The organism is Citrobacter sp. NCU1, from assembly GCF_010231475.1.
Classification (GTDB): Bacteria; Pseudomonadota; Gammaproteobacteria; order Enterobacterales; family Enterobacteriaceae; genus Citrobacter_D.
Genome location: NZ_NRDO01000074.1, coordinates 1 through 57,089, shown reverse-complemented (window position 1 = coordinate 57,089; position 57,089 = coordinate 1). Strand labels below are relative to the sequence as shown.

Here is a 57,089-nt window from a genome sequence, read left to right as displayed (position 1 = left end):
AACGCGCCAACCGCATATTTATGTTTAACTGCGTCAGCAAGAACTTCTTGTAGTGTAACTAACATATATTTACCTGTATGGATTATGAGTGTTGCTCAAGGAATTGTTCGAGTTGATTCCGGTTCGGGATGCCTTTGCGACCGCCTTCCTGTGTACATTTCAGCGCTGCAACAGCATTGGCAAATCTGATTGCCTCGTGTGCAGGGCGTCTTTCAGCGATGGCAACGGCTAATGCGCCATGGAATACGTCGCCAGCGCCTGTTGTATCCACGCACTCCACCTTGAAGGAGGGGACATGTCGCACGTCATCACCGTCCAGCCAGTAGCATCCTTCAGCGCCACAGGTTACATAGACGGTGCCAGCCGTTTTTTTCTGCGCCATTTTCAGGGCATCGGCGATCTCATTTTGCCCGGTGAACAAAAAGAGTCCTGGCATAGAGAAGGCCAGATGATCACCGTGTTCGACTAACTCGTCCATACGACTGGCGCCTAAATCCAGGTCAAGAATGGTCGGGATCTGGCGCTTTTTCGCCTCGGCCATCAGCCAAAGCGCACCTTCAGGCCAACTGGTGTCACATAATAAGCAATCGGCTCCATCCAAAATATCAGCGTTTAACCAGTCTGTGTCGGTGGGACATTTACTGTCCCGAAAAACGGTAATCTGCCGTTCACCCGCAGGATCAACGTGAATCACTGCATGCGAAGACTGCATTTCCTGAAAGACATGCATCTTGCTGACATCGACACCCCATTCGGCCAGATCTTTACGGATCAACTCGCCGTTGCTGTCATTGCCGAGTCGACTGATTAGCACGGTTTCCGCCCCTAAACGGGCACTCGCGACTGCCGCGGTGGCTGCAACGCCGCCACCATTTTCGAAGTAGCCTTTAGCAAAATATTTCGTCGGCTGGTCCGGGATCTGGTCTGTTTCAAAAACACGGTCCCATACCGCATTACCCAGACATACAATTTTTTTCATCGTGATGATTCCTTATTTAGAAAAGGTAACGGAATGCTGCTCTGACTATAATTTCGCGACCTGCCAACGGGTCACTATTGTCAGAGGGTTGCCCTTACTAACCAGAGAAGGTGATGTGTTAATTCCGTTCGGTGGCCCTGAAAGTGGTTCTACGCAGGTTGCATCGGGCTGCTTGTCGAATACCACGAGGGTTTTGCTGTCAGATGTCATGATCAACTGTATTTTTCCAGGCCATGTCATCGTTACCGAAAGATTGTCACTGAATCCAAATGTGTCGTCCCATGGGGCCGGTTGTGGTGCAATGCGTTTGCCATCGGGTAGTTCGTCTGCACCGGTCTTTTCCTGCCAGTCAGCGTTAAACGCAAGTTGCAGGCTCTCTTCTGGCGTGCCTTCGCTGGCATTACCACACCATTTTTTAAACCACGGATGCCAGCCTGCAGCGGCAGGAAATTCCTCATCGTCTGTTTCAATAGTCAGACTGAGTACCAGCGCGTCTGACTCAAGGGAAACCTGCTGGATAACCCGACCACGCCACGGCCAGGGTTCCTCGAGGGTGAATTCAAATTCTGCGTAATTTGATGAGTGTTCGAGTATTTTCCATGGCGCGAAGCAGGCCATTCCATGCATGGCAAAGGGCGGTTTGTTCGCTGGCATGGAATAACTGTGGTCGTTGAAATTAAACTGCGCACCACTCATGCGACCGACCCATGGGATCATGGGAAAGCTTCCATACTGGAAGGCTCGCCGTTCCGGGTGCCACTGGCGGAGCAGTTCCTGATTAAAGGCAGTGAATGAAGTAAGGCGGCATCCGTCTTCAGGATGGATAACAACCTTAATATTATCATTTTGTAGCAGTACGCCATCGGCATGGGGTCCCGGCCAGTTTGTGTCAAAGGCCTGACGGAGAGCCATGAAATGAGTATCTTTAGTGAGTTGATTCATAATCATACACCTGGTTTATTTGAGTCAAAATTAATGGTTACGGTACCGTTGTTGGGGATTGCTGCGTGATAGCCTGTCGGATTGCCCGGACGCAGAACAAGGAGAGTAAAGCCGTGGCTATCAGATAAGAGGCCACGTACCATGGCTTACCGTCCCCTAATGACAACAATACGGAGGCGATCAATGGCGTCATACCACCGAGAATGGCGGAAATTTGGTACGCCAGTGACAAACCGGTATAGCGAACGTTGGTATCAAACATGCGGGCGTACATGGTTGACTGAACAGCGAACATCATCGTAGGGCCAAAGTTGTAACCGATAACCATCGCCAAAACGATTAATACAGGATTTTGAGTATTCAACAGCAAGAAAAACGGAATGGCGTAAACGACGCAAAACGCCGATCCCCACATATATATCTTACGCTGGCCAACCCTATCCGATAACCAGCCAACGAATGGGCAAAATAGCAAACCGATGGCTGAAGCAATTAGCATTCCTGTTAGTGGAACTTGCTTATTCATCGCGAGTTCAGTCGCGAGATAAGCAATACCAAATGCGTTGATAATATTGGATGAAACCGCCTCAACTAAACGTGTACCTAGAGCAAGAAATATCTCCTTTGGGTGCTTGCGGAAAATTTGCACCAGAGGGATTGACTCCTTTTTCTTTATTTCGGATTCACTGCGATTTTTCTCAGGAACCTGTAACAAATCCTGTTTTTGACGTATTTTCTGTTTTTTTGCGTCTTTAAAGTCCCCAGTCTCTTCAATATGAAGACGGATATACATCCCAACAATTAGCATCACAGCCGATAACAGAAAAGGGATACGCCAGCCCCAACTCATAAATTGTTCTGGGGTGAGCAGTGTGTTACACAACGCAAATACCCCTGTTGCCAGCATAATGCCTGCACAGGATGACATTTGTATAATGGAGCCAAAAAATCCCCGACGGTTATCCGGCACTGACTCGTAGGTCATCAGTGCCGCGCCGCCATACTCCCCACCAAGTCCAAAACCCTGAATCAAACGCAGCAGTACGAGCATAATCGGTGCCGCAATACCGACTTGATCATACGTTGGCAGCAGGCCTATCAAAAACGTGGAAATACCAACGATCAGCAACGTCCAGATTAGTGTGATTTTTCGACCAACCAGATCGCCGTAATGACCAAATACTATTCCACCAAGTGGTCTGGCGAAAAAACCAATACCAAATGCTGCAAAGGAAGCAATAGTCCCGAGCGTCGGGTTTTCTGACGGAAAAAATAAGGGGCCAAAAACCAGTCCGGCGGCAGTACCGAAGATGAAAAAGTCATACCATTCCAGTAATGCACCGGTAAAACTGGCAATAATAACTTTATTGCGTGCAGCACTTCCGGTCTTGCTGTCGTATCGGGTATCCATGATTGATATCCTTTTGCTCTTACTGATGTTGTCTGAGTTGCTTCAGTACTTCTTCATCTTCAGCATCAACGTTGCAACCGACGGGTTCCCATTTGATCAGCTTACAAACTACACTGCCGATAAACGGAATAATCGCCAGCAGGAAGAAAGCATCGGTATTGAATTTTCCCCACAGCATTGGCCAGAAAATTAAGCCTGCGATCCCACCCAGACGCATGACACCACGAACGAATCCAATACCGGCTAAGCGGATGGAAGGCGGGTAAGAGAGCGTGGCAATCGTCATCCCCAGACCACCAGGACCGGCAGAATGGAAGAAGATGATGGCGCCAAGCAGAGACAGCGACAACCAGGGGCTTACCTGTGGCCAGAAGGCCAGAGCGATTAATGCTACGGTGACGACAGAGAAACCGATCATTGAGAGTCTGCGGGCGCCAAAGCGGGTAATAATGAGCGAACCAATAGCGCCCCCACTGATGCCGCACAAAGCGTTGACGACGGCGGAGCCTGCCAACGCATTAGACAGTCCTCCCTGCAAAATGGTGGCAAGGGTCAACGGGAGATATAAGCCTACGGCACCGTATTGCCATGCCTGCATGACTGAAACCACACTGCCAATAACGGTACGGGGAAGATATTTTTTCGTGAATAATATCCGGTAAGCGCCTTTAACACTTTTCTTCGGTTCAGCAAATCCAGTCGTCAGATTTTGACCCGGTTTAGCATTTACTCCGTAGCGTGATGCCAGGATCTTACAGGCGAGATCATATTTTCCGACTCGTGCTGCCCAGACCGCAGATTCACCGATAAAGAGAAGACGCAGCAGGATAACGGCTAACGCGATTGCCGCTCCAATAAAGATGCCATAGCGCCATAACTCTTCATCCACGATATTGGAGAAATGCAGCGAAATCAGAACCAGATAGACTAACGATGTTGAGATATACCACATCATTTGCCATAAGTTGACTGAGGTTCCTGACTTTTTCGATGCCGTACCGCGCAACTCTGCAATGGCGCTGGCCGCCAGTGGGAAATCAATACCCAGTCCGAAGCCCATCACAATACGACAGATCAGTAACCACCAGATGTCGGGGGTAAAACTGACGGCTAATGAGCCCAGGCTACACATACCAAGACCAATAACGAAGGCGAAGCGTTGACCAAACATATTGATCACACGATTCGATAGCAGGCCACCAAAGAGTGCAGCAACGATGACCGAAGCATTGACGGTTGCTGTCAAACCGGGTGAAAGTCCAAACTCTTCAGCAATATATTTATTTCCGAAGCCAATCATTGCAGCCTGATAGGCATCAATCAGGACCCCTCCCAATGAAATCATTACCAGTAATCCAGAGCGAGCTAATGGATTCTGACTTATAATATTAATGACATCTTGTGGAGAGTTAATCGTTATAGAGTGGGTTCTCATGGTGGAATTATCCCCTGGGGAATTAATTATCTTATTCTGGCATTCTGTAACTTGGCTCATTTTGTTTCTTTTGCCCATTCGCCATAAATATTAATGAGAATACTCCCAGTGCTTCTTTATATTAAAAGCACTGGGGTATGATTTAATTAATTTTTAGATATTAGAGGTCTGCAAATTTAACCAGAACTTTAATTGAGTCAGCTTCTTGTGCCCGAGTAAAAGCTTCCGCAGCGTTTTCTACATCGAAAACATCGGTAATTAAATCGCTGGTATCGAACAGACCGTCTGCCAGCCATTCAATAGCAGCATCAAAGTCATCAGGCAGATACATCCCAGAGAACATCAGATCACGCTCAAAGCGCTGCATGTGCGCCATCGGGATTTCGACATTACCGCTCGGGACGCCCATACACATCACGGTTCCCCCCGGCTTCACTTTCAGACAGGATTCCATGATCGTGGCCTGATTACTGACAACATCAATAACGCCCGTAAAGCTCTCATCTCCCAATTCGCCTGGTTTTAAGGTCCGGCAGGCACCGTATTTTTTCGCCAGCTCGCTTTTGTTCTGATCCGGCTCAATCACTGTGATTTTTTGGGCTCCCATAATTTTTAACGCCTGCACTATTGACAGTCCGATTGTTCCGGCACCAATTACCAGTACATCTTCAAGCGTTTCTTTTGGCATCCGGTTAACGCAGTGTCGTGCGCAGGTAGCAGGTTCGGCAAAGGCCAGAACTTCCCAGGAGAGTGATTTAGGCGCAGGGTGCAGGTTGCGTGCTGGCAGCACCTGTGATGAACGGGCAACACCAGGCGCGCGGAAGCCAGCGACGTACGGCGGAATACAGAGATTGAATCGACCTGCTTTACAGGCAGGGCATTCCATACAAGCCATAATAGGGTCAACGACAACATGGTCACCCACTTTTACATTGGTGACGTCTGCGCCAATTTCTGTGACTAAGGCTGCAATTTCATGACCAGGTACAATCGGCGGTTTACCTACCGGGTGATGTCCTTTCAATACATGCAAATCGGAACCGCAAATACCAACATATACCGCAGAGATACGAGCTTCATGCCCCTTTAATGGCTCGAATTTGATTTCTTTTTTTTCAGTAATCACTTCATTGATATTCGGAAATAAAATATTTGTTACGGTGTTCATTTTGTAACTCTCTATGTGATTTTGAAGGGTGTTTAAATCTGCGCTTATATATTATTGACTGCGCAGATTCTGAGATGATGATGAAAAATTGTTGGTATACTTATAACAAATATATTTTTTTATAATTTCACTTACATAATGGCGTGCTAAAGCACGCTCTTCTGACGCGCATTCCGTTTGAAGGAACAATGATGATGAAATCTGCTGCAACACGTTTTGCTGGCAAACATGCTTTGTTTTTACTGCCACGTGTCGCTGTTTTTCAACTACCGGTGGATGATTGTCAAATGTGGTTTGTTTGTGTCCATTTGTGATCATTCTGGAGAGTGTTTGTTTCGCACTTTGTACTGTAATGACAAGTAAGCTCGACATCGCACGACCTCCTGGTGATTGCTAAGTGACACGTTTTGACGTTGTGAAGTGATGATATATGTCATTATGTGTAATTAAAGTGACGACAATCACACATGTGATTCTGTTTTGATAATTGATGTAATAATTCGTCATTTTGTGATCTCCGTGTGTACTAAAATGTACAATCAGACGGTTTTTATCCTCTGATTTTCGTAAAATAGGCTTGAACGTTATGAGCTATTGAAGCAGTAAGGAAAGGTAATGGAATCGAGAAAGTTCACCGGCAACCCGCGTCATGATCAGTTGATCTCCCTGGTTCATGAGCGAGGGTTTATGAGCCATGACGAATTGGCCGAAATTCTTGGCGTTTCGATACAGACGGTACGCAGGGATATTCGTAAATTGAGTGAGCAAGGACTGGTTTCCCGCCATCATGGTGGGGTGGGGCATCCTGTCAACAGTCTGACAGACCTGGCTTTTGAGGAACGAAAGACCGCTTACTTAATTGAAAAAAAGCGCATTGCAAGGCGGATTGTCGACTACATTCCCGATGGCAGTACTGTTTTCATTACCATTGGTACCAGTGTGGAACATGTGGCCCAGGTGCTTGTGGAGCGCCAGGACTTACGCATTATTACCAACAGCTTGCGTGTTGCCAGCATACTGTATAAAAACACGACATTTGAAGTGGTGCTGCCCGGTGGGATCCTGCGGCCTGTCAACGGTGGAATCGTTGGGCCTGATACCGTTTTCTTTGTTGACGGTTTTCGCGCAGATTACCTCATCACAAGCGTGGGGGCCGTGGATAACGAAGGCAATCTGCTGGAGTATCACATCAATGAAGCCGCCGTGACAAAGTCGATGATTAATAATTCCCGACATGTTTTACTGGCGATTGATCACTCTAAATTTTCCACAACGGCGGCTGTAAAAGTCGGTAGCATTACGTCGGATATGACCTTGTTCACGGATCAGGCTCTCCCGCCATTGTTGTCAAAATTATTACAACAGAAGCAGGTTGATGTGATTATTGCTGATGAGCGATGACATTACCTGCAGTAAAACATCCCATCAAAAAACCGGAGCCCCCTCGTTATGGGGGGCTGATGCCCATCTGAACAGTAACACAACGCATCATCCAGAGAGACTGCCTATGTGGCAACAATGAGTTCCACTTTCTCTTGTTTAAGCAATTGATTAAACGATGCTGGAGGCTGGATATCCGTAACGAAGGCCTTCACATCCCGTATATTTCCGACAGATACCGCCGCCGATGCGTTGAATTTGGTATGGTCTGCAACCAACAACGTGTGGCGAGCATGGGCCATCATCGTTTTTGCCACCATGGATTCATTAACATCAAACTCAAGCAGCGTACCATCGTTATCAATCGCGCCAATACTCGTAATGAGATAATCCGCCCTGAATCCTTCAATGAAATTGATCGCGTTGGGGCCAATAATCCCGCCGTTGACAGAACGTAATGTTCCTCCTGGGACCATGACTTCGAGCTCTTGATTTTTATAAAGAATATGAGCGACACGATGGCTATTGGTGATAATCCGTAACCCTTTTCTCCCCAGGAGTGCGCGCGCAATCGCTTCAACGGTGGTACCAATGGTCACAAATACGGTACATCGTTCAGGAAGGTAGTCGGCGATAGCCTCCGCCATGGCGAGTTTCTCATGGGTCAGTGATAACTCTCGTTGTTCAAACGAGGTATTCATCACGCTGGACGTCCGGCCCGCACCACCATGGTGGCGGGTGATTAACCCAAGCTCACTGAGTTTGCGAATATCACGACGCACTGTCTGCGTCGAAACATCCAGTAACTGCGCAAGTTCTTCAATATTCATATAGCCGCGTTCAGTAATAAAGTGAACGAGCTGATCGTGTCGCGGGTTACCGGTCAGTTCGATGATACTCATGTTCTCTCCTGTATGTATCGGATAGGTGCGACATATTTTTCCTACAACGTGACAAACATGACTTTGTTTGCTCACGATCAGGAATGCCGGCACGTCCATTGGGAATGATGCCTTCGAATCTGGCTACGGCATTGATCAACCTGCGGTTATTTCTTTCGCTATTGCCAATGCTATCGCGCCCTGAAATTCCTCTACGGCCCTGGCTTTACCACTCACATTAACCGAAACGGCAGGAAAGTGACAAAAATGCTCTGTCTCAATCCTGTCTAAAGATGTTATACGTCCCCATGCTAACCCACATTGAGCAAAACCCGATCATATTCCGAAAAATCAATTGATTCTATTCATAGTGTACTGCCAAATTAGTTCGGGTTGGGAACATTCAGACGGCTTTGCTCACCGTCATGGTCCTCTGTAATGGCGGGCAGTGCTCAATCTCTTTCCTAAATGGTTCAATAAATTGTCTTTGCCAACAGGGTGAAGCATTCAGGCAATACATCCGGCTCAGAACAGCCATCCCCACGCCAATTATGGTCATTATTGTTTATTTTTTCGTGACAAAGTCAACTTTTGTTCTCTTTTATTACATAAATGATTGGATTAGTGATCGGTGTCATGTTTTTGCCTGTATATTACAAATATGATCAAAACCGAACTTTAAAAGATGTTTGATTGTATATTTTATGACATTATCGATGGAGATAATTATGACGAATATCGCTTTTCTTGGTCTCGGTCAGATGGGGAGTCCTATGGCCAGCAACCTACTACTGAAAGGGTATTGCTTACGTGTGTTTGATATCAATCAGGAAGCGGTAAATGCTCTTGTGGAGAAAGGGGCAACAGCAGCCCAGACACCGGAAGATGCTGCAGTAGGCGCGGACATCGTTATTACCATGCTGCCGAATGGCGATATAGTTCGGCAAGTGCTGCTGGGTGAGCGCGGTGCCATCAACTCAATGTCACCAGAGACTCTTGTCATTGATATGTCTACCATTCACCCCTTGCAAACTGATGCGCTGATTAGTGATATGCAAGAAAGAGGCATCGCTATGATGGATGCTCCGGTAGGCAGAACTTCTGATAATGCAATAGACGGTACTTTATTGATTTTAGCCGGCGGTACCTCAGAACAGGTCGATCGGGCTCGTGCTGTATTGATGTGTATGGGCTCAGAACTGGTTGAGGCTGGGGGACCAGGCATGGGCATTCGCGTCAAGCTCATCAATAATTATATGAGTATCGCGCTTAATGCACTCTCTGCCGAAGCGGCGGTACTGTGTGAGTCTTTAGGTTTGGATTTAGCCGTGGCGATTAAGGTGATGAGCGGTACCGCGGCAGGTAAGGGGCACTTTACAACTACGTGGCCAGGTAAAGTCTTAAAAGGAGATCTCTCACCCGCCTTCATGGTGGATTTGGCGCTTAAAGATCTACGAATCGCTGTTGATATCGCTAAGCAGACCGGTGTTCCTCTGGGAATGGGGCAGGTTGCTGAAACCTATTATCACTCAGCTAGCGCACACGGGCGTGGTCGACAGGACTGGAGTGCATTATTAACGCAAATGCGCGAGCAGGCTGGTTTGGCTAATTGATATTAACCATTTAAAAACGTGTTGAAAAAAACGTTGAACTAAATGTGATCTGACAGCTGGTTGTAAATCAGTAGCTGTCAGATTGAGTCTAAGCTAAAAAAATGGCCAGAATACGTTGGCTTGCAGTCCAACTAAAAGACAGGAGCGTCTACTGGGGGGGGCCGTCCATTTCCTTTAACTGAAGCTGAGTATTCCCCCTGATCCACCCGGCAAAATCCCATTCCAGAGATTTAATAGAGCGAAACCCGGCATTCTGAAAGCCAGCATCCGTGACAATTATTACCCGTTTTTCGGGTGTTTAGCCCTGGAAAGGGCATCCAGAAAGACCTTCGCATCTGTGCATTCTGCTGCTTTGCCAGGAGAACAATCTGCCTCAGAAGGGGGAGGGATCGTCTGTCATAAAGCAGGCAGGCCCTCAGAATATGGTATTCCAGGGAAAAGAAAACGGCTCCCTGTTATGGAAGCCGTTATAGAGCTGCAGATTAAGGATCGGTTTTGCGCTTACGGTTTTTTTGCTTTCTTCGGCAGACTTAATTTGCCTGTACCCGAATGGGTGCAGTTGCTGCAAACAACCATGGACGCGCTTCGCTGTTCACAAGCGGAGACAACGTATCTCTGACCTGCTGATGGTAATCATCAATCCATTGTTTCTCCGCATCACTCAGCAGATGTAACTCCACAAGATTCAAATCGATGGGCACCAGTGTCAGCGTGGAAAACGTGCAGAACCCCGGACGGCTTTCTACGATCTCAACCTGATTTTCAATACGGATACCGTATTGCCCGGCGAGGTAATAACCCGGCTCAATAGTAATAATATTGCCTGCGACCAGCGGCCACGGATTCACTTTTTTAGCCAGACGGTGAGGTTGCTCGTGGATCAGAAGCTGATGACCGACGCCGTGACCTGTTCCATGATCGTAGTCGAGTCCGAGCTCCCAAAGTGCCCGGCGGGCAAAAGCATCAAGTTGGTGACCCTGACTACCACTGGGAAACTGCAAGGTGATCAGTGACAGGAATCCCTTCAGTACAGCGGTGTAATGCAGTCGCCGCTGCGCATTCTGAGGACCAAACGCCAGTGTACGGGTGGTATCGGTGGTCCCATTGTGATACTGACCGCCGGAATCGTTCAGATACATCGCCTGCGATGTTATGGGCGTATTCGTTTGTTCACTCGAGTGATAATGACACATGGCGGCGTTGCTTGCCGAGGCAGAAATAGTGCCAAAACTTTGTTCAATAAAACCCGGTTGCTGTTGACGGTAGAACAGTTGTTTTGCCTGGGCCTCCAGTTCGGTCACGGGATTGCCCGCCGCTTCGCGCAGGGGAACTTCATGCGCCAGCCATGCCAGAAAATTCACCCAGGCGGCACCATCCTGTTGGTGACATTCCCGGTAACCGGCCAGCTCCGTCGCGTTTTTATTCGCTTTGATAAAGGTGATGGGATCGGGTGACCAAATGACGTCGCCGCCGTGTTGTTCAATGGCAAAACGTAGCGCTACTGGGGCGTAATCTTTATCGACCAGAACACGTTTCCCGGAGGCTAGCTGCTGGCAACGAGGCAGAAAATCGTTCTGCGGAGAGATCGTCAATGTCTCCAGCAAGGCGTTCGGTAATGATGTGGTTTTTCGGCTATCGACGAACCACTCCAGCTCACCTGTGCGGTGCAGCAGAGCAAAAGAGAAAGGCACCGGTACCATATTCAGGTCCGCGCCCCGGACATTCAGCAGCCAGGCAATGTTGTCCGGTAAAGTGATAGCGAGAATATCAGCCTGGTGTTTGGACATCGCGTCGATAATACGCGTGCGCTTTTGCGTGCTGCTTTCTCCGCTGATGTCAATTGGCATTTCTCGAATGAGTCCGCAAGGTGGCGCGGGGCGGTCATGCCATACGGTGTCAAATGGATCGCTCTCTAAGGCCACCAGTTCGCAGTGAGTCTCAGAGAGCGCTTCAAACTGGCTGTTAGCCATCAATAGCGGTTCGAATGCGATGCGCGCCCCAGCCGGAACCTGTGTCTGGAGATAGTCTGCCAGAGGTTCGTCGTGCAAATGATGAATCTCAAAATCGTTGAGATCGACTTCGGCGCGTACTTGTACCTGATATCGCCCGTCGACGAAGATTAACGCCCGGTCACGGAGCACCAGCGCCAGTCCGGCAGAGCCGCTAAACCCGGTTAACCAGGCCAGTTTATTGTCATGCGGCGTACAATCTTCGCTCTGATGGGCATCGGCGCGCGGGACAATCATACCGTCCAGCCCTTGCGTGATCAGTAAGCTGCGCAGAGCGGAAAGGGGAGTTGAGTTTTGCATAGATACCTTCTGGTCTTAACGGAACGGCGGTTCGTTGAACGTACGTAATTTACGGGAATGTAGACGATCGCCTTCAGCGCGCAGCAGGTCGATCGCCCGGATACCAATCTGCAGGTGCTCGGAAATAGCACCTTCATAAAAACGGTTAGCCTGGCCCGGCAGCTTGATTTCTCCGTGCAGCGGCTTATCGGAAACACACAGCAGCGTGCCGTAGGGAACGCGGAAACGATAACCCTGCGCAGCAATGGTGGCGCTTTCCATATCAATCGCCACGGCGCGACTGAGGTTAAAGCGTAATGCTGAGGCCGAATACCGTAATTCCCAGTTTCTATCATCTGTGGTGACCACGGTTCCGGTGCGCAGACGTTGTTTGACCTCTTCGCCCGGCATACCACTGACCTGTTTGGTGGCGTCATAGAGCGCGCGCTGTACTTCGGCAATGCTGGGGATGGGGATATCGGGCGGCAGTACGGCATCCAGCACGTGATCGTCGCGCAAATAGGCGTGAGCCAGTACGTAATCACCAATGGACTGACTTTCACGTAATCCGCCACAGTGGCCGATCATGAGCCAGACATCCGGGCGCAGGACGGCCAGATGGTCGCAAATCGTTTTGGCGTTAGAAGGGCCGACGCCGATGTTCACCAGCGTAATTCCCTGACCGTCGGCGGTGATCAGATGCCAGGCCGGCATTTGATGCTTTTTCCAGGCCAAATCGGAAATAGCTTCTTCCGGCGCCTCTGTTTCTGCGGTGATCCAAATCCCTCCTGCACAAGACAGGGCGATGTAAGGGCTGTCCGGATCGAGAATTTGACTGCATCCCCAACGTACAAACTCATCCACGTAACGGGTGTAGTTGGTAAACAACACAAAGGGCTGAAAATGTTCAACCGGCGTACCGGTATAGTGGCGCAGACGCGCCAGCGAGAAATCGACGCGGCGGGCATCAAAATGCGACAGAGGCGAAAACTCTGCTGGATGATAGATACCATCCGCCGTTTCATCACCGATCTGCGCCAGTTCGGTTGTCGGGAAATGGCGAGTGAGTCCGGCACTCATTGAACGATCCAGCGTCAACGCGGAGCCGTCAATGACATAAGGATAAGGGATTTCATGGTGCGACGGTTCGACGGAGATATGTGCGCCGTAGTCCTGATAGACAAGCGTGAGCTGTTCGAGCAGATAAGCGCGAAACAGTTCGGGGCGTGTTACGGTAGTGGTGTAGCATCCCGCATGGGTAAAACGCCCAAAAGCGCGCGTTTTGGGGGGATTAGTGGCCGTGCCATCCCAGCTTACTGAGAGTGAGGGGTAAACGAAAAGCCCATTATTTCGTGCATCGACATCGGGTAGCGTACCGTTTTCAATATAGTGAGAGATGGCTTCCCGTAGTGCATTAACTGACCGATCATATAACTCATTAAGGCGTTCCAGCGCCTGTTCAGGTGTCAGACCTTTACCCTGATTCTCCATATTATTCTCCTTATGCGTTCACAGGTTGCCCATACCATTCGATAGTATGTCAGCGAATTGTGAAACAAAAGGGGGCGATGAAGGCGGGATGAAAAAGCCGGAGGGTATCCGGCTTGGGAGGCGACTGTTTTCCGTTAGTCTTTTTTGGCGGCATTCGCAAAGTAGATATCGGACTGAATATCCTTGGTGCGTAGAGTGAAAAGCTGGTTTGTTAGCGATTCAGTCAGTTTCTCGGCGTCGGCCATCACACGCAAATTAAAGTCGTTCAGCATTTTATTTGCGGCATCTTTATTGGTTTTTGCCATTTTCAGATACTCGGCCTCGACCTCTTTCTGTTCTTTCGCCACCTTGTCTTCCCAGTCTTTGTAAGCTTGTTTAACGATAGGGGCGAGTTTCGGATAATCCGTCATCGTCAGCGTCTGTAATTTACGGTATTTCCAGTAAATTGACTGACTGTCTGCTTTATCTGTACCGATGGTATAGTTGGCAGGATAGGCTTTCAATCCGCTGTAATAGGGGACAAATGCGGTGAGATCGGCCATGCCCAGGCCAATATAACTGACTTCACCAATTTCCTTCGGCAGCCACGGACGGACCTGCATAACGTGCGCTTCATAGGTACGGAAAACGCTTACCGGACGCCAGGGTTCTTTTCCATTCAGACCCTTTGAATAGGGATCATGCTCGGTGCCTTCGTAATGATCGCGCAGGACGGCTTTAACGTCATCCAGCGTCATTTTTTTCTCCGGTGTGGCGAAGACCGGGAACTGTCTACCGGCTGCGACATCCTGCTTCAGTGACGGTGTGAATTGCTTCTGAATAGTCCAGACGCGTGGGTCGTTATACGTCCGATCACGCTCATCATCACGGGTATAGGCTTTGGAGAAATTAAATGCTCCATCACGTTTCTGGTCATAAAGACCTTTTTCCGTGGCAAATTCAATCAGGTTTTTTGAACCCATAAAATTAGGATCTTTTGCATCATAAGACTGTAAACGCCCCTGATTGCCTGACGCAAAATATTGCCCGGAAGGAAGACGTTGCGCCATCCACTGATGTCCGGTAGCAGTTTCCAAATACCAGACTTCATTGTCATCGACAACGGCAACACCAAAACCTTCGCCTGCGCCTACGGTTTCAATAATATGGCCCAATAACGCGATGGCTTCCCGTGCGGTTTTTGTCTGGGAAAGAAGAACGTCTGGAATATCGTCTTCAGTAATGCCGACATCTTCAACATAGGGATCAAATGCCAGTGCTTGTGGTGAGGCAAAAATAGATTCTGTACCACTCACACCGACACCGGCTTCGTTAAAGCCTGTTGCGCCATGCAACTGGGTTTTCCAGTTTGGGACGGTGGTATAACGTAAGGAATTCTTCGGTAATGGCCAGGTGAAATTATTCGCGCCGTTATGTGCTTTTGTACTGTACACCCCGGTTTGATTTTTTTTCGCTGGATGAATCAGGAAATGCTGCGCTTTCATTGCATCGCTGTCTGCACTGCGGGCAACCATCATGGAGCCATCCGCAGACGCTTCATTTCCGACCAGCAGCGTTGTGCAGGCGAAACCCGATGAAACGACCGCTACGTTTATTGATAGTGCAATAAGGCACTTTTTAAAAATCGACATGCTAACCCCTTTTTGTTCCGTTAAAAATAGACCGGAAACACACTGCTTCCTTAAGCGCGATGACGCTTCGACTGACCCGGCGTCGTTCGCCAGAGAGACAAACGCGTCTGCCCGCGTTTTCTCCAAATATCTGTCCGCGTATCTCAGTCTTCTGGACAAAATAACAGGTCCGTTTCGCTTAATTATTACGCAGAGGATATTGAGGTATTCAGGATGTTACCCAAACAGGGGCAAAGAATAGCAACGACGTAACGATAATTTCAGTGACGCATATCTCAATGCCGCGCAACTTAAAAAGAACTGAACCTATATCTGGAGACTTTAATGTGGTTATCGGAAAAAAAAGAAATGAATAAGAAAGGAATTATCAGAATGAATTCAGAAATACCGGAGGTTTATTTTTACTGACTGTAATTAATTTAAAGGAATAAACACGGGTTGAAATGAAATATAGAAAAGCAAAAAGCCCGCTAAAAAGCGGGCTTTTCTAAATTTGGCTCCTCTGACTGGACTCGAACCAGTGACATACGGATTAACAGTCCGCCGTTCTACCGACTGAACTACAGAGGAATCGTGTGAACGAGGCGAATAATACTGACCACACCACACGGTGTCAACAGTAAAATTCGCATGTTATTTCAATTGGTTAATTAATCCTCAAATCAGGAGGGTTAATGTACATATGAAGCCCGCTGCTCGTCGTCAGTGCTATCGCGTAAACGCTGTAACGGATCCTGACGGTAGAACTGGCAAAAGCGTTGCCATAGTGCCGGGAATCGCGGTGCAAACAGTTCTGGCGCACTAAAAAAGTATTCGGACAAGACGGCAAAACATTCAGCAGGGTCAACAGCGGCGTAGGCATCAATACTGGAGGCCGTCTCGCCCACTAAATCAATCTCGTCCTGAATATTGTTCATTGCAGCATGCAGGTCATGCTCCCAACTTGCAACATCTCGCAACGGGATTAAAGGAATGCCACTTGCGCGATCGCCATTGCGCATATCCAGTTTATGCGCCACTTCGTGAATGATCAGATTAAAACCGGAGGCGTCGAAGGAGTCATGAATGTCAAGCCAGTTGAGAATAATAGGCCCTTGTTGCCAGCTTTGTCCGGACTGAACGACGCGCTGGTTGTGTACTAACCCAATGTCGTCTTCCCATTCATCATCCACCACAAATGGGGCAGGGTAGATCAGCACTTCATGAAAACCATCCAACCATTCAATGCCTAACTCCAAAACGGGTAGACAAAAAAGGAGTGCAATGCGGGTGCTTTTTAGCGTATCCAGCTCAAAACCTTTAAGCGCGACCAGTCGTTTTTGCTGTAAAAAACGCTCTGCCAGCGCAATCAATCTGGCTTGTTCTTGAGCAGAGAGGGTTACCAGCAGAGGAATGGCAAGGGCGTCTTCCCACGGCAGGACTTCATTCTGCGCTGTTTCTTGTGTTTTCCAGGGCCACTTAATCATCGTTTTGCTCGCAAACTCATCACTTGAACAAAATTGAAAGGGCAGGGTCTGTTAAAATGCCAAATTACCTGGCATCATTGCAGCCATCAAAACGGAGAGATGCCGGAGCGGCTGAACGGACCGGTCTCGAAAACCGGAGTAGGGGCAACTCTACCGGGGGTTCAAATCCCCCTCTCTCCGCCACTCTTCCTTCCTGCCTTAGTTTACACCGCCAGGACTTTGCTTCCTGTTGACTGAAAAGATAATGCCTGAGCATCATTTTAGTGCGTATTGCCCGGCAAATCTTGCAACAAACGTTCTGAATCCCACTTTGCCACAATGTTGTTCTTCTTTTCCATCAGTTCGGAACCGTTAAATGTGATGTGAGCCAAAGCTTTCATAAACTATTGTAATGTCAGGCTCAACCGATGTTCGGTGCTCAGTTAGTATGAGGTTGGGTGTGTGCTGAATCCTGGTGATGAGTATTGGTCACCATGATGGGGTGGGAACAAAAAAGCCCGCTTCAGCGGCAATGCCGATCAGTTAGGGGGAGGTTGACCGCTATCTGCGGCACTATAACGGCTTCCACAGCAGGGAACCGTTTTTTTATGATACTTTTCAATAACATGCTCGATTTCAGCGATCATCCGCTGATGCCCCCCTCTGCACAGCTTTTTGCCCAGCATCTTCCCGTGGGATGGATACAGCACTGCCTGACGTTTTCTGCACATGCGACTGTTTGTCGTCGTCGTTTACCGGGCGACATGGTTATCTGGATGGTGGTGGCTATAGCCTTCTTCCGCAATGAGCCGATTACCGATGTGGCTCGTCGTCTGAACCTGAGCGCAGATGGCGACGCGGGGATGAGCCTGTTGGCTCGCAGCGCTGTTACCCAGGCGCGTCAGCGCGTGAGGGCCGCGCCGGTGTAATGGATCTTCCGCCAGACCGCGCGGACATGGGGCGTGGAACGTTACCTGAAGGATGACTGGCATGGACGACAACTTTTTGCCATTGATGGCGCGCAGTTCAGGACACCTGATGAACCTGAACTGCGTGAACATTATGGCTCTGCCAACACATCCACTGAGCGACAGAGGCATACCCAGTTATGCGTCTGGTGGCATTAATGAATCTGAGCATTCACATTTTGCTGGATGCCGCGACCGCACCTTAACGGCGGAGCAAACCCAACTGGCCACTCAATGCTCACCACCATCCCGGATAACTCCATTACGCTTGTTCTGCAGCGCAGACCCGCTGCTGACGCTGAACCAGCAGGAGGTAACCGCCACTGGCTGCTGCCCGCCCGCAAAGATATGGCGGCAGAAACGGCAACCTGCTATGGCGCAGGTGACAGACTGCTGAAACTGAAAGTGTCGTAACAGGCACGGAAAAAGAATCCTTCCCTGCCAGAGTTCTGGTATGCCCGGGCGGTGACTTACGAGATGAGCGGTGTGGAGAAAACAGTGCTGACATCGCTCCCGGCAGACAGCTATAAAGCAAAAGAGGTGGCGGAGCTTTACCACTCACGATGGGAAATCGACGTCGGGTTCAGAAACCTGAAAAGCAACCTGCTGAACAATGCTCTGGTACTGAGAAGCCGTAAGGTTGAGCTTCTGGAACAGGAGGTCTGGGGCATGTTGCTGGCCTATAACCTGATAAGGCGTGAGGCGATAAAAGCTGCGGAGAAACACAAAAAAGCGGCGTCAGAAATCAGCTTTAAGTTCGCGTTCCAGTTTATTGCGACGGAAATGATAGTGCTGGGAAATTCGGTATCACCAGGGACAATCCCGAAACGACTGGAGCATCTGCGGGGGGCTCTGGAAACAGTGTTCATAACAAAACGCCCCCGACCATCAAGGCCGGGGGCGGTCAAGATATCAAAAACCCGTTATCCGGTGAAACGCAATGCCGCTCCGCTTAAGTGAAAGGCATTGCGCGTAGCGCGGGCCTGAGAAAATGGCAAGTTAGAACTGGTAAACCAGACCAACTGCAACAATGTCATCTGTTGCGATGCCATTGTCTTCATAAAACTGGTCATCCTCATCTAACAGGTTGATTTTATAATCAACATAGGTAGACATATTTTTGTTGAAGTAGTAAGTCGCACCAAGCTCAACGTATTTGACCAGATCTTTGTCGGTGTAACGAGCGTTGCCGTTACTATCCTGATCCCAACCGCCTAAATCAGAACCTTTTGACTGCAGGTAGGCCAGAGAAGGACGCAGACCAAAATCGAACTGATATTGCGCGACGGCTTCAAAGTTCTTTGTTTTATTGGCGATACCGCCTTCGCTTCCATCACCACTGCCGTAATAGGTCATGTTGCGAGTTTCTGCATACATTGTTGCCAGATAAATGTTATTAGCATCGTATTTAGCGCCAACGGTCCAGGCCTCTGCCGTTTCCCCACCGGCATAACTGTTAGCATGAGAACGGTCCCCTAAACCACGAGTTACCTGATCATCAGTACGGTCTGATGAAGAATATGCAGCGCCCAGACTTAAACCAAAGTCAAAGTCATAGGAGGTAGACATACCGAAACCGTCACCGTTTTCTTTGGCTAATTTACGGCCCTGGCTGTTACCGGAACCTTCCTGGCCCGTACTGCTGGCTTCGTTATTACCCTGATACTGTAATGCAAAGTTCAAACCGTCAACCTGGCCAAAGAACCCTTTATTACGATAAGTGGCAACGCCGTTAGCACGACCTAACATAAACACATCAGTCTGAGTGTAGGTATCGCCACCGTATTCTGGCAGCATATCAGTCCACGCCTCTACGTCGTAAACCACGCCATAGTTACGACCATAATCAAAGGTGCCATTCTGACCAAAACCTAAGCCCGCAAAGCCCAGACGAGTCCACGAGTCGCCTTTATCACTCTCTGTACTGTTTGCCTGAATGTTATATTCCCACTGACCGTAACCAGTGAACTGATCTGCGATCTGTGTTTCACCTTTGAAACCGAAACGGGCATAAGTCATGTCACCATCGCTGCTGGAATCGTCAGAGAAGTAATGTAGCCCATCAACCTTGCCGTAGAGATCGAGTTTATTGCCGTCTTTATTATATACTTCAGCCGCATTTGCTGCGCCAGCTGCTAATAATACCGGGACAAGCAATGCCAGAACTTTTCTTTTCATTATATATATATCCTTATGATAATAATTCGTGTGAATATGTGCTCTATCCGAAAAAGCACATTGGGATACTATTCTATGGAGTTCATTTTTATTTAAAAATAACATGTAACAAATCTATTTAAGATAATTCAAATTGTTTCAAATGAATTTATTTATAAATAATTAAATATGATTTCTTTCGTTTTATTGCATGTAATTATATGTGGCTTTCATTTGGTTATAGTTTGCTGCTTTGAAATTCTCTGAATAAATAATATTAATTGTATAAATGGTAATTGTATGTGGTATTTGTTCTGGCTAAAAAATAGGCATGGATGCCGGCAATAAAGCCCTGCTAAAATAAAGAGGAGATGAGCAATAATGGTATTTTCCAGGCGTAAAATAATGCGTTGTCGCTAATAGCATTCACGCTATTAATAATTTAAATCTCCAGTGTTGATGCTTTTTGTTTCTTGTCTGGATTGACAAGGCTTGCGAAGCCCTAACCAAAATTGCCTGAGATCAATGTATAGGTAAAATAAATAACCAAAGCACACGTAGTGCCTTACTTCACAGTTGGATGTGATTATAATCACAAAATTGTGTAAATTTAGTCGTTTTAGTCACATCACCAAAGCGGAGTGTAAATTGACCAATATGGAAGAAAAAGCAAACCGCAGTCTGGGCGGAAAACTGGCGTTGTGGGTTTTTTATGCTTTTTGCGGATATTTTGTCTGGGCCATGGCGCGGTATGTCTGGGTGATGAGCAACCTACAGTCAGTGCCTGTTCCAGGTATGGAGAGCGATCTGGGGTCAACGGCAGGCAAGTGGCTTGGGGCTTTGCTGGGATTTATGGTGCTGGGCCTGGTCGGTATTATCCTGGGGGGAATTGCATGGTACACAAGACCTCGTGATATTCGGCATGAAGGTGACAGTGAAAGTTGCTAATGTAAGACCTCCACACGAGGAGAGGCGACATGGATCTGCAACAGTGGCAACAAGAGTTTGAAACCTGGCTTAGCGATCATCATCTGGAACAAGATACGGCCCATGACATTTTTCATTTTCGTCGTGTCTGGGCGACAGCGCAAAAACTGAGTGATCATGAAGCTGTAGACGGGTTAGTTGTGCTGACGGCATGTTACTTTCATGACATTGTCAGCCTCCCCAAAAACCATCCAGAAAGGCATCGTTCGTCAGTGTTAGCGGCGAAAGAGGCCAGTCGTATATTAAGGCATGATTTCCCTTCATTCCCCCAAACACGGATACCCGCGGTCGTTCATGCGATCGAGGCCCACAGTTTTAGCGCAAAAATTGCACCAGCCACGCTCGAGGCGAAAATAGTACAGGATGCCGACAGACTGGAAGCCCTCGGCGCAATTGGGTTGGCTCGCGTATTTGCGGTATCAGGCACGCTGGGTGTGGCACTGTTTGACGCCGAAGACCCTTTTGCCCGGCATCGTTCTCTCAACGATAAACAGTTTGCGCTCGACCATTTCCAGAGCAAATTACTGGTGTTGCCGAAGACCATGCAGACCGCCAGAGGAAAAGTGCTGGCAAAGCATAATGCTGATTTCCTGGTGGCGTATATGGCGAAACTGAGCGCAGAATTAACCGGTGAGTATGAATCGCTGGATCACGCGGTTATTCAGTCTTTTAGCGCTGACAGCTAGCGTTCACACCCGAAACGTAAATACCTTCATTTTATGTTAACCTGTCGAATATCAATTTTGGCCGGTTAAATGTATGCAGGATAATCTTTCAGTAACAGGCGTTCAGGATCTGATGACAGACAATACCGACGTCGCGGTTCAGGCAATGCTGGATAAATTGCTGGAAATCTATGATGTGAAAACGCTGGTGGCGCACCTTAATAGCGTTGGGGAAAATCACTGGAGCCCGGCCATTTTAAAACGCGTTGTGGCGAATGCTGCATGGCATCGGTTGAGCGATGGCGAATTTGCTCATCTTAAAACGTTGCTGCCGACGCCGCCGGCGCATCATCCCCATTATGCTTTTCGCTTTATCGATCTTTTTGCCGGAATCGGCGGAATACGCCGTGGATTTGAAGCGATAGGCGGGCAATGTGTGTTTACCAGCGAATGGAATAAACACGCAGTGCGAACGTATAAAGCAAACTACTACTGCGATCCCCAAACTCATCATTTCAATGAAGATATTCGCGACATCACTCTGAGTCATCGTGATGGCGTGACGGACTCACAGGCCGCTGAACATATTCGCCAGCGTATACCGCAGCATGATGTTCTGCTGGCGGGCTTTCCCTGCCAGCCGTTTTCGCTTGCCGGGGTATCAAAGAAAAATGCGATGGGCCGCGCACATGGTTTTGCCTGTGATACGCAAGGTACGCTGTTCTTTGACGTGGCGCGGATCATTGATGCCTGTCGCCCTGCGATTTTCGTGCTTGAGAACGTAAAGAACCTGAAGAGCCACGATCAGGGAAAAACGTTCCGTATTATTATGCAGACCCTTGATGAACTGGGTTACGACGTGGCGGATGCCGCAGATAACGGTCCTGATGATCCGAAGATCATCGATGGGCGACATTTCTTACCTCAGCACCGCGAACGCATTGTCCTGGTTGGATTTCGGCGCGATTTGGAACTGAAAGCTGATTTTACATTGCGGGATATTGTGTCGCGCTTTCCGCAGCGTCGCATCACGCTTGCAGAACTGCTTGAACCTGCCGTTGAAGCAAAATACGTTTTGACGCCGGTTTTGTGGAAGTATCTGTACCGCTACGCGAAAAAGCATCAGGCGCGGGGAAATGGATTTGGTTATGGGATGGTCTATCCCTCCAACCCTGAGAGTGTAACGCGAACGCTGTCTGCGCGTTATTATAAGGATGGTGCGGAAATATTAATCGATCGTGGTTGGGATATGGCGTTGGGTGAGCGTGATTTCGACGAGCCGCATAACCAGCAGTATCGTCCACGCAGATTAACCCCCAGAGAGTGCGCCCGGTTAATGGGATTTGAGACGCCGCAGGGTTATCAGTTCCGAATCCCGGTGTCAGATACCCAAGCCTATCGTCAGTTTGGCAACTCTGTGGTGGTTCCTGCATTTGCTGCGGTGGCTAAATTACTGGAACCGAAAATCAAACAGGCCGTTGCGCTACGTAAGCAAGAGAGTCAGCATGGCGGACGTACACGATAAAGCGACGCGCAGTAAAAATATGCGGGCGATAGCGACCCGCGATACGGCGATCGAAAGGCGTCTTGCCAGCCTGCTTATTGAACAGGGAATTGCGTTTCGCGTACAGGATGCAACCCTTCCCGGACGGCCTGACTTTGTCGTTGACGAGTACCATTGTGTCATCTTCACCCACGGATGTTTCTGGCACCATCACCATTGCTATCTGTTCAGGGTGCCAGCCACGCGTACTGCCTTCTGGCTGGAGAAGATTGGTAAAAACGTCGAACGGGACAGGCGGGATCTTCTGCAACTGCAGGCGCTGGGTTGGCGAGTATTGATTTTGTGGGAATGCGCTTTGCGTGGGCGGGATAAACTCGATGATGCGGCGTTATCTGAGCGGATTGAGGAGTGGATCTGCGGGGGCGGCGCCGCGGCGCAGATCGACACTCAGGGTATTCACTTACTGGAATGACTTTTCGGATTCAGCCGCGACGATGACCGGTTTGGCAGGAAACAGATATTTACCCAGCGTGACCAGTACTACCGCAAAGACAATCACTCCCAGCGCCAGCCACTCGATAAACGCGAGGCTTTCACCGCCAAGCCCTGTTCCCAGTAATACCGCGACAACCGGGTTAACATAGGCGTAACTGGTAGCCAGAGCGGGACTGACATTGCGTATCAGATACATGTATGCGTTGATCGCGATGATGGAGCCAAAAAGCGCAAGATAGCCCACCGCTAAAAAGCCGGAAAGCGTCGGCGTGGCGGTGAGTTTTTCGCCCGAGATAAACGACGCGCACATGAGCACCACGCCTGCGGCAAGCATCTCAATGGCTCCCGCCATCATTCCGACAGGTAACGCAATGCGTGAACCGTAGACCGAACCAAATGCCCAGCTCATTGAACCCATCAGAATCAATACCGCGCCCCAGGGATTCCCGCTTAAGTTTCCACCGCTGTTAAGCATGATGATCCCCGCAAGACCAATGGCGATGCCTATCCACTCTAATTTTCGGGTTTGAATACCAAAAAAGTGGCTGAAGCAGAGCGTAAAGAGCGGAACGGTAGCGACGACGACGGCGGCGATACCGGAAGGGACGTTCTGATGTTCTGCGACGGTGACCAGTCCATTGCCGACCGCCAGCAGCAGAATGCCAATCAGCGCCGCATTAAGCAGCGGGCGCAGGGGAGGGAGCTTGTGCCCGCGAAGGAGTAAAAATGCGATAAGAAGGATACCGGCAGACAGAAAACGCACGGCAGCCATCATCAACGGCGGCCAACTTTCTACCCCAATACGGATCACGAAGTACGTGGAACCCCAAATAATGTACAGCGCGAAAAGCGCGCTAAAAAGTGGTAACAACTGCCTGAAGCGCATAAACCCTCACGGTGGAAATAAAAAGGAGCAACATAGTTAACTGCAAAACTATCTTTCTGGCGAGATTTATAATTACTCCATTTTGTTAGAAAAATGTTGCATTAACGTTCGGTTTCAGCTTTATCTGTTTTACTTCATACTTGCAGTGTCAAAAAGAAAAACACAGAGGGAATCATCTTGGCAGGAAGTAGCTTACTCACGTTGCTCGACGATATCGCCACGTTGTTGGACGATGTCTCTATGATGGGAAAACTGGCAGCGAAAAAAACAGCCGGTGTGCTGGGCGATGATTTATCACTCAACGCGCAGCAGGTCTCTGGCGTCCGGGCTAACCGTGAGCTTCCTGTTGTCTGGAGTGTGGCCAAAGGTTCGCTGGTAAACAAAGTGATCCTCGTACCTCTGGCGCTGCTCATCAGTGCTTTTATTCCCTGGGCCATCACCCCGTTACTGATGATTGGCGGGGCATTTCTCTGCTTCGAAGGGGTGGAAAAAGTGCTCCACACCTTCGAAGCGCGAAAACATAAAGAAAGCCCGGCAGAACGTCAGCAGCGTCTGGAGGCCATAGCCGCACAGGATCCTCTCACTTTTGAGAAAGACAAAATCAAAGGGGCAATTCGGACTGACTTTATTCTCTCCGCCGAAATTGTGGCCATTACCCTGGGGATTGTTGCGCAGTCACCCTTGCTGAATCAGGTGCTGGTGTTATCAGGGGTTGCTCTGGTGGTCACCGTCGGTGTTTACGGACTGGTGGGGATCATCGTAAAACTGGACGATATGGGATTCTGGCTGGTGGAAAAAACCAGTGTGATGGCACAACTTGTGGGGAAAGGGTTGCTAGTTGTTGCGCCCTGGCTGATGAAAGCATTGTCCATTATAGGAACACTTGCGATGTTTTTGGTGGGGGGAGGAATTGTGGTACACGGCATCGCGCCGTTACACCATGCCATCGAACATTTTGCCCAGCAGCAAAGCGCGTTTATTGCACTCAGCCTTCCAACGCTGCTTAACCTCGTGCTGGGCTTCATCGTGGGCGCCATCGTTGTTGCTCTGGTAAAAGCGATTGCGCGCGTTCGTGGCGTATCGCACTAATTGCACCTCGGCAAAGTACGCAAAAAAAGCCATCGTCGTCTAAGGTGAAACAGTTTCACCTGAAGAGGAGGCAGGTATGGTGTTTGTTGTCAGCGAGGAGGTGACCATGAAAGATGGAGGGCCTCGTATGATTGTCACCGGTTATTCCAGTGGAATGGTCGAGTGCCGTTGGTATGACGGTTTTGGCGTAAAACGGGAAGCATTCCATGAGAGTGAACTCGTGCCGGGTGACGGAAGGCGAATTTGGGACGATGCCTGATGCAGAAACGCCCGGTGAATGCCGGGCGTTTTATTTTTTGTAAACAATAATACGGTTGTAATGCAACACATGGCGGCCGGGTTATGTCAGGATAAGGACGTTCAACTATCAGGGAGTCGCCAGAGTGCTGCAAGAGACAACGATGGAAAACAGGAGCTGGCTGAAAAAGTCTCTCCGACGTTTCAGGCCCGGACACGTCGTAAATCTCTGTTTTGTGGTGGTGATGATCTTTTCTACCTTACTCACCTGGCGTGAGATCGCTGTGCTTGAAGACGCCTACATTTCCAGCCAACAAAATCACCTGGATAGCGTCGCGAACGTCCTGGACCGACAACTGCAATTCAATGTAGATAAACTGATTTTTTTGCGAAACGGCATGCATGATGCGCTGATTACACCGCTCGATTTTGCGGTATTACATGGCGCCGTCACCCAATTTGAGCAATTACGAAAGCAGCGTTTCTGGCAATTAGAGCTCGACCGACGTCGCACACTGTCGCTAAATGGCGTATCTGATGAGCTTGTCGACCAGGCGACTCTTCTCACCCGTGATAACGCGAATCTGGCGAATGAGCTGACGGCCGCGCTGGAGTCCGGTTATCTGATGCGTCTGGCCCATTCATCCGCCTCAATAGCCCATCAGGCGATGTATGTGTCGCGCTCAGGATTCTATGTGGCAACACACCTACCCTGCACAGTGCGGACATTCTTACCCGCTATTATGGCTATGTGACGCAGCCGTGGTTTAAGCAACAGACTCAACGACTGAATCCGCAGCGCGGCGTTCGTTGGTTTACCTCCTCCGCAAATCCAACGCGTGAAGGGCAGCAAATGGTCACGGTCAGTGTCCCGCTGGATCACCAGAATTACTGGTATGGCGTGCTGGCTATGGACATCCCTGTTTTATCAATAAAGCGCTTTCTGGAAGACGCCATCGTAAAAGACGTGGAAGGTGAGTACCAACTCTACGACAGCCAATTCCGTCTGCTGACCACCTCAACAAAGGAAAAACGCAAGGTCAACGTGTTTGATGAGCAGGAGCAAGCCATGCTCGTCGCCGATATGGCGAAAGACACGACTGGCGGCATGCGCGTGGGAAGTCGCTACATCAGTTGGGAGCGACTGGACAATTTCGATGGCGTGCTGGTGCGTGTGCATACCTTAAAAGAAGGGCTGAAGGGGGACTTTGGCAGCATCAGTATCGCATTGGGGTTATTGTGGATGCTCGTTACGGCCATGTTACTGATTTCGTGGGGCGTTATCCGGCATATGGTCAGCAATATGTTTGTAATGCAAAACTCGCTGCAATGGCAGGCCTGGCATGACACTCTGACCCGGCTGTATAACCGGGGAGGCCTGTTTGAAAAGGCGCGCACCCAGGCAAAACGTAGCCGTGAGGGGAAACAGCCTTTCTCGGTGATCCAGTTCGATCTGGATCACTTCAAGAGCGTGAATGACCGTTTTGGGCATCAGGCCGGCGATCGGGTGCTTTCACACGTGGCAGGATTAATCAGCGGAACGCTGCGCGCGCATGATCTTGCCGGGCGTGTCGGCGGTGAGGAGTTCTGCATTATTCTGCCAGGGACGACGCTGTCCCAGGCTGAGCGGATTGCGGAACGTATTCGTCGTCGGATCAATGGTAAAGAGATCCTGGTCACGAAAAGCACTACCATCTGGGTTAGCGCCTCGTTTGGCGTCAGCAGTTCGCAGGAAACGGGGATTACGACATTGAGCAGCTACAGTCGCTGGCAGACCAGCGGCTCTACTGGGCCAAACAGACCGGACGTAACCGCGTGTGCGCCAGCGATGCCGATCAGAGCATGGCGATGAAATAATCCATCCCTTCGCGCCAGCCCTCCGGGCCTTCCTGTTGCGTATGGTATACCCGCTGCGGAGTATCCGCCTTTAATCTGACGCCCTCGCGGTTCAGGCCTTTTACGATCACCGCATAATCCATAACATCCAGAAGCGGGGCATCATTCGGCCCATCACCCAGACCCAGGGTGATGGGGTGTTTCTTCCATTGCCGCTGATACTCACCGGTCAGCCAGTTTGCCGCCAGATCTTTGCCAACGGAAGTATCCAGAACATGCCAAAAGCGCGCACCGTGGAGAAATTGCAGGCCAAGCTCGCTCAGTTTCGCGGCAAATTGCGCCATGCGTTCGTCACTGTCACGCCAGATAAGCGAAACTGAAGCTTCATGCAGACGCGTCAGCGCCGATTGGGTGTGGTTAAGTCCGGTCCATTCGCCAATGATCTGCTCATCAACATCGTCGAATGTCGTAAATTTATAGCGTTCTTTGTCGCGAAGTTTGTTCAGCACCATACTGATTTCTGCGTGGGGCGTACCGGCGATTTGACGTGGATAATCAGGGTGAGTCTGCCAGTGAGTGTCTAACTGAATGACGGCGCCATTTTCCGCGATGAACGGTAACCCTTGCAGGTCCAGCGTGTTTTGGAGGTACAGCATCTCTGCTGCGGTCTTACTGCTGCAAAGGATCACTGGAATACGATGTTTACGGAGGGTCGCCAGCCAGTCGGCTGCAGGTTGCCATTCATAAGTATGACTGTCCAGTAAGGTGCCATCCAGATCGGTAAAAATCAGCAGGGGGTTAAGGATTGATAACATTTTTATACCTCGACACCTGTGAACAGCAGTCTTACGACCAGGATAAATCTTAAAACTCAATACGTTCGCAGAGACTGCCAGGCAGGGAACGATCCCACCATACCCGGACTGTGCGTAGGTGATTTCTCAATTCAGTATTAATCATTAATAAGAATAATCATTGATGATAAAAATATTCACTTGTCTCGCAAAAAAATTGCAGATAAGGTGTGAAACACATCAGATTTCCTGGTGTAACGAATTTTCAAGTGCTTCTTGCATAAGCAAGCTTGATCCCGGCCCTCAGGACCGGGATTTTTTTCGCCTAAAGTCAGCGATTGATTTCCGTTACGCTGAAGTCATGAATGTCAAGCTCGAACGCGTCGGCTAATTCATGCCATGTATGGTCATCACGGCCATCGACGCTGACTTTCTCAGGGTCATTTTCGCTTCGATGAATTTCGCTCTCGCTGATTTCATTAATTGCCGCCAGCAGGGCGTCAACATCGATACTGACATCGCGATTGGCCATATCGCTGAACTCTTTCGCGGTTTTCATCTTCAATACCTCATTCAACCGTGGCACTTATAAGTATAGACCGTAGAGAAAACCAGCAATCACGCGGAGCAGACACTGCCAGAAAAAGGAAATTGTTCTACACTGGCACAAAGCCACAGGAGGATTACGATGAAGGTGAATGATCGGGTGACAGTCAAAACGGACGGCGGTCCTCGCCGACCTGGCGTGGTACTGGCGGTAGAAGAGTTTAATGAAGGCACAATGTACCTGGTTTCGCTGGAAGACTACCCGCTCGGTATCTGGTTCTTTAATGAATCGGGCCATCAGGATGGCATCTTTGTGGAGAAAGCAGAATAACGGGTGACGTCAGCACACCTTACCCAGACTGGTGGCAACTCCACCAGTCTGGATGTTTCAGCGCATGTTAACAAAAATACCGTTTGTTACATTATCTGTCAGACGTACCACGTGATAGATAACCTGCTTATTATGCGTTTTTATCTTTCGTTTAATATTCCCCTTATGGGATGACACGGTCTTCGCTTTGATATTCATTTGGTCTGAAATTTGAATGGTTCCCTGGCCGGCCATCCACATTCGTAACATACTGGATTCAGTCCGGCTTAAAGATAACGTCGGTAAATTAACGCCTTCAGAAATATCTGTCTCTTTTTTCAGAATATCGCCAAGGATATCATCCAGTGAATCTGGCTTGATTGATTTAGAACTGATCAATAAATTTTTTCTGACTAACAAATACTCATCAAAATGTACGTTGGCAATTGCCATAAAAACAATAAATAATGTATTGGGATGTTGATTAATGATTTGCTTTATTTGCTGACTGTTCGCTGGATCATGGATAAAACAGTCCTCATTAATAAACACCACGGACGGCTGGTGCGAATCACAAGCGATGGCGAGTTCGTCAACGGTTTCGATATCGTTGATTTCCCTTTTCTTCACCCCTCTGCTTACCAGATACCCGGTTAATCCAAGCCGGGTGTAACTGCATAGATCCATAATAATCGTTGACATGGCATACCCTCACTCAATGCGTAACGATAATTCCCCTTACCTGAATATCTTTTAGTAACCTAACTGAACAATAATAGTGGTTCAATATGACACTTTTGCGATTTTTCAGGCGGACTTACTATCCCGTAAAGTTACGTATAATTTGCCTGGAATTATCTTAAAGTAAAGTAAATGTTGCGTTATGTGAGTGAGGTAAAAACAAATAACAGGCGGCAGATATATCCTGGTAGATGTTTTTGAAATTTAAATTTCGGATAATCCTTAATAAAACAGGATAAATACTGTGGGTTATTTATTTCGTGGAAGTTCGCTCACCACATCAGCCAATAAATTGAAAACCTCGCTGAATAAGTGTTCGCAAAAAGGGGCAATTAATGGCATGAGGGCAGCCATTAAAGATATGCCGATGGTTAATGTTAATGGGAAACCAATCACAAAGATCGACAACTGCGGAGCCATTCGATTTAACAGCCCCAATGCCAGGTTGAGCGTTAACAGTACGGTGATCACCGGTAAGGCCAGCATAAGCCCGTTGATGAAGATCATACCGCCTGCCCGGGCGAGCACCAGAAACGCATTACTGTTCACCGGATTGTCGCCGACAGGGAGGGTATGAAAAGTATCAACCAGCAGCGAAATCAGCCATAAATGTCCGTTAAAGGTCAGAAAAAGCAGCATCGCGAGCATGTCGATGATTCTGGCAAGCACGGGCATATTGAGATGGCTGGCAGGGTCAACAAAGGTGGCAAAAGAGAGCCCCATCTGTAATCCCATCAGTTCACCGGCGGTACGCACGGCGGCAAAGGCAAATTGCATGGTAAATCCCAGAGCAATGCCAATCATGATCTGCTGCATGGCCAGCCACAATGCACTGGCGGAGAAAATCGGCACATCGGTGGCGGGAAGCGAAGGGGCAATGACAAAGGTTATCATCATCCCCAGCCCCAGTTTTACCCGTTTAGGCACCGCGCGTTCACTGAGGATAGGGGCTGTCGAAATAAGCGCCAGCACGCGCAGCAGCGGCCAGAAATAAAGGTTAAGCCAGTATAGCCACTGTTCGCTCGTTACCTGCAACATCGCGCGTGTTACCCGATGATGTAGGGTAAATTGTTGAATAACGTGCGTACGTAATCCAGCAACAGGTTAAGCATCCACGGACCGGCAACGATGATGGCAATAAACACCGCCACAATTTTCGGGATGAAGGACAGCGTCATTTCGTTAATCTGGGTCGCCGCCTGCAAAATGCTGATAATCAACCCCGTGACCAGGGCGACCAGCAGGAGAGGTGCGGCAAGAGCAAGGGCGACTTTCATCGCCTCTGTCCCCATCATCATGACCGATTCAGGCGTCATTTCATCCCCTAGCTGTAAAAGCTTTGTGCGAGTGAGCCAACCAGCAGCTGCCAGCCGTCAACCAGCACAAAGAGCATCAGCTTAAACGGTAACGCAATCGTGGCAGGGGGAACCATCATCATCCCGAGCGCCATCAACACGCTGGCGATCACCAGGTCAATGATCAAAAAAGGGATGAATATCGTAAAACCGATCTGAAATGCGGTTTTCAGCTCGCTGGTCACATAAGCCGGGAGCAGGATGCGCATTGGAACCGCTTCCGGCCCTTGTAACGGTCCGCTATTTGCCAGACGCGCAAACAGCGCCAGATCTGCCTCGCGGGTTTGGCGCAGCATAAATTCGCGCAGCGGTTGCGCGCCTTTCGCCATCGCCTCCTGCATGGAAATCTTCTCTTCGCTGAACGGCTGATACGCATCGACGTAGATTTTATCAATCACCGGCGACATGATAAAAAACGTTAAGAACAGCGCCAGTCCTAACAAGACCTGGTTTGGCGGCGCAGACGGGGTTCCCAGCGCGTTACGCAGCAGGCCAAAAACAATGATGATGCGAGTAAAACTGGTCATCATCAGCAGGAATGCGGGCAGGAAAGTCAGCGAGGTGATGAACACCAGCGTTTGTACGGGAAGCGTCCAGCTTTGTCCGCCGCCGGGTAATGGCTGGCTGACCAGACCGGGTAACTGAGCGAGCGCAGCGGGAGAGAAAAGCCATGCGCCCGTGAGCGTGAGGGATAACAAACGACGCATCAGGATCTCCCTGGACGCTTTAGCAAATTCTTCATCATGGCCTGAAAATCAGCAGGCGAGGCCGGTTTTTCGTCCGCGCTCTTTACGGTGGCGGGGAGGGTGTGGAGTAAATTGATAGAGGATGCCGTGACGCCAAGCACTAAACGTGCATCGTCAACATCCACAATCACTACCCGTTCACGTGGGCCGAGCGAGGCGCTGGCAGAGACGTTAAGCCCACGGGCGTTGTTTCCCCTGGGCGCAAATCCGAGGCGTTTAATCACCCACGCGGCGGCCAGAATCAGCACAATAATCCCCAGCAATGCGCCGCTGACCTGGGCAAGCGGCGAACCGGGGACGGCTGCAGGTTGTGAGACAATGGCCTGGGTTTTCATGATTAACGACTCAGACGACGCATACGCTCAGAAGGCGTAATGATGTCAGTAATGCGCACGCCGTATTTGTCGGCAACCACCACTACTTCACCTTGCGCGATCAGATAGCCGTTGATCAGAATATCCAGCGGCTCCCCAGCCAGACCGTCAAGTGCGACGACGGAGCCTTGCGTCAGACGCAGCAGCTCTTTGATCGTCATACGGGTACGTCCCAGCTCAACGGTCAGTTTGACCGGAATATCCATAATCAGGTCGATATCCTGCAATGTGCCGCTGACATCGCCGCCGCCCAGTTGCTGGAACACGGCATCGGCCGCGCTTTTGCCTGTCGTTGTTTTTTGCTCGTTTAACGCGTCAGCCCACAGATCGTCCAATGCGCCATTGTTGTCATCGGACGGATTATTCATGTCACTCATTTGGGCTGTTCCTCATTCAGCGAATTCAAAATCGGGTTGATCAGATGTTCTACACGTAACGCATACTGACCGTTCACGGTGCCATACTGGCTGGTCAGCACCGGTACGCCGTCCACATGAGCAATAATGCGGTCGGGTTTTTCAATCGGCAGTACGTCGCCGGGTTTGAGCTTCAATATTTGGGAAAGACGCAGCGGAACGTCGGCAAAGTTCGCCACCAGCTCCAGTTCTGAGTGCTGAACCTGACGCACAAGATTGTCGCGCCAGTTCTGATCCTCATGGCGCGAGTTTTCCAGCGGTGGGTTAACCAGCAATTCCCGCAGCGGTTCAATCATGCTGAAGGGGAGGCAGATGTTGAACTCACCGGTCAGGTTGCCAATCTCAACGTGGAAAGGGGTATTGACCACAATGTCGTTCGGAGAGGTCGTGATATTGGTGAATTTCACCTGCATCTCAGAGCGCACGTACTCCACTTCCAGTGGATTAATGGCTTTCCAGGCGTCGCTATAACCTTCCAGCGCCAGTTTCAGCATACGGTTAATGACGCGCTGCTCGGTGTGCGTAAATTCCCGGCCTTCAACTTTGGTCGGGAAGCGACCGTCGCCGCCGAACAGGTTATCCACCGCAATAAACACAAGGCTCGGTGAGAACACCACCAGGCCCGTACCGCGCAGCGGTTTCAGGTGGATCAGGTTCAGGTTCGTCGGCACTGGTAAGTTACGCGCAAATTCGTGATACGGCTGAATCCGGATTGCGCCAACGGTGATATCCGGGCTGCGACGCAGCAGGTTAAACAGCCCCATCCGGAACTGGCGTGCGAAACGTTCGTTAATGATCTCCAGCGCTTGCAGACGCTCACGTACCACGCGGCGCTGAGTGTTGGGATCATACGGACGAATATCGTTTTCGCTTACGCTGCCCGTGGTCGGTTCGTCTTTGGTATCGCTGTCGCCGTTGAGCAGCGCATCGATTTCAGCCTGAGAAAGAATACTATCGCCCATGTCTTTACCGCAGAATAAAAGCTGTATAAAGAACGTCGGTGACGTCCTGTTTCGGTTGTCCAGCAACGAGCGGCGTAGAGAGCGTCTCTTTAATGGCGGCAATCAGTTTTTGTTTACCGTCTTCCGAGGAGAGCGCAGCGGCATCCTGGCGGGAAAACAGCAACAGCAAACGGCTGCGTACTTCAGGCAGGTATTCACTGAGGCGCGAGCGGGTCACTTCATCTTTCAGTCGTAGCGTCACGCCGATATACAGCACGCGATCCGCGTCGCCCAGATTGACGGTAAACGTATCCAGCGCGAAAAACACGGGGGCGGCTGGCGGAGCCGGTTGGGCGGCTGCGCTGACAGACGGATGTGTCTGCATACGCCAGTAGCTATAACCTGCGGTCGCGCAGGCCGCGAGGGTAATTAACACCAGCAAAGGGATCCAAATTGAGCGCTTGCTCTTTCTGTTAATCGCGGAGTCAGTCATCTGATACGGGCTTCCTGTTTCGGTACAGCTTATTGGCTGATTATCCCGTGTCCTGTTCCCGTCAAAGCGTGGAAAAGACACGGATAATCATGCTACCTCTGGCGTTAGGCGAAGATATCCACCGCGCCATTGCCGCGGGACGCGTTCTGCAATGAGGCCGGTACGGCCAGATTGACGTCATCTTCGGCAAGCAGGGACTCTTGCCCCTGCGCCCGGGCGGTCTGTTGTTGCTGGGATGATGAGTGCTGCTGCCCGCTAAAGCTTTCGCTACTGATGCTGCTTTGACCCAGTTGGATCCCGCTTTCCGCCAGTTGCGTGCGTAATACCGGTAATGCCGCCTCCAGCGCGGCGCGGACATGGCTATGCGCCGACACCATCTGCAATTGCGCCTGGTTGTCATCAAGCTTCAGGGAAATTTGCACCTGGCCCAGATCTTCCGGGTGTAGGCGCAGTTCGGCGCTCTGCTGCCCCTGACGGGTGAACAACGTAATGTGCTGGCTCAGCGATTGCTGCCATTCATGGCTACCTAACGGCGCACTGAGCACCGGCGCGGCAACCGTTGGAAGCGGCTGTGGTTGAGCTGCCGGGCTGCTGACCGCTGTCATTGCAAGACCTGGCGTCACTGAGGAAGGACTGCTTTCGAGATCGGCTTTGGCAGTGGCTGCGACGACCAGCGGCGTCAACGGCTGAGCCTGACCGGTCTCTGTGCCTGCGTTGTGGGTTACAACATCCGTCTTCTCTTTTTTCCCGTCGCCAGAAGGTAACGTAAAGGCGAACTCTTGATCTGTCTGACGATTCTCGCCACGCAACGTTGCGGTTAGCGAATCACCGCGTTGGGGCGCGGTGCCGCTGTTGACGGGCGTTACGCTCGGTTGTCCGGGCAACATGGCAAACAACGCGCTCAGATTTGCGAGGTCTTCGTCGCTGAGAGCCGGTGTTTTATCATCCGCTTGCACGGATTTATTCAGCGCCGTCAGCGCGCTGTTTTTCATCGTCGGCGTGAGCGTGGAAAGCCACTGCTGCGCGTCCGTCAAGGTGGTCAACGTTTCGTCAGCAGTCAGATCCTGGCGCGCCAGCAGGTCGGCCAGTTTTTCGGCGTGGGAAGTCTCGCCATGCTGAGACAACAGTCCTTTTTGCAGCGAGTGGCCTGCAGTCGGTAGGTCGGCAAACGACAACGGAACCTCTTTTCCTGGCGTGTCGTTCGCGCCTAACGCGCCCGCCAGCAACGTCAGGAAATCCTGCGCGGTGTCGCCGGTTTTTCCAGTGTGTGATCCGCCGGTGACGTCGGTCTCAGTGCTTACCAGTGGGGGCAATGTGATCATTCAGGTTTCCTCATGGCTGCACGCTGAGCAAATTCATCCATCTTTTTCTGATCCAGGCGGTTTTCAGCCAGTAAGGCTGCCGCGGTTTGTCGGTCTTGTAAGGTTTGCCAGGCTTGTAGCCGCTGTTTTTTTTCACGCCAGCTATTCAGCGCAATGTCGACTTTATGCGTCCATTGGCTGAGTTGATGACGATGCTGCTCAATGGCCTTTTCCAGAGTCTGAATAAATTGCTGGTAGTTAATCCAACGGTTGCTGGCAATCCCTTGTCCCATGTCGGTGTTGAGGTTGGTTCGGTATTCATGCTGGTAATCGATCAGCATCTTCAACTGTTCTTCCGCCTGCTGAAATCCGCGCCGCATTTCACCCAACAGGAGTGCGGCATCATCCACCTCTTTTTCAGCTAAATCTTTCAGTGTCGCCAGTGCGCCGTGTTGTGCCATGACGTTTACCCTCCTGCTTTATCACACCGTCGGGAAAATCAGATCCAGAGCCTGAAGGGAGTCATCCCAGTCCGCCCGTTCAAAAATACCTTGTTGCAGAAACGCCTCGAGTTGGGGCCACAACGCAATGGCTTTATCCAGCATCGGATCGCTACCTTTGGCATAGGCGCCAACGCTGACCAGATCGCGGTTACGCTGAAAGCTGGACAACAGTTGTTTGAAATTACGTACCCGCGCGTAGTGTTTCTCGGTGATGAGCGCGGTCATTGCACGACTGATCGACGCCTCAATATCAATGGCCGGATAGTGCCCGGCCTCGGCAAGGCGGCGCGATAACACGATGTGGCCATCAAGGATCGCGCGCGCGGAGTCCGCAATAGGGTCCTGCTGGTCGTCGCCTTCGGTCAGCACGGTATAAAACGCGGTGATGGAACCGCCGCCGTGAATACCGTTCCCGGCACGCTCGACCAGCGCGGGCAATTTGGCGAAGACAGAAGGGGGGTAGCCTTTCGTTGCAGGCGGTTCACCGATCGCCAGTGCGATTTCACGTTGCGCCATCGCATAGCGGGTTAATGAATCCATAATCAGCAGCACGTGCTGTCCGCGATCGCGGAAATCCTCTGCGATACGGGTGGCGTAGGCTGCTCCTTGCATACGCAGTAGCGGCGAAACATCCGCAGGCGCGGCGATCACCACTGAACGTGCGCGTCCGTCAGTGCCGAGAATATTCTCGATAAAATCTTTCACTTCACGGCCACGTTCGCCAATCAGCCCCACGACGATCACGTCCGCGCGGGTATAACGCGCCATCATGCCGAGCAGGACGCTTTTCCCGACCCCGGAACCGGCAAACAGACCCATACGTTGACCGCGTCCAACGGTTAACAGGGCGTTGATTGGCCGCACGCCGGTGTCCAGCACATGCTCTATGGGCGTGCGCTGGAGCGGGTTAAACGGCGGAGTTATGAGCGCGCCGGTTTCGGTGGTTTCCGGGGAAGGGAGGCCGTCCAGCGGCTTACCCGCGCCGTCCAGTACGCGTCCAAGCAGCGCCGGGCCCAGCGGCAATTGCTTGCCGCTTTGCAGCCCGTCGCCATGACCATTTCGGGCATAGACGCGGGCACCTGGCAGAATGCCTTCGACCTCTTCCAGCGGCATTAAAAACAGGCGCTGGCCGTTAAAGCCGACAACTTCGCACTCGACTTCATTGGTTTCAGTCCCCTCCTGACGCTCAATAATGCAGGTTGCACCGAGCGGGAGTTGCAGTCCTGTTGCCTCCAGCACCAGTCCGGTGGCGCGGGTCAGCCGACCGTAACGACGTACGACAGGCAGTTGCGCCATTTTGGCTTCGAAGTTGTCCAGCGTATTAAGCCAGCGGGTCAGGCGGGTAGTCATCAGACGACTCCGGGCGCTGCCAGACGGCAGAGTTCTTGCCAGCGCGTGGCGACGCTGGCGTCAAGATCGCCTTCATCAGCGGAGACTTTACACCCGCCATGATGCAGGGTGGGGTCGCCGCGCAGACGCCAGCCGTGCAGACTGAGCGTTGCGCCGAGCATCTCTTCCACGCGTTGTAAATCATCGGGATGAACACGCAACTGAGGCTTGCCGCTAAACAGCGGTTCCTGCTGTAGCAACTGCTGGATCTGCTTAATCAATGCGGCATTGTCCACCACCGGCGTCTGACCAATCACCTGACGCGCCGCTTCCAGCGCCATCTGCATCAGGCGTGAGGCAATGACGCTGTCCAGCGCATCCAGCGTGTTTTGAAACTCGCTGACCAGTTGCTGCATGCGGGCGTGAATCGGCGCCTGTTGGGAACGCGCCTGCGCCTGGCCCTGTTCCAGACCTTGCGTCATGCCTTCCTGATATCCCTGCTGGTGGCCGGACTTTCGCCCTTCTGCCAGACCGGCGTTATATCCCTGCTCGTGCGCCTGGATTTTCAACTGCGCCAGCTGTTGCTCAAGCTGCTGTTCGGCGCTCAGTGCGGGTTCGTCCTCGACATCAGCGGATAGCGCATCGTCGTCCTGCTGCGCAGGGACAAATTCCGCCAGCGGTGGGGCGAGATCGTCCGGAGTCCAGATCTTCCACGGCAGTTCGTTAGACATACGTATCCTCGCCGCTGCCAATCACCATCTCGCCGGTTTCCGCCAGACGGCGCACAATCAGCAGAATCGCTTTTTGTTCGTTCTCTACCTGAGACAGACGTACCGGACCCCGGTTGGCGAGATCGTCGCGCAGGATATCGGCGGCACGTTGCGACATATTGCGCAGGAACTTCTCGCGCAGCGGCTGCTCCGCACCTTTCAGGGCGATCAGCAACGATTCGGAATCCACTTCTTGTAGCAGGCGCTGAACGCTGCGATCGTCGACATCCACCAGATTTTCGAACAGGAACATTTCGTCGATAATCTTCTGCGCCAGCTCGCCGTCGAATTCGCGCACGGCGGTAATAACCGCTTCTTCCTGCTGGGTTTTCATCAGGTTGATGATTTCCGCCGCCGTTCTCACGCCGCCCATTTTGCTGCGTTTGAGGTTCTGACCATCGAGCAGGCCGTTCAACACTTCCGTCAGCTCCGCGAGTGCCGCAGGCTGTACGCCGCCGAAGGTGGCGATACGCAGCATCACATCGTGGCGCAGACGTTCGTCGAACAACGCCAGAATATCCGCCGCCTGGCCGCGTTTGAGGTGCACCAGGATCGTGGCGATAATTTGCGGGTGTTCGTCGCGAATGAGGTCGGCGGCGCTTTGTGGCTCCATAAAGTTGAGCGTTTCAATGCCGCTGGCGGTATCACGGGTTTCGAGAATGTCTTCCAGCAGGCTGGCGGCACGCTCTTCGCCCAGCGCTTTCACCAGTACCGAACGCAGGTATTCGTTGGCATTGATATTCAGCGCCGCGAACTGTTCGGCTTCCTGCTCAAACTCCGCCAGTATGTCGGTGAGCTGTTTATTGGAGATCTGGCGAACATTCGCCATCGCCGCACTCAGGGTTTGTACCTCGCGTTGGGAGAGGTGTTTGAACACCTCCGCCGCGCGATCCTCGCCAATGGTCATCAGCAAAATGACGCTTTTATCGGTGCCGGAAAGGGTATTACTCATGATCGTTATTCATCCACTGGCGAATGACCAGCGCCACGACGCGCGGATCGTTGTCTGACATTTCGCGAATACGCTGGCTCATCACTTCGGCGCCCAGGCGTTGATTCGCCCGACGCTGCTGCGTTTGCTCGTCTTTGCTGAGGCGAACCTCGACCGCTTCTTCAGTTTCCTGACGCATTTGCGCCTGTTCCTGCGCCGCTTTCGCTTCTTCAGCACGGCGAGTCAGTTGCGGACGTACCGCTTTACGCCACAGAATCCAGGCGACCAACAGAACCAACAGCCAGCGACCACCAGAGATCAACTGTTCGATAAAGGCCTGCTGTTTCCAGAATGGCAGTTCGCCCGCGTTTTCATCCGTTGCGCTAAACGGCGAGTTCACCACATTCAGCGTATCGCCACGCTTGTCGGAGAATCCCATCGCTTCACGGGTTAACGCCTCAATCTGTTTCATTTGATCGGCTGTTAGCGGCAACGGTTTACCGTCTGGTAACGCTTTATAGTTGACCACTACTGCCACCGAGAGACGCTGTAGATCACCCACGTTCATCTTCGTGTGGCGAATGGTCCGATCGACTTCGTAGTTGCTGGTTTCATTACGCTGCGTGCTGCGCGGCCCCGCCGTGCTGCTATTGGACGTCTGCTGGGCGTTTTGACCATTTTGCGGATTGGCTGGCGGCGTGCTGATCGGCCCTGAATTGGCCGGTGCCGGCTGGTTAGACAGTGCGCCCGGAACGCCGCCGGGATACCCGGAACCGACCTGCTCACTGACGTTAAGCTGTCGCGAACGCAGCACCGCTTGCGAATCATCGCCATTCGGACGGTACTGTTCTTCCGTCTGCTCTTTATTGGCGAAGTCCAGTTGCGCCGTGACCTGCGCGTGCACATTGCCGCTACCGACGATCGGCGCGAGGATGGATTCGATACGACGCTGCACGCGGCCTTCCACATCACTGGCGTATTTCAGCTGCGCGTCGTTGAGATCGCGGCTGCTGGTATTCGACTGGGTTAACAGATGACCTGCCTGATCAACCAGCGTGACATTCCCTGGTGGCAGACCGGCGACGGCGCTGGAAACCAGGTGCACCACGGCGCTGATTTGCCCTTCGTCCAGCGCGCGTCCCGGTTCCAGATTCACCGTGACAGAGGCGGAAGGGGATTTCTGTTCGCGAACAAACAGCGAGGGTTTAGGCATAGCAAGATGCACACGCGCGCGTTTCACGGGACCCAGCGTTTCGATGGTCCGGGCCAGTTCACCCTCCAGAGCACGCTGGTAGTTGACCTGCTCGCTAAACTGGCTGATACCGAACTTCTCCTGATCCAGCAGTTCGAAACCGACGGCACCGCCTTTCGGTAATCCCTGCTGCGCAAGGCGCAGACGCAGCTCATGCACTTTATCGGCCGGAACTTCGATAGCGCCGCTGCCTTCCGTAAACCGGTAGGGGATGTTCATCTGGGTCAGTTGTGTGACGATGGCACCGCCATCCTGATCGGACAGATTGCTAAACAGCGTGCGGTAATCGGGCGCTTTTGCCCACAGAACCATCGCAACCACAATGGCAATCGCGGCAGCTCCGGCCACAATCAGGGGAATTCTGGGATTCGCGCGTAGACGGTTAAGCCACTCGAGAGGTTTAGGTAGGGTTGCAGTCGATGCAGTCGCACTCATCTCGCACCTCGTGACTGATCATGGACGGCGTTTTTTGCAAAGTGGAACAAGACTCACTCCCGGGTCAGCAAACTCGAAAAATTGACGGTCTCATTATTTGCGGTTTCGAATTTTTCTATGCGCCAAAAACCGAGGTTTTTTATCGTTATTTAGCGCCTTTATCTTATTGACAAGCTGTTAATCTCTGCTGCGTAAAAAATCATCCAGGGGAACAGAATGTCAGCAATACAGGGGATTGAAGGGGTCATCAGCCAGTTACAGGCAACGGCGATGTCCGCGAAAGCGCAAGAGGCGCTCCCACAACCGACCGTGAGTTTTGCCGGTCAGTTACACGCGGCGTTGGATCGTATCAGTGATACATCGACCGCCGCGCGCGTGCAGGCAGAAAAGTTCACGCTGGGTGAACCCGGGATTGCGCTCAACGATGTGATGGCCGATATGCAAAAAGCCTCCGTCTCTATGCAGATGGGGATCCAGGTGCGTAACAAACTGGTGTCAGCGTATCAGGAAGTGATGTCCATGCAGGTGTAGTGCTTCTCCACTCTCTTTACATTGATAGTGTTTTCAGCGCAATAAAGGGAGCGTCGAACGGTCTTGATGGACTGACGCCGACGCTTCCACAACGAGCAGTCATGCAACGTCATTCTCTATTTGGGTATTTCGCATTCACCGCGTTAAATTTCCCATGCATGGCGCATGTGCTTATTATTAAATATTCACTTAGATTATGTTTTGGTGAAATATTATCAAAATAAGTAAAGTCTTTTCAGGATATTCAATTGACTGAAGAGTAATGATTTTTCAACGAAAGATGCAAAATTATCAAGGTGACTTTGAATGCGTGTCGTAATAATGTTGCAGAATACTCTAAAACAAAGTTTATAATTCTCAAATTAATTAAAGCTTCTGATTTTGTTCCGCTTCCTAATGTTATCTTAATATAAGCAAGTTAAACATATTCTAAATATTTCTTCAGCCTTGCCTGTTTCGGGGGCTACACCTCTGTTTAGTGGAATAAAGATGAATTTGGATAACTTGTTTGCACAAGAAAAAGCGGCCGGAGATTTTTGCTTCGATGGCCAGGTGGCAGGTGTGTTCGACAATATGGTCGATCGTTCTGTGCCATTTTATCAGGAGATTCAGCGGATGACCGGGGAGATGGCGGCAAGCTATGCCGTACCGGGAACGCAACTGTATGATCTGGGCTGTGCTACCGGTACGACACTGGCCTTGCTGGACAATTTGCTGCCGAACAGCGTCTCCTTTACCGGGATTGATAACTCGCCAGAGATGCTGGACAAATGCCGGGATAAATTTGAGCAACTGGGATCTTCCCGCGATGCGCGCTTTCTCTGTCATGATCTCAGAGAGATGTCGGCGATGGATAACGCCTCTGTGGTGACTCTGCTGCTGACGTTGATGTTTGTCCGTCCTTTGCACCGCAAAATGCTGCTCTCTTCCGTCTATCAGGGAATGAATTCAGGCGGCGCATTAATTCTGGTTGAAAAAGTGGTGTGTGAATCACCGGAGCTGAATCGTCAGTACATCAATTATTACTACAACATGAAACGTCGTCACGGCTACAGCGAACTGGAAATTAGCCAGAAACGCGAAGCGCTGGAGAATGTCCTGATCCCCTTTAGTGAAGCTGAAAATCGACAGATGCTGATTGATGCCGGATTCCGTAGCGTCGAGGTATTTTTCCGCTGGTATAACTTCTGTGGAATGGTGGCCATTAAATGATGGTATCGGTTGGTCATTTTCTATTTCGCACCCGCAATACGTTATTTCCTTTTTTATATTTAACGCTGTTTTTTGGGCATACGAACGCCGTTGACGCACATACCGCGATGCTGGTTATTGGCGGACTGATTGTTTTGACCGGACAAGGAATACGCATTCTGACTGTGGGGCTGGATTACATTGTGCGCGGTGGGCGCAATCGGCAGGTGTATGCCGATAATCTGGTGCAAACGGGATTATTTGAGCACTGTCGAAATCCATTGTACCTCGGCAATCTTTTGTTAATCATTGGCTTTGGCGTGATGGCGAATAACCTGTGGTATCTGACGATGACGATGCCCGTTTTGTTCCTGGCGTACGCCTGCATTATTGCTGCGGAAGAGCGTTACCTCGAGGGGCGTTTCGGTGAAACATATCGGCAGTATTGCGCCCGGACGCCGCGTTTGTTGCCTCGTCTGACGGGGCTGCCTCAGACGTTGCGCACCTTTTCCTTTCACTGGCGTCGGGTGATAGTGAAAGAATACAGCACGCTGTGTATTACATTACTGATGCTGGTGGCGCTGAGTGCGCGGGTGTTGAACTCGGATCCGAGAGACTGGATGATTTCTGGGGCGCTTGCGCTGGCCGTGCTGCTGGCCTGTGTGGGGATCCGCATGCTGAAAAAATCCGGGAAACTCCGCGCGAGTTCCGCACGCTAACGGGTAATAGAAAGACTCCCGTTGCACGGCGCAACGGGAGAATGAGGATTACTTCTGAATCAAATAGCGAATGGTTGGGCCATCCTGCTGAATATCGAGCACCGTATAGCCGTGATTGCGCGCATCTAGCGGAATGTTATTAATGGATTGCGGGCAATCGCTGACCACTTCCAGTATTTCCCCTTTTTTCAGCTGTGGCATGGCTTCCAGTGTGGCGACCGCCGGATAGGGGCACGGTTCGCCGACCATATCGAGGCGATAGTCCGGGACGATGTCTTTCATACAGATTCCTTAGCCAGCGTTAGCCCGGCACGACGGAAGAAACGTTTTTCCCAGCCAATGACCAGCATCAGGGCGGCAAACAGCAGCAGGTACGTGACCAACAAGCCACCCAACGGACCAAAGGTGTTGAGTAAGTTCACTTTATCCCAACTGGTGGCCAGCGCTGGGGCGAAGTCATCCCAGTAATAGGCCAGCAAGGTGGAGCCTATCACGTTGCCGAAACCGACCCACCAGTAGTGGACCTGGCCTTCGACCGCGCGGTACATCCAGCCGGTTTCGCAACCGCCTGCCAGTACGATGCCAAAACCAAACAGCAGGCCGCCGATGACCGCGTTCGGACCGGCCCACATTATTTTTGCCTCTACGCCTAACTGCACATAGCTGAAGATACCGATTGCGCTGACCGCCATACCAAAGATGATCGCTTTCGCCATATGGGTGCGTCCGGTGATCCACAGATCGCGAAACGCCGAGGTGAAACAGATTTGCGCGCGTTCAATCAGCAGACCGAATCCGACGCCAAACAGCATCGCCAGCCCCAGTTTCGGTTTGTCCATTGCGGTCAGCAGCGCCCAGCCGATCATTCCGATAAATACCAGCATGCCCAGACGGAAGCGGCGACGGGCCTGATCCGGCTTTTGCGTCAATGGAGAAGCGGCAGAGACTTTCTGCATTTTTACCGGGATACGAAAAATGGGTAGCAGGGTGAAGCGGGCGCCAAACCAGGAACCTATCGCCGTGGCCAGCGCAAAGAACCAGGCGTGCAGGGAAAACTGCGGAATGCCCGTGAAGAATGCGGCCAGATTACAGCCCATTGCCAGGCGGGCACCGAATCCTGCGATGATTCCGCCTATAATTGCCTGCATGATGCGAATACGACTGCGGGGCATGCGCAATTTGACGTTGTTAGCCCATAACGCCGCGGCAAAACAGCCGCCGAACATGCCGAGGATCATCATACCGTCGATGCGGGTCAGGGGAGAGCCTTCCAGATGAATGATTTTGTAGTAACCCCACTCTTCGGCGTGAACGCCAAGCAATTGCAGGATTTGACCGCCCCAACGGGTAAATTCCCCCGTTACCGCCCAGAACGTGCCGGTGATGCCGAAATAATACGTGGAGAGAATACCTGCTGCGATGACCGCAGGGGCCGGGGCCCAGAATTTAATCAGATAAGTGAGTTTGAAGTGTTGCCATGACATACTTTTTAGTCTCTGAACTCAGAAGGTGTATGTGAAATTAACAACCTGGAATATATAATTTTTTTCTTTTCTCCAAAACCTTTCTCCATAATACCTCCCGTTTATATGACCTCTATCATTAAACCGTGCCGTTTATCGAGTGTCAGCACGGCTTCAAAAATTATATTGCCAACTTGACCCATTCTTTTCCTCGAGCATCGTTATACCTTCAGTCGTGGATTGAGTTTGATGCCCTAACAAAATTTTTGGTGTCGATGCCCTGGGCACGATCAGATGTTCAGATAACGAACGCTGTTCGTGATATGTGGTTTGTGTTTTCCCGCTGGATGGATGATCCCGGCCGCACCGCGAGTCGTGGCAAATGCTTCGGAGACTAAAAGTAAGGAGGCAGGTTTTGCCGTATTGTTTCTTTTTCAATGCCGCAGGTACGGTCTGATAGCCAAAAAACAGTGGTTGAGACGTCAGGGATGCCACGCCATCTCATAGCCGATTCGAGGTTGATAACCATGTAGAATTTAGCGCCGGTATTGCTGGTCGCAGGGGGGAAACACAGCGCCAATAAAAACGATAGGTGAACCAGATTATTTACCAGGGCTCCAATACCCACCATCATCACACGTTTGTAGAGCAGTTCACCAGGCCCTAAATTCGGATGGCCGGAATCATTATTCATGGCATCTGTGAAGCTATCAGTTTCAGGATCGCATGCGTCTGAGATAGTTTTTATCGGGCCCGCTGCCACCATCGTTTTTTTAAACGAACTCAAGGTGTGTCACTGGGATGTGGTGGACGTTTTCCGGTGCGATGAGCACCAGGTTTAAAATGGCAATACGGTTCAGAGTGTCAATAAATGACCAATACACGGCTCTTCAGACACAAGTTCTGGAATGGGCAGGATGTGAGTAAATATTCGAAGAAAAAATGAGCGGAACGGTGGTTGACAGACCGGCACTCAAAAAGCTTTTGCTAACACCGAATGATGGTGATTCGCTGGTGATCTGGACGCTGGACCGCCTTGACCGCAACATGCGGACTTGGGTTCTGCTGTCGGATGATTACACCAGCGAGGTGTTCACTTTAAGTGTCAGACAGACTGCATCGACACTTCCAGCCCGACCAGGCACTTCATCTTGCACATGATGTCCGCACTGGTCGGGATAGAGAGAAAATTGATGGTTGAATGTACCCGGGCAGGATTAGTCTCTGCTTATGAGCAAGGAGGTTGTCCACCGTTGAACACTATCGCCAGCACAGTGGTGCAGGCTGGTAGGTCGTGAAATGCGGATGGAGGTTTTGAGACTAACAGAAAAGCTAAAAGCGGGAAGGGGACGCTTTATTTTGCTGGGCAGGGAATGCGGCAACAGCGGCAGGTGAAGTACGAAATCCTTTCCCTACGTATACCATCAGATATTGTGATCTTTTAGCGATCCGATGACTTGAAATGCCCTAAAGGTCCGCCTTGAACCAGAAGCGAAAATATCAAGAGAAAAGTTATTTTGTAGCGCACTTGTTCTTTATTTATTAATAAATATATATTTCTCTAACATATAATTCACGACACGACAATTTTGTCGACTGGCAACACACCATCCTGGCAAGTAACAGCATCCTGCGGTATAGAGAACGCGTATTTATATCAATTGTACTGAACTTTAATGTCTTCCTAAAATGAGGTGGGCAAAATTTACTATGATTATTGAATTCTACGGTACTGAACATAGATAGTCCAATTTTAGACGCCGCATCAGTGTAATATTGGATCTTTTTTTGTTTGTGAATGGCGTGCAAGCAATAGATAATATGTTCAGATAAAGCAAGCCATCAATATTAATTAATGGATGTTTTATGATGATGCTTAATATTTAATAAGCATTTACCATTAGGCTAATAGATAATATTAGGAAATATCTTCATGGGCATGAAAAAAATTGCCATTGCTGTTGCAATGGTCTCTGGTATGGCTATGGGTGTAGTACATGCGGCAGATCAAGGCCACGGAACTGTGACTTTTATCGGTTCAATCATTGATGCTCCGTGCTCAATCTCTCCAGACTCCGTGGATCAGACCGTTAAACTGGGCGAAGTATCCAGCGTTGCGCTGAAAAATAACGGTACTTCTAAGCCACAGGCGTTTGATATCAAACTGGAGCAGTGCGATACAACCACGCTTAAAAGTGTGCAGGCGACCTTTACTGGTGCACCTTCTTCAGGTAATCCTGACCTGCTGGGCATTACTGGCACCGCGAAAGGCGCATCAATTGCTATCACTAACGGCTCTGGCGAAGTGATCACTCTGGGTTCTCCGTCTCCGGCGCAGACACTGCAGGATGGTAACAACACCTTGGCATTCTCTGCATATCTGCAGGGTGATGGTGCGTCCGCAACTATCGTCCCGGGTAGCTTCCAGTCTGTAGCTGATTTCACCCTGTCTTATCAGTAATACCTAAAAACGAATACGTTACATTATTCGCTTTTAATTAGCTGTGTCGTTTATTTTATTCGTAAACGGCACAGCACTCTGTTCATGTTTTTATTAACGGAGTATGGGATGACCCATTATTTCAGGGGGAGTGTGCTGCCCTGCATATTGACGTTTTTTATTTTCCATGCCGATATCGCTTTTTCAGAGAGCCAGGAGCATGGGCGCGTCAATATGCAAGGCAGTATTATTGAAACACCTTGTGCTATTGCCACTGCCGATCGTGAGCAAACCATTAATATGGGGGCGGTCACGATGGGGGAGATTATTCACAATGGCCAGGGGCCTGTACATAAATTCTCCCTGCAGCTGGTGAATTGTGTTTTGCAGCCAAACAACCCCGAGCAAAAAGACTGGGCCTGGTTTGTAACCACTTTTGATGGTCCGGTACAGGACGGCGTATTTAGCGTGAACGGAGCATCGGGAATTGGCTTAGAAATAGCCGATGCTGCCGGACATGTCGCTATGCCAGGGCAACCGATGCCGGGAATGGCACTGACGGCGGGCGAGCAACAACTGGACTATACACTTCGTTTAACGGGCAATCACCATCGGCTTGAGGCCGGAGAATATCATACCGTCCTGCGTTTTAAAGTTGATTACTTTTGAAATAGCAAAATTGAAAATGCTGACAACTAAAAAAACGTCTAATGGCAAATCAGTCGAATATCGTCGGATCTTGCACCCGCTGACCATCAGTCTGCATCTGATGCTGGGAATGATACATATCGCTTATGCCGATAATGCGGTGGAATTTAATACCGACGTTCTTGATGTAAAAGAACGCGCCAATATTGATTTAAGCCAATTTTCTCAGGCCGGATATTTAATGCCCGGGAAATATCAACTGGTATTACATGTCAACAAATCTGAAATCCCGGAGCAAACCGTTGAGTTTCTGGCTCCGGAAAATGACCCAAAGGGGAGTCTGGCCTGTTTGACGCCAGACATTGTTAAACTATTGGGTCTGAAAGAGAAAACAGCAAATAACGCGCAGTGGTGGCATGACGGACAATGTCTGGATCTTAACTCGCTACCGGGGATCACCGTTCGTCCCGATCTGGGTAGTAGCATCCTGTATGTCAGCGTACCGCAAGCATACCTGGAATACACCGCTGATAACTGGGATCCACCGTCACGGTGGGATAACGGTATCGCCGGAATGTTGTTTGATTACAACATGAATGCCACATCCAACCGCCAGGAAACGGGCGACAGGAGTAATAACTTGAGTGGTAATGGTACCGCGGGGATGAACTTCGGTCCCTGGCGGTTACGAGCAGACTGGCAGTCGCAATACGAGCAGCAGAAGGGACAGAGTACTCAACAGCGCTGGGACTGGAGCCGCTTTTATGCCTATCGAGCCATTATTTCATTGAAAGCGCAGCTGATGCTCGGGGAGAATTCTCTTGATTCTTCGTTGTTTGACAGTTTTCGCTACAGTGGCGTTAGCCTTTCAACGGATGATAAACAATTGCCGCCAAATTTACGGGGTTATGCGCCCGAGGTTACCGGCGTGGCAAAAACCAATGCCAAAGTGACCATTAGCCAGCAGGGACGTGTGCTGTATGAAACAACCGTCGCGGCGGGGCCGTTTCGGATCCAGGATCTGAACTCTGCTGTTTCATCAGGAAGCCTGGATGTCAAAGTGGAAGAGCAGGATGGCAGCACCAGAACCTGGCAGGTTGATACCGCCAGCATTCCGTATCTGACTCGTCCTGGCCTGGTGCGCTATAAAGTCTCGACGGGCAAACCCTCGAACTACGACCACCATTCACAGGGGCCAGATTTTGCCACTGGTGAGGTTTCCTGGGGAGTGAGTAATGGCTGGTCAATCTACAGCGGCGGCCTCTTTGCTGGGGACTATAACTCGTTGGCGATTGGGGTCGGGCGCGACCTGCTGGCGCTGGGTGCAATTTCGTTTGATGTCACTCGATCTCAGGCCAAGTTACCGAATGAAGGAACGAAAAAAGGTAACTCATATCGCGTCAGCTACTCAAAGCGTTTCGAAGATTACGACAGCCAGGTGACCTTTGCGGGCTACCGCTTCTCAGAACGTAATTACATGAATATGAGCCAGTATCTGGATGCGCGCTATAACAATGGTAATGACTCAGGCGGCGATAAAGAGCTTTATACCATCACGATGAATAAACAGTTCCGTCCGCTGAATCTCAGTGTGTTCCTGAATTACAGTCACAAGACCTACTGGGATCGCGCGGCCAGCGACACCTGGAACCTGTCAATGTCGGATTATTTCGACTTCGGTCATTTTAAAAACGTCAGCGTCAGTCTGTCGGCCTACAGAACCCAGTATGACGATGCGAAGGACGACGGCATATATTTAAGTCTGTCCGTTCCCTGGGGTGAAAGTGGCACGCTGAGCTACAACGGTCAATTTGGCAGGAGCAACGGCAGTCAGACCGTGGGGTATTACGATCGCATTGACGACAACAATAGCTATCGCATTGATACGGGTTCCAGCAGTACCGGTGGAGGCTCGGGAAGTGCTTATTTTACGCACGATGGTGACATGACCTCAATGAGTGCTAATGCCAGCCTCACCGGGACCAGGGGCAGTTCATTCGGCCTGTCGCTTCAGGGGGGGGGGACTGCAACAGCCCATGGCGCGGCGCTGCATCGTACATCATCCGTCGGCGGTACGCGCATGATGGTGGACACTGACGGGGTCAGCGAAGTGCCAGTACGCGGATCCGGTGGCATAGAACGGACTAACGCCTTCGGGAAGGCTGTCGTGAGCGATATCAACAGCTATTACCACAGCGCGATCAGCGTTGATTTGGACGCACTGCCGGAGGATGTCGACGCAAACCGTTCGGTGGTTGAGGGTACGCTTACGGAAGGGGCGATTGGCTATCGTAAATTCGGCATTCTGGCTGGCAAAAAGGCCATGGCAGTGATCAAACTCGCCGATGGCAGTGTGCCGCCGTTTGGTGCCGAAATTCACAATCAAAATAGGATACAGACAGGGATTATCGGCGACGGTGGCAGCACCTGGCTGGCAGGTATACGCCCTGGAGAACAAATGGATGTGAGCTGGAACGATGAAGTGCAGTGTCGGATAACGCTGCCATCACCGCTTCCGGAATTGGGAAAAGGGTTATTGCTGCCCTGTAACCCGAAATAAAGGAGTGTGCCTCAGTGTTCGCAAGAGGTGAACACTGCGCGGTAATTGGCATGGACGGCCACATTCAACATTCTTTAACTCAATTTATTCAAGTGAAACTTATGAACAAGATGAACAAAATAGCTAAAACCTCCCTCAGCTTTATTACCCTGATTATGCTGGCTCAACAAGCCCATGCCGCTATCGCGCTCGACCGGACCCGCGTGGTGTTTGAGGGGGATAAAAGCTCAATGAGTGTATCCATCACCAATCAGAATAAATCTTTACCTTATCTCGCCCAGTCCTGGGTAGAAGACAGTAATGGCAATAAAATTGAGTCACCGCTGACGGCACTACCTCCGTTACAGCGCGTAGAGCCAGGTGCAAAAGGGCAGGTAAAAATTCAGGCAACAGGCAATCTGGCATCGCTACCGCAGGATCGAGAATCTCTGTTCTATTTTAATGTGCGAGAAATTCCGCCCAAAAGTGATAAGCCAAATACTCTGCAATTGGCACTGCAAACGCGAGTGAAGATGTTCTATCGCCCGGCTGTGCTGACGTTGTCCCGAGGTGATGAAAACGAAGCACAGAAAAAGCTGACGTTAACTCGTCAGGGTGACGGTTATGTGCTCAACAACCCAACACCGTATTACGTCACTATCGTTGGAGCGGCGGCGTCAGCGAAAGGCAATGATGTCAGTGGCTTTAAACCGATGATGATAGCGCCGAAGGGTAATCTTACTCTGGGCGGCAGCGCTTCCGCGTTGGGGGCTCATCCTGTACTCACTTTTGTGAATGATTTTGGCGGACGACCGCTGCTGACCTTCAACTGCTCGGGTAGTAGCTGTACCGTTGCCAACGTCAAAGCGGGTTAAATGCTACGTCGTGCAACAAAGGGGGGCATCATGAAAAAACGATATCACCTGAGCTTGACCTTGCTGACAAGCACCCTTCTGGCATCGGCCTTGGCTGAAGATCACTGGAGTTCGGATGGCAAACACGGTGAGCTGCATTTGTATGGCAGTTTACATGAAGGTGCATGTCAGCTTGATATGCACTCTGCATATCAGGAAGTAGCCATGGATAACATTCCACGCGGGTTGTTGCTGCACCCAGGAGACAACGGGGTGTCCGTTCCATTTACGCTGCGTCTGTTAGATTGCCAGCGTACCGGCGGAACACAAACCAATCGCACCACACAAACCGTGATGTGGGATCCGATTCAGCCTGTCATTACTGTCAGCTTTGAGTCAGCGGTTAACGCGGATAATCCATCACTGCTGCTGATGAAAGGAATAAAAGGTGTAGGTTTAATGATACGCGATGCCAAAGGGCGGCAGGTGACGCCGGGCGAACGTAGCGCGCCCCAATTTCTCTCATTAGGCGATAACCAATTGAGTTATACGGTGACGCCTGTAAGAACCCAGGGTGAATTGGTGACAGGTACGTTTCGCACTGTAGTGGATTTTAAGGTGAGCTATGACTAAGCAATTATTCATTGTATCGATGATCCTCTGCCTGCTCCTTAATGTGGTGCCCGTTACACGGGCAGATACCGGAAACCAGTACAAACTCAACATTTCTGTCACCGGAACGGTAGTTGCCAATGGCTCCTGTACCTTCAACCAGGGCGGAACACTAAATGTGAACTTTGGTACCGTTCAACTGAAGGATACGGGTAACGGCACGATCCAACTGGACGGCGATTATCTAAAACCGCTCACCAGCGATTTTTACTGCACCGGCGACACAAAAGGGTTGTTACAGATGCGCTTTACTTCGGCTTCCGGCAGTTATGAAACTTACAACGGCAGTCAGGTTTTAGCGACGGATAAAGGCATCATCGCGATTGAGTTGTTGAAAGACAGCGTACCGTCAAGCATGGGGGAGTGGTTCAATGTCGATTCAAATTCTCAGCCAAAGTTGGAGGCGCAGATTGTTCAGGTGAGCAACAACAACACCAGCAACGTGACCAGCGGTACCACGTTTAGCGCATCAGGCACCTTAACGATGGCATTCAATTAGGTCAGATGGAATGAAAAAACACATGCGTTATCTGATCTCCGCGCTAATGATGCTCACACTGTTCACAACGGCAAAGGCGCAACAAACCGGTGATACCGTTATCTATAATTTCTCCGGCGTTTTTATGATGTCAACGTCTTGTACGATCGACAACGATCAGGTGATGAATATTTCATTTGGCAATGTCGGTATTAAAAAAGTGGATGGTGTGACCTATAAACAACCAATTCCCTATATCGTGGATTGCCATGGCGCGCCCGATGATTCACCGTTGAATCTTACTGTCAGCGGGAATGCAGTCAGTTTTGATCAAGCGGCAGTTGTCACCAGTGCTGATGGGCTGGGGATCCAGATTCAGGCCAACGGCGCACCGATGCAGCTTAACAAGTCGATTACTACTACTCTGGGGGGACTTTCTTCCATGGAACTGACCGCAGTACCGGTTAAAGATCCGGGTAAAGCGTTGACCGGGCAGGCGTTCAGTGCGACAGCGACCCTAACGGCAGATTATCAATGAGTGTGACCATGAAACGATACGGTTGGCCAATCATCGCTGCGGCGACAGTGAGTTTGTTGGGGAGTGCTTTTCCGGCACTGGCCGTCGAAAACAACCTTAATTTTAGCGGGTCGCTGGTGAGTGAACCCTGTGATTTAGACCCGACAACCACGGATATTGCCGTTGATTTTGGTACAATCGTGCAGGAATATCTTTATCTTAATACCCAAACAGCGAGTGTACCATTCACCATTCACCATTAACCTGATTAACTGCGATAATTCTATACAGAAGAGCGTCACATTTTTGTTTAATGGTAATGAAAGCCCTGCTTTACCGGGATTATTGGCGGTAACCGGGGCGGCGTCAGGTTTTGCTATCGGAATCGAGAAAAGTGACGGAACGATGATACCGATAAATACTACAATGTCTCCTTATCAATTGTCGAATGGAACTAACAGTTTTGAGTTACAGGCTTATGTAAAAGTGGAGCCTGACGCAATAAATAATCACTCAATAATACCTGGTGATTTTAGTTCCGTAGCGACTTTCGAGATGATTTATGAATAGCGGTATTATGTGTGCTGCCTTTCCTACAAACACATCTGGATTTAATTATAATTATTGAATGAGTGATTCATTGTGGTTCTATACAATTGTTCGATAAAAATTTCGAGTATAATCAGGGCTGTTTTTTTGCTGGTTATATTTGTTTATGGTCAAACATGCTGTGCTATGATAAACGTTCAGGGCATTCAATATTCCTCAACAGGAGAAGTAATGTGTGATGGGGATCTTCCTAGATTAGATGCTGGATCTAAATTTAAGGCGGGGGCTTGTAACATATATATTAATGGGTTTGTACCTGTATCAGGGCAATACAGAATTGAACTGATGCTGGATACGCCAAACAGAGACTCTTCAATAAGTAACCCTTTTTATGTTGAGGCGAATATCAATGTATCTCAACAGTCACTAAATGCGACTAGTTCAGATCAGCCTATCAATTACAGTACGCCATACGCTGTTCATACCTGCTATCTATTGTTGAATGAAGCAGGACAATCCTGGGCAATAACTCGCGGTCGTGGTTGCGACGGATATACTCCAATTCCGCCTACTCCCCCGCAACCGCCTACATCATGTACTATAAACAATGGTAGCACTTTGAACGTGAATCTGGGGACAGTAGACCGCGCGCAGTTGGTGACGGTGCCCGGAACAGGTTCTATCCATCATACTCAGATCCCAGTGGAATGTACTGGCGATGTGACAAGTATTCCAGTGATTATGAAATTGAGTTATACCCCGTTAACAATAGGGGGGGAGCAAGTTGTTAAATCCTCGGCGAACGGTCTGGGCGTGACGATTATTTATAATAATCAACCACTCTCTACGAGTGATAGTACATCGATTAACTTTGTCCCAGGTTCAAACACGCTGGATCTGGGATTTGAAGCAGTTCGAAATCCTGCAACTCCCGTTGGGGATGTTCCTACCGGTGCATTCAGCGCCAGTGCTACCGTGATTATGACCCAGCAGTAAACGGCAATTTAGATAATATGCTTAAATTTTATATTATTATTCTGTGCTTTGCTTCTGCGTTTTATATTCCTTCAGCAGGTGGAACAGGCGTAAATTTAGGTTACAACCTGCTTCTGTTACTGTTTGTGGGTTTGGCGTTTATTTTTCTTTCTTGCAGACGACAACCCCTATGCCGGGTCGCTAATAACCAATGGCTGGTTATTAGCGGTGCGCTATGCACGGGGATCCCATGGGCATTTCAGACCGCCAACAGTTCTGGTGTCATTATTTTCTGCGTGGCGTTTGTATGTTGGAGTTTGATGCGGCCTTGGTATTTGAATGACAACACGAAACGGCAGATTGTTGCGTTAATATTTTGTCTGTCGCTGGTTCAGTGTGGCATTGCGCTGATACAGACCTTTTCTCCTGCACTGGGGTTTAGCTGGTATGAATATAGTTGGCTACGCAATCATGGTCGTCCGTACGGCATTTTCCAGCAGGTAAATTTGTTGGGCAGTTTTTTGGCGACGGGGAGCGGATGCGGCTTTTTATTGCTACAAAAAGAGACGCGCTTCCTTCGCTCTGTAGTCTGTTTCGCAGGACTGGCATTACTCGCATTTGTTATTGCACTGGTACAATCCAGGGCAGGGATGGTCGGGGCAGTCATCGTGGTGTTGGCGCAATTACCTCTTTTTCAAAAAAACCAAACGTCTAAGATTTTGGTCGCGCTCGGCCTGATGATACTGGCAACCGTTGCAGGGTATTGGATCGTGCTGCATACGCACGTGGTAATCAATGGCAAAGTGGAGATGATGGCGCGCGAGTTTCAAGGCTCTAATCACGAACGCCTGCATATTCTCGCCACGACACTAACTATGATTGCGCAAAAACCCTTTTCTGGATGGGGATATGGCACATTCGAATATGCATTCAGCCGATTTGTGATGGCTCATCCTGATCCCGGTTACCAGTACACTCATGTTATTACTCACCCGCACAATGAACTCCTGTTTTTCTGGTTTCAGGGGGGGATATTGGGGCTTATTGGCGTCGGGCTGTTATTTAGTAGTTGGATAAACAACGTCTTGTGTGCAATCCATAAAAAAAATCAGTCTGCAGGATATTCGCTACTGTTGTTGCCGCTGCTCGTACATATGAATCTGGAATATCCGCTGTACCAGTCATTTATTCATCTGGCAGTGTTTGTTTTGCTGTTGCGGATAGGCGAACAAGATGAATTACGTACTGCGGTCCAGCCTGTTTACGTGTTAAACACGGGTATGTTGGTGATCGGGGCATGTCTTTTCTGTTACAGCGTAATCGCACTGTTCGCTCACCAACAGTTAACGCAACTGGAGAGAAATAACTATGTTGATTTTCCAAAGCCAATGCCCTGGTATTTCTATATGCAACCAGAACGCGCGCAATATGATGAGATGGTTTCGCAGCTTGTTGACTACAACAACAGTCACAATCCTGATGATTTGGTTGAGTTTATGACCGCAGCTCGCAAATACTCTTTGAAGCATAACGATCGTAATGTCTTGTTAAGTATGATCGCCATCGAACGTTTTTACGGCCATCAGCAACAGTCGCAAGCACTACTTCTGCAGTATCAGCAACTTTTTCCGACAGTGCCATAGCATTTAGAATTTGTTCTGAATAGCATTAGTCTGGCTAAAAGAGATATTACTAATAACGCAATAACCTGTGAGAATGGTGTGATTTTATGGGCAACTTATAAACAGAAAACTCGCTACCGTATCCTGTAAAGGAGCTGGAAGAACTATCAGAGATTCTTAGTCTCAAAGGGCACAGTACGCGTTTTTTTAATGGTGAGCGACTGCCATTAGGTGATGATGGCAGGAGATTATGCTATACCATAAAAAATGGTCAGTTATCCTAATGCTATTCGGATAATAGTAGTGTGATAACATGTGTTTTTTCCTGGAATGACCATTAGTTTAGGGAATATCTTCCTGACTCACAGAATTGTGATTTTTTTTCGGACGGAAACTAACACTGATGTTATTAGTGTTGGTGAAACAAGCATTCGTATCCAACGGGAGGCACCCCCTCAACTATGGAATAATGTTGCGATTATCCTATCCTATTTTTCTCAAGGGTTAATATCACGCAGTGCTGACCTGAATGGAAAGGATTCATATGCAATAGTGAAGTATCATCTACTGGAACTTGACTTATATTCTGATAGGATATGAAAATATCTCGGCCGCATCGTTCATTCTGGAAAGAGCGCCATTATCCCACAACAGGGTCTTCAGCATATTATCAGAACTGCATAAAGGGGGGTATATTACCCTCGAAAGAGAACGGCTTATTTCTGTACGTCATTTACCTGAACAAATTTGATGCTGAATCTTAGCATTGCTTCTGTTTTATCGTAATGAGACTGGTTTGTACTTTTTTATCAATGAATAGATATAGTGAATGTTGATAATGTCATGTATTATTGGTATGTCGGCATAATCTCCGCAACCAGTCATTTGTTGTATTAACCTGATTTTAAAACTATCCTGAATAGCATTTACCGTTCTAATAGATGATTTTTGAAGTCATCAGAGATAATTATCGGTGGGTTTTAGATCCACTGTAAATCAGGAATTGACTTGTCGAGGCAAAAAATCCATATCGAATGGATTCTAAATATCTGTGATCACTTTTGGGGTGTTGATATTTTGTTCGTCGAATATCCTGGCATTGGCCATTCCCCATTCCCCATTCCCCATTCCCCATTCCCCATTCCCCATTCCCCATTCCCCATTCC

The 57,089-nt window shown here is 49.9% G+C and carries 56 protein-coding genes, 2 tRNA genes and 4 pseudogenes (1 of these 62 running past the window's edge); 28 read left to right on the top strand and 34 right to left on the bottom strand.

Annotated features, from left to right (window positions below; genetic code table 11):
* From CJP72_RS20780 to CJP72_RS20750, 7 genes are all read right to left on the bottom strand, one after another.
* Nucleotides 1–65, bottom strand: the 5' end (the start) of a protein-coding gene (locus CJP72_RS20780; RefSeq protein WP_162383216.1) for a class II fructose-bisphosphate aldolase. Its footprint begins 802 nt before the window's first position; only the first 65 of its 867 coding nucleotides appear in the window; it begins with the start codon at nt 63–65; the stop codon falls past the left edge of the window.
* A gap of 17 nt (nt 66–82) precedes the next feature.
* Nucleotides 83–979, bottom strand: a complete 897-nt coding sequence (locus CJP72_RS20775; RefSeq protein WP_162383215.1) for a PfkB family carbohydrate kinase — start codon at nt 977–979, stop codon at nt 83–85.
* A 45-nt stretch (nt 980–1,024) separates the two neighbouring features.
* Nucleotides 1,025–1,921 carry an aldose epimerase family protein gene (locus CJP72_RS20770; protein WP_162383214.1) on the bottom strand — a complete coding sequence of 299 codons (897 nt, stop codon included), beginning with the start codon at nt 1,919–1,921 and terminating at the stop codon, nt 1,025–1,027.
* Between the two features lie 37 nt (nt 1,922–1,958).
* Nucleotides 1,959–3,332, bottom strand: coding sequence for an MFS transporter (locus tag CJP72_RS20765; protein WP_162383213.1), 1,374 nt, complete (start codon nt 3,330–3,332; stop codon nt 1,959–1,961).
* A 19-nt stretch (nt 3,333–3,351) separates the two neighbouring features.
* On the bottom strand, nt 3,352–4,767 hold the full coding sequence (locus CJP72_RS20760) for an MFS transporter (RefSeq protein ID WP_162383212.1): 1,416 nt from the start codon (nt 4,765–4,767) through the stop codon (nt 3,352–3,354).
* 160 nt (nt 4,768–4,927) lie between these two features.
* A complete protein-coding gene (locus CJP72_RS20755; RefSeq protein WP_162383211.1) occupies nt 4,928–5,935 on the bottom strand; it encodes a zinc-dependent alcohol dehydrogenase in 1,008 nt (335 codons plus the stop codon).
* 51 nt (nt 5,936–5,986) lie between these two features.
* On the bottom strand, nt 5,987–6,307 hold the full coding sequence (locus CJP72_RS20750) for a hypothetical protein (RefSeq protein WP_162383210.1): 321 nt from the start codon (nt 6,305–6,307) through the stop codon (nt 5,987–5,989).
* A gap of 243 nt (nt 6,308–6,550) precedes the next feature.
* On the opposite strand from CJP72_RS20750, the gene CJP72_RS20745 reads away from it, so the two are divergent.
* Nucleotides 6,551–7,336, top strand: coding sequence for a DeoR/GlpR family DNA-binding transcription regulator (locus CJP72_RS20745; RefSeq protein ID WP_162383209.1), 786 nt, complete (start codon nt 6,551–6,553; stop codon nt 7,334–7,336).
* 104 nt (nt 7,337–7,440) lie between these two features.
* On the opposite strand, the gene CJP72_RS20740 is transcribed toward CJP72_RS20745, so the two are convergent.
* Nucleotides 7,441–8,217 (bottom strand): DeoR/GlpR family DNA-binding transcription regulator, encoded by a 777-nt coding sequence (locus tag CJP72_RS20740; protein ID WP_162383208.1) that lies wholly within the window; start codon nt 8,215–8,217, stop codon nt 7,441–7,443.
* 707 nt (nt 8,218–8,924) lie between these two features.
* Between CJP72_RS20740 and yihU the strand changes: the two genes are divergently transcribed.
* Nucleotides 8,925–9,809, top strand: a complete 885-nt coding sequence (gene yihU / locus CJP72_RS20735) for a sulfolactaldehyde 3-reductase (RefSeq protein WP_162383207.1) — start codon at nt 8,925–8,927, stop codon at nt 9,807–9,809.
* A gap of 530 nt (nt 9,810–10,339) precedes the next feature.
* Here yihU and CJP72_RS20730 read toward each other — a convergent pair.
* The 5 genes from CJP72_RS20730 to mtfA all read right to left on the bottom strand — a co-directional run bounded on the left by CJP72_RS20730 (nt 10,340) and on the right by mtfA (nt 16,685).
* Nucleotides 10,340–12,118 (bottom strand): aminopeptidase P family protein, encoded by a 1,779-nt coding sequence (locus tag CJP72_RS20730; protein WP_162383206.1) that lies wholly within the window; start codon nt 12,116–12,118, stop codon nt 10,340–10,342.
* A gap of 15 nt (nt 12,119–12,133) precedes the next feature.
* Entirely contained in the window at nt 12,134–13,588 is a 1,455-nt protein-coding gene (locus CJP72_RS20725) for an AMP nucleosidase (protein ID WP_162383205.1), read from the bottom strand.
* A gap of 134 nt (nt 13,589–13,722) precedes the next feature.
* A complete protein-coding gene (locus CJP72_RS20720) occupies nt 13,723–15,219 on the bottom strand; it encodes a C69 family dipeptidase (protein WP_162383204.1) in 1,497 nt (498 codons plus the stop codon).
* A gap of 494 nt (nt 15,220–15,713) precedes the next feature.
* A tRNA-Asn gene (locus tag CJP72_RS20715) sits at nt 15,714–15,789 on the bottom strand.
* Nucleotides 15,790–15,890: 101 nt separating this feature from the next.
* Nucleotides 15,891–16,685, bottom strand: a complete 795-nt coding sequence (gene mtfA / locus CJP72_RS20710; protein ID WP_162383203.1) for a DgsA anti-repressor MtfA — start codon at nt 16,683–16,685, stop codon at nt 15,891–15,893.
* Nucleotides 16,686–16,778: 93 nt separating this feature from the next.
* Here mtfA and CJP72_RS20705 point away from each other — a divergent pair.
* Together CJP72_RS20705 and CJP72_RS20700 are read left to right on the top strand one after the other, a co-directional pair.
* Nucleotides 16,779–16,868: transfer RNA gene (locus CJP72_RS20705), tRNA-Ser, on the top strand.
* 404 nt (nt 16,869–17,272) lie between these two features.
* Nucleotides 17,273–18,592: pseudogene (locus tag CJP72_RS20700) on the top strand (IS4 family transposase).
* A 39-nt stretch (nt 18,593–18,631) separates the two neighbouring features.
* Here the strand turns inward: CJP72_RS20700 and ompC are convergent.
* Complete coding sequence (ompC, locus tag CJP72_RS20695) at nt 18,632–19,810, bottom strand: porin OmpC (RefSeq protein WP_162383202.1); 1,179 nt, start codon at nt 19,808–19,810, stop codon at nt 18,632–18,634.
* A 636-nt stretch (nt 19,811–20,446) separates the two neighbouring features.
* Between ompC and drpB the strand changes: the two genes are divergently transcribed.
* From drpB to CJP72_RS20675, 4 genes are all read left to right on the top strand, one after another.
* Nucleotides 20,447–20,737 carry a cell division protein DrpB gene (gene drpB / locus CJP72_RS20690; RefSeq protein ID WP_162383221.1) on the top strand — a complete coding sequence of 97 codons (291 nt, stop codon included), beginning with the start codon at nt 20,447–20,449 and terminating at the stop codon, nt 20,735–20,737.
* Between the two features lie 29 nt (nt 20,738–20,766).
* Nucleotides 20,767–21,462: a phosphohydrolase gene (locus CJP72_RS20685; RefSeq protein WP_162383201.1), complete on the top strand. Its 696-nt coding sequence runs from the start codon at nt 20,767–20,769 to the stop codon at nt 21,460–21,462.
* Between the two features lie 73 nt (nt 21,463–21,535).
* Nucleotides 21,536–22,966 (top strand): DNA cytosine methyltransferase, encoded by a 1,431-nt coding sequence (locus CJP72_RS20680; protein WP_162383200.1) that lies wholly within the window; start codon nt 21,536–21,538, stop codon nt 22,964–22,966.
* Nucleotides 22,947–23,417 (top strand): very short patch repair endonuclease, encoded by a 471-nt coding sequence (locus CJP72_RS20675; RefSeq protein WP_162383199.1) that lies wholly within the window; start codon nt 22,947–22,949, stop codon nt 23,415–23,417. Before CJP72_RS20680 ends, CJP72_RS20675 begins: the two co-directional genes overlap by 20 nt.
* On the opposite strand, the gene yedA is transcribed toward CJP72_RS20675, so the two are convergent.
* The gene (yedA, locus tag CJP72_RS20670) at nt 23,406–24,326 is read right to left on the bottom strand and encodes a drug/metabolite exporter YedA (protein WP_162383198.1); all 921 of its coding nucleotides are present in this window, start codon (nt 24,324–24,326) and stop codon (nt 23,406–23,408) included. The genes CJP72_RS20675 and yedA overlap by 12 nt on opposite strands.
* Nucleotides 24,327–24,497: 171 nt before the next feature.
* Between yedA and CJP72_RS20665 the strand changes: the two genes are divergently transcribed.
* The 3 genes and pseudogenes from CJP72_RS20665 to dgcQ all read left to right on the top strand — a co-directional run bounded on the left by CJP72_RS20665 (nt 24,498) and on the right by dgcQ (nt 27,509).
* The gene (locus CJP72_RS20665) at nt 24,498–25,415 is read left to right on the top strand and encodes a DUF808 domain-containing protein (RefSeq protein WP_342212337.1); all 918 of its coding nucleotides are present in this window, start codon (nt 24,498–24,500) and stop codon (nt 25,413–25,415) included.
* A 76-nt stretch (nt 25,416–25,491) separates the two neighbouring features.
* Complete coding sequence (locus CJP72_RS20660; RefSeq protein WP_162383196.1) at nt 25,492–25,674, top strand: YodC family protein; 183 nt, start codon at nt 25,492–25,494, stop codon at nt 25,672–25,674.
* Between the two features lie 142 nt (nt 25,675–25,816).
* A pseudogene (dgcQ, locus tag CJP72_RS20655) lies at nt 25,817–27,509 on the top strand (cellulose biosynthesis regulator diguanylate cyclase DgcQ).
* On the opposite strand, the gene CJP72_RS20650 reads toward dgcQ, so the two are convergent.
* Together CJP72_RS20650 and yodD are read right to left on the bottom strand one after the other, a co-directional pair.
* Nucleotides 27,488–28,303, bottom strand: coding sequence for a mannosyl-3-phosphoglycerate phosphatase-related protein (locus CJP72_RS20650; protein ID WP_162383195.1), 816 nt, complete (start codon nt 28,301–28,303; stop codon nt 27,488–27,490). The pseudogene dgcQ and the gene CJP72_RS20650 overlap by 22 nt on opposite strands.
* Nucleotides 28,304–28,613: 310 nt before the next feature.
* A complete protein-coding gene (gene yodD / locus CJP72_RS20645; RefSeq protein WP_162383194.1) occupies nt 28,614–28,841 on the bottom strand; it encodes a YodD family peroxide/acid resistance protein in 228 nt (75 codons plus the stop codon).
* A 129-nt stretch (nt 28,842–28,970) separates the two neighbouring features.
* Here yodD and dsrB point away from each other — a divergent pair, with 129 nt between their 5' ends.
* Nucleotides 28,971–29,159: a protein DsrB gene (gene dsrB, locus CJP72_RS20640; RefSeq protein WP_024132722.1), complete on the top strand. Its 189-nt coding sequence runs from the start codon at nt 28,971–28,973 to the stop codon at nt 29,157–29,159.
* A 57-nt stretch (nt 29,160–29,216) separates the two neighbouring features.
* On the opposite strand, the gene rcsA is transcribed toward dsrB, so the two are convergent.
* The 14 genes and pseudogenes from rcsA to fliF form a co-directional block, all read right to left on the bottom strand.
* The gene (rcsA, locus tag CJP72_RS20635) at nt 29,217–29,840 is read right to left on the bottom strand and encodes a transcriptional regulator RcsA (RefSeq protein ID WP_162383193.1); all 624 of its coding nucleotides are present in this window, start codon (nt 29,838–29,840) and stop codon (nt 29,217–29,219) included.
* A gap of 300 nt (nt 29,841–30,140) precedes the next feature.
* Nucleotides 30,141–30,917: pseudogene (fliR, locus tag CJP72_RS20630) on the bottom strand (flagellar biosynthetic protein FliR); the annotation flags it as partial.
* A gap of 8 nt (nt 30,918–30,925) precedes the next feature.
* On the bottom strand, nt 30,926–31,195 hold the full coding sequence (fliQ, locus tag CJP72_RS20625; protein ID WP_162383191.1) for a flagellar biosynthesis protein FliQ: 270 nt from the start codon (nt 31,193–31,195) through the stop codon (nt 30,926–30,928).
* A gap of 8 nt (nt 31,196–31,203) precedes the next feature.
* Nucleotides 31,204–31,941: a flagellar type III secretion system pore protein FliP gene (fliP, locus tag CJP72_RS20620; RefSeq protein ID WP_162383190.1), complete on the bottom strand. Its 738-nt coding sequence runs from the start codon at nt 31,939–31,941 to the stop codon at nt 31,204–31,206.
* On the bottom strand, nt 31,941–32,318 hold the full coding sequence (gene fliO / locus CJP72_RS20615; protein WP_162383219.1) for a flagellar biosynthetic protein FliO: 378 nt from the start codon (nt 32,316–32,318) through the stop codon (nt 31,941–31,943). The genes fliP and fliO overlap by 1 nt, the downstream gene beginning before the upstream one ends.
* Nucleotides 32,318–32,731 (bottom strand): flagellar motor switch protein FliN, encoded by a 414-nt coding sequence (gene fliN / locus CJP72_RS20610; protein ID WP_162383189.1) that lies wholly within the window; start codon nt 32,729–32,731, stop codon nt 32,318–32,320. The genes fliO and fliN overlap by 1 nt, the downstream gene beginning before the upstream one ends.
* Complete coding sequence (gene fliM / locus CJP72_RS20605; protein ID WP_162383188.1) at nt 32,728–33,732, bottom strand: flagellar motor switch protein FliM; 1,005 nt, start codon at nt 33,730–33,732, stop codon at nt 32,728–32,730. Before fliM ends, fliN begins: the two co-directional genes overlap by 4 nt.
* A gap of 4 nt (nt 33,733–33,736) precedes the next feature.
* Nucleotides 33,737–34,204 carry a flagellar basal body-associated protein FliL gene (gene fliL, locus CJP72_RS20600; protein WP_162383187.1) on the bottom strand — a complete coding sequence of 156 codons (468 nt, stop codon included), beginning with the start codon at nt 34,202–34,204 and terminating at the stop codon, nt 33,737–33,739.
* 104 nt (nt 34,205–34,308) lie between these two features.
* Nucleotides 34,309–35,526, bottom strand: a complete 1,218-nt coding sequence (gene fliK, locus CJP72_RS20595) for a flagellar hook length control protein FliK (RefSeq protein WP_162383186.1) — start codon at nt 35,524–35,526, stop codon at nt 34,309–34,311.
* Nucleotides 35,523–35,966, bottom strand: coding sequence for a flagellar export protein FliJ (fliJ, locus tag CJP72_RS20590; protein WP_162383185.1), 444 nt, complete (start codon nt 35,964–35,966; stop codon nt 35,523–35,525). The genes fliK and fliJ overlap by 4 nt, the downstream gene beginning before the upstream one ends.
* 21 nt (nt 35,967–35,987) lie before the next feature.
* Complete coding sequence (fliI, locus tag CJP72_RS20585) at nt 35,988–37,358, bottom strand: flagellar protein export ATPase FliI (RefSeq protein ID WP_162383184.1); 1,371 nt, start codon at nt 37,356–37,358, stop codon at nt 35,988–35,990.
* Nucleotides 37,358–38,068, bottom strand: coding sequence for a flagellar assembly protein FliH (gene fliH / locus CJP72_RS20580; RefSeq protein ID WP_162383183.1), 711 nt, complete (start codon nt 38,066–38,068; stop codon nt 37,358–37,360). The genes fliI and fliH overlap by 1 nt, the downstream gene beginning before the upstream one ends.
* A complete protein-coding gene (fliG, locus tag CJP72_RS20575; RefSeq protein ID WP_162383182.1) occupies nt 38,061–39,059 on the bottom strand; it encodes a flagellar motor switch protein FliG in 999 nt (332 codons plus the stop codon). Before fliG ends, fliH begins: the two co-directional genes overlap by 8 nt.
* The gene (gene fliF / locus CJP72_RS20570; protein ID WP_162383181.1) at nt 39,052–40,725 is read right to left on the bottom strand and encodes a flagellar basal-body MS-ring/collar protein FliF; all 1,674 of its coding nucleotides are present in this window, start codon (nt 40,723–40,725) and stop codon (nt 39,052–39,054) included. Before fliF ends, fliG begins: the two co-directional genes overlap by 8 nt.
* A gap of 216 nt (nt 40,726–40,941) precedes the next feature.
* Here fliF and fliE point away from each other — a divergent pair, with 216 nt between their 5' ends.
* The 3 genes from fliE (at nt 40,942) to CJP72_RS20555 (ending at nt 43,166) form a co-directional block, all read left to right on the top strand.
* Nucleotides 40,942–41,256 (top strand): flagellar hook-basal body complex protein FliE, encoded by a 315-nt coding sequence (gene fliE / locus CJP72_RS20565; RefSeq protein ID WP_162383180.1) that lies wholly within the window; start codon nt 40,942–40,944, stop codon nt 41,254–41,256.
* A gap of 489 nt (nt 41,257–41,745) precedes the next feature.
* Complete coding sequence (gene cmoA / locus CJP72_RS20560) at nt 41,746–42,468, top strand: carboxy-S-adenosyl-L-methionine synthase CmoA (protein ID WP_162383179.1); 723 nt, start codon at nt 41,746–41,748, stop codon at nt 42,466–42,468.
* Nucleotides 42,465–43,166 carry a methyltransferase family protein gene (locus CJP72_RS20555; RefSeq protein WP_162383178.1) on the top strand — a complete coding sequence of 234 codons (702 nt, stop codon included), beginning with the start codon at nt 42,465–42,467 and terminating at the stop codon, nt 43,164–43,166. Before cmoA ends, CJP72_RS20555 begins: the two co-directional genes overlap by 4 nt.
* Nucleotides 43,167–43,214: 48 nt before the next feature.
* On the opposite strand, the gene yedF is transcribed toward CJP72_RS20555, so the two are convergent.
* The 3 genes from yedF to CJP72_RS20540 form a co-directional block, all read right to left on the bottom strand.
* Nucleotides 43,215–43,448: a sulfurtransferase-like selenium metabolism protein YedF gene (gene yedF / locus CJP72_RS20550; protein WP_162383177.1), complete on the bottom strand. Its 234-nt coding sequence runs from the start codon at nt 43,446–43,448 to the stop codon at nt 43,215–43,217.
* Nucleotides 43,445–44,650, bottom strand: a complete 1,206-nt coding sequence (gene yedE, locus CJP72_RS20545) for a selenium metabolism membrane protein YedE/FdhT (RefSeq protein WP_162383176.1) — start codon at nt 44,648–44,650, stop codon at nt 43,445–43,447. The genes yedF and yedE overlap by 4 nt, the downstream gene beginning before the upstream one ends.
* A 373-nt stretch (nt 44,651–45,023) precedes the next feature.
* Nucleotides 45,024–45,416 (bottom strand): 3'-5' exoribonuclease, encoded by a 393-nt coding sequence (locus tag CJP72_RS20540; RefSeq protein ID WP_162383175.1) that lies wholly within the window; start codon nt 45,414–45,416, stop codon nt 45,024–45,026.
* Between the two features lie 155 nt (nt 45,417–45,571).
* Between CJP72_RS20540 and CJP72_RS26390 the strand changes: the two are divergent.
* The 13 genes and pseudogenes from CJP72_RS26390 to CJP72_RS26385 all read left to right on the top strand — a co-directional run bounded on the left by CJP72_RS26390 (nt 45,572) and on the right by CJP72_RS26385 (nt 56,674).
* Nucleotides 45,572–45,927, top strand: a pseudogene (locus tag CJP72_RS26390) (recombinase family protein).
* A 635-nt stretch (nt 45,928–46,562) separates the two neighbouring features.
* The gene (locus tag CJP72_RS20530; RefSeq protein WP_162383174.1) at nt 46,563–47,090 is read left to right on the top strand and encodes a fimbrial protein; all 528 of its coding nucleotides are present in this window, start codon (nt 46,563–46,565) and stop codon (nt 47,088–47,090) included.
* Between the two features lie 108 nt (nt 47,091–47,198).
* A complete protein-coding gene (locus tag CJP72_RS20525; protein ID WP_162383173.1) occupies nt 47,199–47,738 on the top strand; it encodes a fimbrial protein in 540 nt (179 codons plus the stop codon).
* 16 nt (nt 47,739–47,754) lie between these two features.
* Nucleotides 47,755–50,277 (top strand): outer membrane usher protein, encoded by a 2,523-nt coding sequence (locus CJP72_RS20520; RefSeq protein ID WP_162383172.1) that lies wholly within the window; start codon nt 47,755–47,757, stop codon nt 50,275–50,277.
* Between the two features lie 101 nt (nt 50,278–50,378).
* Nucleotides 50,379–51,131, top strand: a complete 753-nt coding sequence (locus CJP72_RS20515) for a fimbria/pilus periplasmic chaperone (protein ID WP_162383171.1) — start codon at nt 50,379–50,381, stop codon at nt 51,129–51,131.
* 30 nt (nt 51,132–51,161) lie between these two features.
* Nucleotides 51,162–51,743, top strand: coding sequence for a fimbrial protein (locus CJP72_RS20510; RefSeq protein WP_162383170.1), 582 nt, complete (start codon nt 51,162–51,164; stop codon nt 51,741–51,743).
* The gene (locus tag CJP72_RS20505; protein WP_162383169.1) at nt 51,736–52,281 is read left to right on the top strand and encodes a fimbrial protein; all 546 of its coding nucleotides are present in this window, start codon (nt 51,736–51,738) and stop codon (nt 52,279–52,281) included. The genes CJP72_RS20510 and CJP72_RS20505 overlap by 8 nt, the downstream gene beginning before the upstream one ends.
* Before the next feature lie 10 nt (nt 52,282–52,291).
* Complete coding sequence (locus CJP72_RS20500) at nt 52,292–52,798, top strand: fimbrial protein (RefSeq protein ID WP_162383168.1); 507 nt, start codon at nt 52,292–52,294, stop codon at nt 52,796–52,798.
* A gap of 8 nt (nt 52,799–52,806) precedes the next feature.
* Complete coding sequence (locus tag CJP72_RS25655; protein ID WP_238340130.1) at nt 52,807–53,040, top strand: fimbrial protein; 234 nt, start codon at nt 52,807–52,809, stop codon at nt 53,038–53,040.
* Nucleotides 53,015–53,347, top strand: a complete 333-nt coding sequence (locus CJP72_RS25650; protein ID WP_342212335.1) for a fimbrial protein — start codon at nt 53,015–53,017, stop codon at nt 53,345–53,347. The genes CJP72_RS25655 and CJP72_RS25650 overlap by 26 nt, the downstream gene beginning before the upstream one ends.
* A gap of 210 nt (nt 53,348–53,557) precedes the next feature.
* Nucleotides 53,558–54,322 carry a fimbrial protein gene (locus CJP72_RS20490; protein WP_162383167.1) on the top strand — a complete coding sequence of 255 codons (765 nt, stop codon included), beginning with the start codon at nt 53,558–53,560 and terminating at the stop codon, nt 54,320–54,322.
* A gap of 17 nt (nt 54,323–54,339) precedes the next feature.
* A complete protein-coding gene (locus CJP72_RS20485; RefSeq protein ID WP_162383166.1) occupies nt 54,340–55,944 on the top strand; it encodes a PglL family O-oligosaccharyltransferase in 1,605 nt (534 codons plus the stop codon).
* 553 nt (nt 55,945–56,497) lie between these two features.
* On the top strand, nt 56,498–56,674 hold the full coding sequence (locus CJP72_RS26385) for a helix-turn-helix domain-containing protein (protein WP_162383165.1): 177 nt from the start codon (nt 56,498–56,500) through the stop codon (nt 56,672–56,674).
* Nucleotides 56,675–57,089 lie beyond the last annotated feature (415 nt).

Excerpts from the sequence above, each read along its gene's own strand:
- CJP72_RS20505 (WP_162383169.1), top strand. The coding sequence starts at position 51,736 with ATGACTAAGCAATTATTCATTGTATCGATGATCCTCTGCCTGCTCCTT.
- yodD (WP_162383194.1), bottom strand. The coding sequence starts at position 28,841 with ATGAAAACCGCGAAAGAGTTCAGCGATATGGCCAATCGCGATGTCAGT.
- CJP72_RS20685 (WP_162383201.1), top strand. The coding sequence starts at position 20,767 with ATGGATCTGCAACAGTGGCAACAAGAGTTTGAAACCTGGCTTAGCGAT.
- CJP72_RS20530 (WP_162383174.1), top strand. The coding sequence starts at position 46,563 with ATGGGCATGAAAAAAATTGCCATTGCTGTTGCAATGGTCTCTGGTATG.
- rcsA (WP_162383193.1), bottom strand. The coding sequence starts at position 29,840 with ATGTCAACGATTATTATGGATCTATGCAGTTACACCCGGCTTGGATTA.
- fliN (WP_162383189.1), bottom strand. The coding sequence starts at position 32,731 with ATGAGTGACATGAATAATCCGTCCGATGACAACAATGGCGCATTGGAC.
- fliP (WP_162383190.1), bottom strand. The coding sequence starts at position 31,941 with ATGCGTCGTTTGTTATCCCTCACGCTCACGGGCGCATGGCTTTTCTCT.
- CJP72_RS25655 (WP_238340130.1), top strand. The coding sequence starts at position 52,807 with ATGAAACGATACGGTTGGCCAATCATCGCTGCGGCGACAGTGAGTTTG.
- yedA (WP_162383198.1), bottom strand. The coding sequence starts at position 24,326 with ATGCGCTTCAGGCAGTTGTTACCACTTTTTAGCGCGCTTTTCGCGCTG.
- CJP72_RS20740 (WP_162383208.1), bottom strand. The coding sequence starts at position 8,217 with ATGAGTATCATCGAACTGACCGGTAACCCGCGACACGATCAGCTCGTT.
- fliE (WP_162383180.1), top strand. The coding sequence starts at position 40,942 with ATGTCAGCAATACAGGGGATTGAAGGGGTCATCAGCCAGTTACAGGCA.
- fliH (WP_162383183.1), bottom strand. The coding sequence starts at position 38,068 with ATGTCTAACGAACTGCCGTGGAAGATCTGGACTCCGGACGATCTCGCC.
- CJP72_RS20745 (WP_162383209.1), top strand. The coding sequence starts at position 6,551 with ATGGAATCGAGAAAGTTCACCGGCAACCCGCGTCATGATCAGTTGATC.
- fliI (WP_162383184.1), bottom strand. The coding sequence starts at position 37,358 with ATGACTACCCGCCTGACCCGCTGGCTTAATACGCTGGACAACTTCGAA.
- cmoA (WP_162383179.1), top strand. The coding sequence starts at position 41,746 with ATGAATTTGGATAACTTGTTTGCACAAGAAAAAGCGGCCGGAGATTTT.
- fliK (WP_162383186.1), bottom strand. The coding sequence starts at position 35,526 with ATGATCACATTGCCCCCACTGGTAAGCACTGAGACCGACGTCACCGGC.
- fliF (WP_162383181.1), bottom strand. The coding sequence starts at position 40,725 with ATGAGTGCGACTGCATCGACTGCAACCCTACCTAAACCTCTCGAGTGG.
- yihU (WP_162383207.1), top strand. The coding sequence starts at position 8,925 with ATGACGAATATCGCTTTTCTTGGTCTCGGTCAGATGGGGAGTCCTATG.
- CJP72_RS20525 (WP_162383173.1), top strand. The coding sequence starts at position 47,199 with ATGACCCATTATTTCAGGGGGAGTGTGCTGCCCTGCATATTGACGTTT.
- fliJ (WP_162383185.1), bottom strand. The coding sequence starts at position 35,966 with ATGGCACAACACGGCGCACTGGCGACACTGAAAGATTTAGCTGAAAAA.
- CJP72_RS20755 (WP_162383211.1), bottom strand. The coding sequence starts at position 5,935 with ATGAACACCGTAACAAATATTTTATTTCCGAATATCAATGAAGTGATT.
- CJP72_RS20760 (WP_162383212.1), bottom strand. The coding sequence starts at position 4,767 with ATGAGAACCCACTCTATAACGATTAACTCTCCACAAGATGTCATTAAT.
- CJP72_RS20520 (WP_162383172.1), top strand. The coding sequence starts at position 47,755 with ATGCTGACAACTAAAAAAACGTCTAATGGCAAATCAGTCGAATATCGT.
- fliM (WP_162383188.1), bottom strand. The coding sequence starts at position 33,732 with ATGGGCGATAGTATTCTTTCTCAGGCTGAAATCGATGCGCTGCTCAAC.
- CJP72_RS20650 (WP_162383195.1), bottom strand. The coding sequence starts at position 28,303 with ATGTTATCAATCCTTAACCCCCTGCTGATTTTTACCGATCTGGATGGC.
- mtfA (WP_162383203.1), bottom strand. The coding sequence starts at position 16,685 with ATGATTAAGTGGCCCTGGAAAACACAAGAAACAGCGCAGAATGAAGTC.
- CJP72_RS20675 (WP_162383199.1), top strand. The coding sequence starts at position 22,947 with ATGGCGGACGTACACGATAAAGCGACGCGCAGTAAAAATATGCGGGCG.
- CJP72_RS20515 (WP_162383171.1), top strand. The coding sequence starts at position 50,379 with ATGAACAAGATGAACAAAATAGCTAAAACCTCCCTCAGCTTTATTACC.
- yedE (WP_162383176.1), bottom strand. The coding sequence starts at position 44,650 with ATGTCATGGCAACACTTCAAACTCACTTATCTGATTAAATTCTGGGCC.
- CJP72_RS20490 (WP_162383167.1), top strand. The coding sequence starts at position 53,558 with ATGTGTGATGGGGATCTTCCTAGATTAGATGCTGGATCTAAATTTAAG.
- fliL (WP_162383187.1), bottom strand. The coding sequence starts at position 34,204 with ATGACTGACTCCGCGATTAACAGAAAGAGCAAGCGCTCAATTTGGATC.
- CJP72_RS20750 (WP_162383210.1), bottom strand. The coding sequence starts at position 6,307 with ATGTCGAGCTTACTTGTCATTACAGTACAAAGTGCGAAACAAACACTC.
- CJP72_RS20730 (WP_162383206.1), bottom strand. The coding sequence starts at position 12,118 with ATGCAAAACTCAACTCCCCTTTCCGCTCTGCGCAGCTTACTGATCACG.
- drpB (WP_162383221.1), top strand. The coding sequence starts at position 20,447 with ATGGAAGAAAAAGCAAACCGCAGTCTGGGCGGAAAACTGGCGTTGTGG.
- CJP72_RS20770 (WP_162383214.1), bottom strand. The coding sequence starts at position 1,921 with ATGAATCAACTCACTAAAGATACTCATTTCATGGCTCTCCGTCAGGCC.
- fliG (WP_162383182.1), bottom strand. The coding sequence starts at position 39,059 with ATGAGTAATACCCTTTCCGGCACCGATAAAAGCGTCATTTTGCTGATG.
- CJP72_RS20680 (WP_162383200.1), top strand. The coding sequence starts at position 21,536 with ATGCAGGATAATCTTTCAGTAACAGGCGTTCAGGATCTGATGACAGAC.
- fliQ (WP_162383191.1), bottom strand. The coding sequence starts at position 31,195 with ATGACGCCTGAATCGGTCATGATGATGGGGACAGAGGCGATGAAAGTC.
- CJP72_RS20775 (WP_162383215.1), bottom strand. The coding sequence starts at position 979 with ATGAAAAAAATTGTATGTCTGGGTAATGCGGTATGGGACCGTGTTTTT.
- yedF (WP_162383177.1), bottom strand. The coding sequence starts at position 43,448 with ATGAAAGACATCGTCCCGGACTATCGCCTCGATATGGTCGGCGAACCG.
- CJP72_RS20725 (WP_162383205.1), bottom strand. The coding sequence starts at position 13,588 with ATGGAGAATCAGGGTAAAGGTCTGACACCTGAACAGGCGCTGGAACGC.
- CJP72_RS20660 (WP_162383196.1), top strand. The coding sequence starts at position 25,492 with ATGGTGTTTGTTGTCAGCGAGGAGGTGACCATGAAAGATGGAGGGCCT.
- dsrB (WP_024132722.1), top strand. The coding sequence starts at position 28,971 with ATGAAGGTGAATGATCGGGTGACAGTCAAAACGGACGGCGGTCCTCGC.
- CJP72_RS20485 (WP_162383166.1), top strand. The coding sequence starts at position 54,340 with ATGCTTAAATTTTATATTATTATTCTGTGCTTTGCTTCTGCGTTTTAT.
- ompC (WP_162383202.1), bottom strand. The coding sequence starts at position 19,810 with ATGAAAAGAAAAGTTCTGGCATTGCTTGTCCCGGTATTATTAGCAGCT.
- CJP72_RS20500 (WP_162383168.1), top strand. The coding sequence starts at position 52,292 with ATGAAAAAACACATGCGTTATCTGATCTCCGCGCTAATGATGCTCACA.
- CJP72_RS20555 (WP_162383178.1), top strand. The coding sequence starts at position 42,465 with ATGATGGTATCGGTTGGTCATTTTCTATTTCGCACCCGCAATACGTTA.
- CJP72_RS20765 (WP_162383213.1), bottom strand. The coding sequence starts at position 3,332 with ATGGATACCCGATACGACAGCAAGACCGGAAGTGCTGCACGCAATAAA.
- CJP72_RS20510 (WP_162383170.1), top strand. The coding sequence starts at position 51,162 with ATGAAAAAACGATATCACCTGAGCTTGACCTTGCTGACAAGCACCCTT.
- CJP72_RS20720 (WP_162383204.1), bottom strand. The coding sequence starts at position 15,219 with ATGTCGATTTTTAAAAAGTGCCTTATTGCACTATCAATAAACGTAGCG.